A 53,969-nucleotide genomic window follows, 5' to 3' on the forward strand; every position below is an offset into this window, starting at 1 on the left:
TCGGACGACCCCTATGAGCAGGCGGTCGCAGTCGTGCTGCGCGACAAGAAGGCCTCGACCTCCTACATCCAGCGCCGCCTCCAGATCGGCTACAACCGCGCCGCCTCGATCATGGAGCGCATGGAGAACGAGGGCATCGTCGGCCCCGCAAACCACGCCGGAAAACGCGAAATCCTCGGGGAGGGCGCCCGGCCGCCGCGCGACGACGAGGATTGATCGGACAGCGCCGATCCGCGCTTACGAAGCTGTTTCGTAGCGATCGTGGTGACGCCACCAGGGACCGTCTGCCTCGTTGCGCCCCTTCGGGGCGCGATCGAGCCAGGCATACATAGCCCAGATGCCGTCCACGCCGCGCGCATAGGCGGAGTAGCTGTGGTAGATCGCGCCGTTCTCGCGGATGAAGGCGCTCATGCCGGGGCGCTCGCGGTGATAGGTCGGGACATCGGTGCCGGCCATCTCCGCGAAGCTGCGCTCAACCGGATTGCCGCCGGAGCGCCATTCGAATTTCGGCTTGTGCCGGAAGTTGTAGTCGATCCCCGTGGTGCGCTCCTGCTCCTCCGTGAAGGAGACGTTGAAGTCGAAATTGAAGCCGCTGTCGCTCGATGAGGCCCAGGGGAAGCTCCAGCCCATCCGTTCGCGAAAGGCGAGGAGTTTTGCGAGCGGCGCCCGCGATACCGCCCACAGCATCACGTCGTGGTTGGCCAGATGCGCGGTACTGCCGTTGAACCCGTCGGCGATGGCCGAGCAGGACGGGCAGCCCGCCTGATAGTCCGGGCCGAACATGAAATGATAGACGAGGAGCTGCGAGCGTCCTCGGAAGAGATCGGCGAGCGATGCCTCGCCCTCCTCGGTGTCGAAGCGGTAGTCGCGGTCGATCCTGACCCAGGGCAGTGCTTGCCGTTGCTGCGCCAGTGCGTCGCCCTGCCGCGTGTAGTGCTTCTCGGCTTCGAGCAGTTCGAGCCGGGCCGCCAGCCATTCCTCGCGCGTTCCGATACGATGTGTCGTCATCATGCTTCCCTTCTGTCGCCGGATGTCCTGCGCCGCTCGCCGCGGCGCGCCGATTGGTGCTACTGCGGAGAGAACGCGGGAAGGGAGTGACAAGTTTGGCGGGATTCCGATGGACTCGCTGATCACCGCCGCCGGCCGGGCACTCGCCTCGGGCGATCCATTGGGCGCCCTGAACCGCGTTGCCTTGCGCGACGATCCGCCCGCGCTGGCCCTACGTGGCATCGCCATGGCGCAGCTCGGCGATTTTCCGCGCGCCAAGCTCCTGTTGCGCCGGGCTACACGCGGCTTCGGGGCGCGCGAGGTCGTCGCGCGGGCTCGCTGTGTCGTCGCCGAGGCCGAGATCGCCCTGGCGTAGCGTGACCTGATCTGGCCGCCCCGCAGGCTCTCGGCGGCGGCGGCGGTGCTGGAGGCCCATGGCGACCGGATCAATGCCGCGCATGCCCGTTATCTCGACATCCGTCGCCTCGTGCTGATCGGCCGGCTCGACGCGGCCGAACAGGCGCTCGCTGCGATGGACCCCGTGCCGCTGCCTTCGCCGCTCCAGGCCGTGCATGGGCTCGCGACCGCAGGCATCGCCTTGCGCAGATTGCGTGCGGGCGCAGCCCGGGAAGCTCTGGATGACGCGCGCGAAGCGGCCGGCAGAGGCGGCATCCCGGCGCTGCTGGCCGAGGTGGAGGCAGCATCCGCGGCCCTTGAGGCACCGGCGGCGCGGCTGATCGCGAACGGCAAAGAGTGCAATCTCCGCCTTCGCGACGTCGAAGCTTTGCACTCCTCGCCCGCCCTGATCGTCGATGCTTGCCGCTTCGCCGTGCGCGACAGGCAGGTTTCGGTCTCCCTCGCGACCCGTCCGGTGCTCGTTGCTCTGGCGCGGGCTCTTGCCGAAGTGTGGCCCTCCGATGCGTCGCGCGAAGTGCTGATTGCGCGGGCGTTCGGGGCGAAATTCACCGATGAATCGCACCGCGCCCGCCTGCGTGTCGAGATCGGGCGTTTGCGAGCGGCGTTGCGGCCGGTTGCGAGGCTGGCTGCCACGCGCGGCGGTTTCGCGATGGCGCCGCGCCATGCACCCGAGTTGGTCGTGCTGGCACGCCCTGTCGAGGAGAAGCACGCGGCGGTGCTCGCCTTTCTCGCCGATGGCGAGAGCTGGTCTAGTTCGGCGCTCGCTCTGGCCCTCAGTGCCAGCCAGCGCAATGTCCAGCGCGCGCTCGAGGAACTGGCTTCGGCCGGCAAGGTGCAGTCTTACGGGCAGGCGCGCGCGCGGCGCTGGACGATGCCGGCCATCCCCGGTTTCGCGACGAGCTTGTTACTCACGGCGCCTTGGCGCGGTGGCTAGGGTCGCACCGTCGCCATCCCCACGGAGCAGAACCATGACGGTATCCAAGGCAGAGATCATCCGCGAATACGGCCCATTTCCGGGCGTCGACAAGATCCATGGCGTGAGCTTCGACGGCGAGCGGGTCTGGTTCGCCTCAGGCGACCGGTTGAACGCGCTCGATCCCGCGAGCGGGAAGGTGGAGCGCGCCCTCGACGTGTCCGCCCATGCGGGCACGGCCTTTGACGGCAGCCATCTGTTCCAGATCGCCGAGGACCGCATCCAGAAGATCGACCCTCGTACAGGCGCCGTGCTGTCGACGATTCCCGCGCCCGGCGGCGGCGGCGATTCCGGGCTGGCCTGGGCCGAGGGAGCGCTCTGGGTCGGCGCGTACCGGGATCGCAAGATCCACCAGATCGATCCGGAGACCGGCAAGACGCTGCGCACCATCGAGTCCAACCGCTTCGTCACCGGTGTCACCTGGGTCGACGGTGAGCTCTGGCACGGAACCTGGGAAGGCGAGGAAAGCGAGCTGCGCCGGGTCGATCCCGCCACGGGCAAGGTGCTGGACAGCCTCGCCATGCCGGCGGGCGAGGGCGTCTCGGGCATCGAGTCGAACGGCGACGACCTCTTCTTCTGCGGCAGCACCTCGAAGAGTACGGTCCGGGCCGTCCGCCGGCCGAAGCGGAACTGAGACCTCCTCAGCCGGGGGAGAGCCTGCGGCGGGCGATGGCGGCGTGATAGCGTGCGCCGTGGATCAGCCCGCGATCGTCGAAATCGTAGCGGGGATTGTGGAGCGGCGCAGAATCCTCGCCGTTCCCGACATAGGCGAAGCAGCCCGGCACATGGTCGAGGAAGCGGGCGAAGTCCTCCGACCCTGTCATCGGCTCGCGCGCGACTGAGACGTCGCCATCGTCGAACACCGTGCGCGCCGCGGCGAATGCCTCCTGCACCATCGTCTCGTCGTTCACCAGCGGCACGAATTCGCGGGTGTAATGCAGCTCGGCGCTGAGATTGTAGCTCTGCGCCGTGCCCTGAGCGATGATCCCCATCTGCCGCTCGATCTCGGCGCTGACCTCGGGGCGGAAGCTGCGGGCGTCGCCGAGGATGCGCGCGGTCCCGGGCAGGACGTTCCGGGTGCCGTCGGTCAGGAGTTCCGTCACCGAGACCACGGCGATGTCCGCCGGGCTCAGCCGCCGCGAGACGATGGTCTGCAGGTTGGTGACGAGCGCGCAGGCCGCGACCAGAACCTCGTTGCCGGAATGCGGCCTTGCGGCGTGCCCGCCCACGCCCTTCAGCACGATCTCGAAATTGTCCTCCGCCGACATGAACGACCCGGTGCGGGTCTGGAACTGTCCGACGGCGAGGCCGGGCATGTTGTGCAGGCCATGGACCTCGTCGAAGGGAAAGCGTTCCATCAGGCCGTCGGCGAGCATGGCGAGCGCGCCCTTGCCCCATTCTTCTGCGGGCTGGAACAGGAAGCGCACCGTGCCATCGAAGCCGCCCTCGGCCGCGAGCAGCTTGGCTGCGCCGAGCAGCATCGCCGTGTGCCCGTCATGGCCGCAGGCATGCATCACGCCGGGCGTCTGCGAGCGGTAGGGATGATCGCCCTGTTCGGCGATGCGCAGCGCGTCCATGTCGGCGCGCAACGCGATCGCGCGGTTTCCCGTGCCGCGCTTCAGCGTGCCGACGACGCCGGTGCCGCCCACGCCCTCGGCCACCTCGTCGAACCCGAATTCGCGCAGCTTCGCGGCGACGAAGGCGGCCGTCCCCGCCTCCTCGAAGCCGAATTCGGGATGGGCATGCAGATGCCGCCGCCATGACGTCATCTCGGCCTGAAGCGTCTCAAGATCGAGTTCGGGCATGGTCGCGGCCTCGCAGGTCAGTCGGTTCCATCGTTAGGGCAGGCGGCGCGAAAGAGGCGCTCCAATCCGCCTCGCGGGATGCAAGTTTCTTGCGCTGCCGTCAGCCCATTCCGGCGGCCTCGGTCAGCCAGCCGCGTACGGCTGCGACCGGCTCCGGATGCCGGGGCCGGCGCGGCGACAGGATGTAGAAGCCGGCCTCGATCGGCAGCTCGGCACCGAAGAGAGGGACGAGCCGCCCGCGCGCGATATCGTCGTCGACGAGGAAGCGGCTCGTCAGCGCCAGTCCCTGGCCGGCAATGGCGGCATCCAGCGCAAGCGCCGTCTGGTTGAAGCGGATGTTCTGGGCGGACTTCGGTGCGGCGGCGGGGAAAACGGCCCCCAGAAACGCCGGCCAGAAATCATGGCCATCATGCAGCAAGGGATAGCGCGCGAAGGTGCCGGGATCTGCCGGATCGCCGAGCTTTTCCAACAGGAGCGGGCTGCCGACGGCGATGATCCTCTGCTCATAGAGCAGTTCGGCGCTGAGCCCCGCTCCGAAGGGCGGCCGCCCGAGCCGGACGGCGAGGTCGACCGCATCGGTTCGGAAATCGGAGAGGCGGTCGGTGGCGACGATGCGCAGGTCGATGCCGGGATGGGCGTCGGTGAAATCCGGCAGGCGCGGGATGAGCCAACGCGAGGCGAAGCTCGGCGTCACGCTGATGGTCAGGTGCAGCGGCGCGGGCCGGAGTTCCTCGGTTGCGTCCGAAATCAGCTCGAAGGCCCGCCGCACGGAGGCGACGTAGCTTCGCCCGGCCTCAGTGGGCGCCAGCGTCCGCGGCAGCCGTTCGAAGAGCTTGAGGCCGAGCTCCGTTTCGAGCTGGCGGATCTGCTGGGCGACGGCGCCTTGCGTGACCCCGAGCTCCTCGGCAGCGAGGCGAAAATTGAGATGGCGCGAGGCGACCTCGAAGACGCGCAGGCCGTTGAGCGAGGGCAGGCGATGGATGCGGCCGGTCATGCGATAGTTTTTCTACAGGCCGATGCGAGTGAAACTGGTTCGTCAGGCACGGAGCGGAGTGGTAGGAAATTCGCCGGCTCGTGGAATGCGCTGCCCGATAGTGCTGCGCAGCGACAGTGGAGACAAGCATGGCGACAGAAAAAGTGGCTCTCGTCACCGCAGGCGGCAGCGGCATGGGCGCCGCCGCGGCGAAGCGCCTGGCGGCGGACGGCTTCCGGGTCGCCATCCTGTCTTCGTCCGGCAAGGGCGAAGCGCTGGCGCAGGAACTTGGAGGGATCGGCGTTACCGGCTCCAACCAGTCGAACGACGATCTGCGCCGCCTCGTCGATCTCGCGATGGAGCGCTGGGGCCGCATCGACGCACTCGTCAACAGTGCCGGCCATGGGCCGCGCGCTCCGATCCTCGAGATCACCGACGAGGACTGGCATCGCGGGCTCGACGTCTATCTGATGAACGTCATCCGCCCGGTGCGGTTGGTGGCGCCGATCATGCAGGCGCAGAAGGCTGGCGCGATCGTCAACATCTCGACGGCCTGGGCCTTCGAGCCGAGCGCGATGTTCCCGACCTCGGCCGTGTTCCGGGCCGGGCTGGCATCCTTCACCAAGATCTTCGTCGACACCTACGCGGCCGACAATGTCCGCATGAACAACGTTCTGCCGGGCTGGATCGACAGCCTGCCTGCGACGGAGGAGCGGCGCCAGAGCGTGCCGATGAAACGCTACGGGACGAGCGCCGAGATCGCCGGGGCCATCGCCTTCCTGGTCTCGCCGGATGCGGGCTACATCACCGGCCAGAACCTGCGCGTCGACGGCGGCATCACCCGGTCGATCTGAGACAGGGCGATTGCAAACCCGGCACCAGGGCTGCGCCGGCTAGCCTCCCTCGGCCGGCGCCGCCTCAGAGAATACCGCGCGGTCGCGCCCGCCGTTCTTCGCCCGGAACAGTGCGAGATCGGCCGCATTGACGAGGCCGCCAGGGCCGGTCTCGGCGCTCGGCCAGGCTGTCGCCACGCCGACGCTGATCGTCACGCGCCCGGAGCCATGGGGAATGTTCAGGTCGCGCACGCCCTGGACCATGGCCTCCGCCACATGGGCCGCGCCCTCGGGCGGCACATCGGTCAGGATCACGACGAATTCCTCGCCGCCGAACCGGGCGGCGAGGTCGGTCGAGCGGCACGCACCGTTCTGGATCACGCCGGCCACCTGCTTCAGCACGTCGTCGCCTGCGAGATGGCCATAGGCATCGTTGTAGCGCTTGAAATGATCGACATCGATCATCAGCACGGAGAGCGGGTTGCCGGTCCGCACGCCCCGTTTCCACTCGGCTGCGAGATACTCGTCGAAGTAGCGGCGGTTGCCGAGCCCGGTCAGCCCGTCGATCCGTGTCAGTCGCTCAAGCTCGAGATTGGCGCGCATGAGCTCGCGCTGGCTCTCGCGCAGCGCCCGGTATGCCTCGTCGCGCTGGAGGTGATCGATATAGGCCCGGGTGTGGTAACGGATGCGCGCGATCAGCTCGATCTTGTCCGGGAGCTTCACCAGATAGTCGTTGGCGCCGGCCTGGAAGGCCTCGCTTTTGATCGCCGGGTCTTCCTTGGTCGACAGCACGATGACCGGCACGCTGTGGAGCGCAGGGTGCTTGCGATAGCGCCGCACCAGATCGAGCCCATCCACACCGGGCATCACCAGATCCTGCAGGATAACGGTCGGTTTGACGCGCTGGGCTACTTCGATCGCGTCCAGCGGGTCCGTGCAATAGTGGAAGTCCACGTCGCCCTGATGCGTCAGCGCCCGCCGGACCGCCTCGCAGACCATGACCTGATCGTCCACGAGCAGCACCATCGCCAGATAATTGTCGACGGGGAGCTGGGCATCGGGGGAGGAGGTGGTGGGTTCGCCTGCCATGGTAAGCCTTCTAGAGCGCCGGCTGGCCGCAGACCTCGGCGAGGCGCGGCGCGATTGCGGTCAGGGGCAGAATTTCGGTGGCGGCGCCGATGGCCGCAGCTGCCTTGGGCATGCCGTAGACGGCGCTGGTCGCCTGATCCTGCGCGATTGTCAAATGGTGCTTGTCGCGCAGCAGCTTCAATCCACGGGCGCCATCCCGCCCCATGCCGGTGAGCAGCACGCCGACCGCGCTTCCGCGCCATTGTTGTGCGACACTCTCGAAGAAGGCATCGACCGAGGGGCGATAGGCGTAGTCGCGCGGTTCCGCCCGGTAGCCGAGCTCATCGGCCGAGGTGAAGACGAGATGGTCCGCGCTGGCGGCGATCAGCACGTTGCCCGGTACGGGGCGGTCTCCTTGCAGGGCAGCGCGCACCGTGATCCCGCTTTGCTGTTCGAGCCAGCTCGCGAAGCCCGGGACGAACTGCGCGTCGAGGTGCTGGACGAGAACGATCGCTGCCGAGAAGCCCTGCGGCAGCCCGGCGAGCAGGGTAGCGACGGCCGCGGGGCCCCCGGCGGAGGCTCCGATGGCGACGAGCTGCTGCGTCGAAGCGCTGCGCGGCGCCGGCGGGCGCGATTTGCGCAGCGTTCGCGGCAGGTCGCTGGCGAGGCGGCCGACCGCCGACATGCGCGCCAGCAGCGCGCCGCCTTGAGTCGAAGCGATGCCATTCGCGCCGATGACGGGGATGTCGACGGCGTCGAGCGCGCCATAGCCCATGGCCTCGTAGACGCCCGAGACATTGGCATCCACGCTGGCCGTGACGAGCAGGATCGGGCAGGGGGTCTCGGCCATGATTTGCCGGGTGGCCTCGACGCCGTCCATGACCGGCATGTTCAGGTCCATCAGGATGAGATCGGGAAGGTCGCGCCGGGCGGCCGCCACGGCTTCCGACCCGTCCATGGCGATCCAGGCGACCTTGTGCTCCGCGGTCGACGTCACGATCCGTCGCAGGACTTCGACGGCCATGGGCAGATCGTTGACCAGGCCGACTCTCATGGGAGGTCCTTCATGCAGGCGCTCATGGCTCGCCGATGAGATCTTCGACGGCGTGGAGCAAAGTCTCGTCGTGGAAGCTGCTCTTGGTCAAATAGTAATCGGCGCCAGCGTCGAGGCCTCGGCGCCGATCCTCCTCGCGGTCCTTGTAGGAAACGATCATCACCGGGATGTTCCGCAGGCCGTTGTCTTTCTTGAGCAGGGTCACGAGCTCGATTCCGTCCATGCGGGGCATATCGATATCGGTCACGACGAGGTCGAACGCGCCTGAACGGACGGCATTCCACCCATCCATCCCGTCGACTGCGACCTCGACCTCGAAGCCGCGATAGGCGAGCAGCTTCCGTTCCAGCTCGCGCACGGTGAGCGAATCGTCGACGACCAGGATGCGCTTGCGCTGCCTCTGCGCGGTGCGTTCCGCCCGGTGCTCCAGCGGCTTCAGGCGACCGCTCGAAACCAGCTTCTCCATCGAGCGGATCAGATCCTCGACATCGAGAATCAGCACGGGGGAACCGTCCTCCATGAGGGCGGCGGCGCTGACGTCCTTGACCTTGGCCAGCCGTGGATCGAGCGGACGCACCACGAGTTCGTGCTCGCCGAGGAAACGATCGACAACCATGGCATAGATGTCGTTGCCCTGGCCGACGACCACGGCCGCAAGTTCGGCCCCGGCCGAGCTGGGCTCGCCGTGACCGAGAACCTCATGCGCGGTGACGAGCCCGACCTGCCGGCCGTCGAATTGGAAATGCGGCCTGCCTTCGAGCGAGGCGATCCGTTCCAGCGGCAGTCGCAGCGCCTGCGTGATCGCGGCAAGGGGGAGGGCGTAGGGCTCCCCAGCGATCTCGACGAGCAAGGCCCGGATGACGGACAGCGTAAGCGGCAGCTGTAGCTGAAAGCGGGTGCCATGGCCGAGCCGCGAGGTGATCTCGACCTGTCCACGCGTCTGGCGCACCATTGCCTGGACTGCGTCGAGGCCAACGCCACGCCCGGAGATGTCGCTGATCGTCGGCTTCATCGAGAAGCCGGGCAGGAAGAGAAACTCCAGCAGCTCCGCCTCGCTGAGGTGGTGGACCGTCTCAGTCGTGCTGAAGCCACGTTCGAGCGTCGCTTGCCGTAAAGCGTCGAGATCGATGCCGCGGCCGTCATCCGAGACGATGATCTGCAGGAGGCCGGCATGATGCCGTGCTTCGAGGCGGATGACGCCTTCGGCCGGCTTGCCGGCTGCGCGCCGTTCCTCTGGCGTTTCGAGCCCGTGATCGACCGCGTTGCGCAAGAGATGGCCGAGCGGGGCGTCGAGCTGCTCCAGGATATCGCGATCGATGCTCGTCGTGCCGCCGACGATGTCGAGGCGAACCGTCTTGCCGAGCGCCCGCCCGATGTCCCGGACCGTGCGGGAGAAGTGCCGGACGCCGTCGTCGAAGGGCCGCATGCGGCTTGCCAGCGTCTCGTCGTAGAGCCGGCTGGCAAGATCGGTGGCCTGCCGGTCGACCACGTCGAACTCGTCGAGTCGCTCGCTCAGGATCGCCTGGCTTTCCTGCAGCCTGATCTGCACGGCCTCCAGCGCCTGCAGCGCGTGCGGATCGGTCGTCGCGGCCGGCAGCGCGGTCTGGAGGGCGTCGACGCTCCGGGCGAGCTCGGCCTGCGCTCGCCGCAGCCGTAATAGCCCGTCGTTGAAAGGTCGCAGGCGCCGGGATGCCATCAACGACTCGCCGGCGAGGCCGAGCAGGCGATTGAGGCTCTCCGCCGTGACCCGGACCATGCGGCCGCCCTGCCCGTCGTCGGACAGGGGGGGCGAGCCGGTCTCGGCAGACGTCGACAGCGTGCTGCTTTCGGTGAGCGGGGCGGTATTCTGTTCGGGCGCCGGTCCGGCGCTCTCGGGGCCATCCGGTACGCCGCCGGCGGAAGCCTGCTGTAGCGCCGCTATGAAGCTGCCGATCCGCCGCTCCGCCTCGGCTGCATCGGGGCCCTCGTCGGAGGACAGGGTTGCCAGAAGATCGATGCCCTTGAGCAGGGTATCTATGTGGCCGTGGTTAAGCCGCAGCTTTCCGTGCTGCGCTGCGACCAGGCACTCCTCCATCTCATGGGCGATCCGTACAGCTGGAGTCAGGTCGATGATCCGCGCTGCGCCCTTGAGGGAATGCGCGGCCCGCATGCAGGCTTCCAGATGCGTGGCCGCCACCGGATCGCGCTCCAGTGCCAGAAGCCCGGTCGTCAGCGCCTGAGACTGCGTGGAGAGTTCGGCGCGGAACAGCTCGAGCAGGGAGAACTCGCTGAAATCCTCGCCGCTCATGCGATGCTCCGGTCGATCAGCCCGGCCAGCCTTCCGTCGTGGAGACAGCCCACTGCCCGCCCATTCCAGGCGATGACGCCAGCGACGGCGCTCGCGGCGGCCTTGCCGATCGTGGCGGGGGCCATGCCAAGGTCATTCCGGTCGAAGCTGTAGAGCCCGTGGACCTCGTCGACTTCGAAGGCCGAGCGCCTGCCTTCGGCGCCGACCACCACGAGACGGCGGAAGGCCGTGATCCGCTCGCTTGTCCGGGGCACCGCGTCGGCATCGATCCCAAGCAGTTCGGACAGGGCGACGCAGACGAGCAACTCGCCACGGACGTTGACGATGCCGCGAACGGCGCTGCTGCGGCGGTGGGGCAGCGAATGGATTGCGCGCGGTTCGGCGATCTCCTGGCAGGCGGTGGCTGGCAGGGCGAGCCATTCCGCTCCGATCCTGAAGATCAGGACGGTCTCGAGCGCGTCCCGTTTCGCGCCGTCGCCCGCCGGCTGAGCGAAGAAGCGGGTCCATTCCTCGCGGTAGCCCTGCGGCACCGCCCGATCGAGCAGCTGGCGGGCGATCTGCGCATGGGTCGGGCAGTTGCGGCAATGCAGATGCGCCTCGAGCTCGGGGCAGGACTGGTCGCCCCGGACGCCGATCTTTCGCCAGCATTCGTTGATGCCGCTCGCGGGCTCCGGCGTGATCTCGACTGCGACGGACATCAGGTTCCGCTCCTCTTCGTCAGCCGATCGAGCCGGTTGGCGAGCGCCCTGGCGCCCGTCTCGTCACCGCGGCGTTGCAGCAGCAGCTTGAGATGCGCCAGCGCCTGGCGGTGGTCCGGCGCAAGATAGAGCGCCTTGCGGTAATTGCCCGCGGCGGCCTCCTCGGCGTTGTCGGCATCCTGGGCGAGGCCGAGCAGGTAGAAGACCTGCGCCGATGGGCCGAATGCGGCGATGTGGCGCTCCGCCGCGATACGCGCTTCGGCCAGGCGCCCGGCATTGGCGGCATTCTCGATGGCGGCAAGTCCCGTAGCCTCGCCATCGGGCGGCACGGCCGAGGCCTGCGATGCGGTCCGCAGCGGAGCCGTGAAGGGCCGATGTTTCTGTGGCGGGGCAGCGCCGGAGAGGATGGAAACCGGCGGCTTGTGGCGCGCCTGCGGTGCCGGCGCGGGGCGCGCCATGGTTTCGATGCTCGGCGGGGTAGGGGCCTTCGTAAAGGCGAATGCGCGCGGCAGGCGCGCGCCCGTGAAGCCGTACAGGGAGGGCAGGCCGGACTCTCCCGGTCCGACGAGCAGCAACCCCTCCGGGGCCAAGGCCTGACGCAGCACCGCAAGGGCGACGGCCTGCGTCTCGCGATCGAAATAGATCAGGAGATTGCGGCAGAAGATGATGTCGTACGCGTCGCGCCCGGGCGCATGCGCCGGATCGAGGACGTTGCCGAGCGAAAACCGGACCTGCCGCCGCACGAGCTCATGCGGCCGAAATTCGCCGTCGAGCGCCTCGAAGTAAAGTGCCCGGAACGCGAGGTCGCTGCCCCGGAAGGAGTTGCGCCCATAAACGGCCCGCTCGGCCAGCAGGAGGTTGCGGCTGCTGACGTCGATGGCGTCGATCGCGAAATCCTTCGGCTCGAATCCGGCATCGAACAGCGCCATCGCCATGGAATAGGGCTCTTCGCCCGTCGAGCAGGGCAGGCTCAGCAGCCGGATCGGGCGCTCCGCGCGCCGCAACTCGCGTGCCTTGCGCGCCATCGCGGCGAAGGCCTCGCGATCGCGAAAGAACCAGGTCTCCGGCACGACGACGCAGTCGACCAGTTCCTGGCGCTCGCTCTCGTTCTCGGCGAAGTATCGCCGATAGGCCTCGAGGTCAGGCTGCCCGCAAGCCGTCATGCGCCGCGTCAGGGCGTGACGGATGACGGAGGGGCCGACTGTCTCGATGCTCAGCCCGATCATCTCCCGAAGGATACGCTCGAAGTCGCCGGTGGCCGCGCCCTTCTCCATCACGGCTCTGCCGTCATCTGCCGGAACAGGATGTCGCGGATCTCCGGTGGCAGCAGCGCTTCCGCCCTGATCCACTGAATGAGGCCCTCCTCGTCGGCCGCGACCGGTCCGAGATAGGCCGGCGTCCCGGCCTCGACGCCGGAGGCGGTGAAATCGGCGGGATCGCGCGCGACGGTCTCGATGGCCCGCTCGGCGATCAGCCCGAGGAGCCTGGGATCTCCCTGTTCCGTCGGATAGTGCAGCAGGATGATCCGGGTGCTCAGCACCGGCGCGGCCGGGCGGCCGAGCGCGAGCAGGGAGAGGTCGATCAGCGGCACGGGCGTGCCGCGATAGCTGATCGCGCCGGCGACACCGGCTGGAGCGGCCGGTAGCTGCTTCACGGACAGCAGCGGCAGCACGGTCTCGACCTGCGCGGTGTCGAGCACGTAGCGATCCGCCCCGAGCTGGAACATCAGGAACAGCATCTGTCGCTCCCGTTCGGGCCTCCGTCAGGCCCGGAGCTTGAAGCGCGAGATGCTGCTGCGCAGCCCGCTCGACACCTGGTTCAGCTCGTCGATCGCCAGGGTGGATTGCTGCAGGGATTCGACGGTCTGTTGCGCGGCTTCGCTGAGCTGCGCCAGCGCCTCGCTGATCTGGCCAGCGCCGGTCGCCTGCGCCTGCATGCCGTCGTTCGCGACCTCGAAGCGCGGCACCAACCCCTGCACCTGCTCGATGATCTCCGACAGTTGCCCGCCGACCTGCTGGACATCCTGCATGCCGCGCCGGACCTCCTCGGAGAACTTGTCCATGCCCATCACACCGGCGGCGACGGCCGACTGGATGTCCTTGACGATCTGCTCGATGTCGTAGGTCGAGACGGCAGTCTGGTCGGCGAGGCGGCGAATCTCGGTCGCCACGACGGCGAAGCCGCGCCCGTATTGCCCCGCCTTCTCCGCCTCGATCGCGGCGTTCAGCGACAGCAGGTTGGTCTGGTCGGCGACCTTGGTGATGGTGGTGACGACCTGATTGATGTTGCCGGCCTTCTCGCTGAGGATCGCGAGCTTGGCGTTGATCGCGCCGGCCGCCTCCATCACCTGATGCATCGTGGCCTCCATCCGCGCGAGGCCCGCCTGGCCGCCGCCGGCGAGCGTCGCGGTCTGCTCGGCCACGGCGGAGACCTCGTCCATCGTCCGCACGAGCTCGTTCGAGGTCGCGGAAATCTCCTTGGACGTCGCGCCGATCTCCGTCGTGGTCGCGGCGATCTCGCTCGCCGTTGCCTGTTGCTCCTTCGATGTCGCGGCGACTTCCGTGATCGAGGTGTTGACCTGGATGCTCGACTTCTGGATCTGCCCGATCAGCCCGGCCAGGTCGTCGGCCATGGCGTTGACGCCATCCGCCAGCGTGCTGAATTCGTCGCGCCGCGCGAGGGCGAGCCTCTCGCTGAAATCGCCGCGCCGCATCACCTCGACAATGCCCAGCAGCTTGCCGAGCGGCACGGTGATCGCCCGGAACAGCAGATAGCCGCAGAGGATCGCGAGGCCGAGCGCGACGACGAAAGCGATGATCAGCCCGAACTCGGCGGCGCGGACGATGCGGACGATGTTGCGGGTCGAGTCGTCGGCCTCGGTCTTGTTGAACTCCATCATGGTCCGGAGGGCGCTGCCGAGCCGGGTCGCGAGCGGTTCGATCTGGTCCTTCACGATGGCGCTCTGATCGATCGCCTGCCCATTGGTGGCCGCGAGCTTCGAGGACGCGAGCATCGCGTCCTCGATCGGGACATATTGCTCGAACAGCCGCTGCGCCTCGGCGTAGTTCTTGCGATCCTCCTCGGAGTCGATGGTGGGTTGATACGCCTTCAGCAGGGAGCGCATCGTCTCCCTGCTCGCGAGGATGGCATCGCTTGCGCGGGTCCTTTCCGCCGCCGTGTCCGAAAGCTGGAATTCGCGGATGAGGCCGCGGGCTCCGGTCCAGGCCGTGGTCAGCTGCGCGCTGTAGTAGAGGCCGGGCACCGTATTGGTTTCGACGGTCAGCGCCTCGCGCTCGGTCTGCAGGAACCAGACATAGCAGAGCGCCGCGATGGCAGACATCACTGCCATCACGGCGGCGAAGCTGAGCAGGATACGGCGGCGTATCGTCAGGCTCTTCATGGTTCAATCTCTCATCGACGCGCAGTGGGCCCCGATCGCGGTCGAGCAGACGCGCGGACGGAACGCCCCGAATCATCGTTAGCGTGGAGTTATTTCCCGACTGTTGAAGAGCACCGCTACGATTCGAAGAACCGCCCTGGCGCCGATCCGGCCGTTACTGCCGGCGTTCCCGCAGGAAATCGGCTGCCTGGTAGCGCCAATAGGTCAGCTGGACCGCGGCGGTGCCGAACGGCCCGCCGTTCCAGGCGAGGCCGAATGGGGCAAACAGCTTGAACCGATCGCTCGCGCCTCGGATCGCCTCCGCGATGACGGCGCCGCCAACCGCCGTCGTGTTCATGCCGTGGCCGCCGAAGGCGGTGCAGTACCAGACACCCGGGCGATACTGACCGATCTGCGGCATCAGATGACGCGCATAGGACATCAGGCCCGACCAGGCGAGCTCGACCTTGAGTTCCGAGAGCTGCGGATAGGTTGTGACCATCTCGCGGCGCAGGAGCGCGGCGACATCGCGCGGCTCGGTCGTGCGCGTCGTGATGCGGCCGCCCCAGAGGATGCGGGAGCCGCCTTCGACCAATCGGTAGTAATCACCGGCGCGCCGGTCGTCGCCAACGCCTGCGCTGGTCCGGATGGCCTCGCGGATCAACTCCGGCGCCGTCTCGGTCAGCAGCACATAGGTCGCGATCGGCAGAAAGGCGCGCTTCAACGGCGCGAACAGGCCGCCGGTATAGCCGCCCGTGGTGAACAGCAGTTGCTCTGCCTCGATTGTGGCCTGCGCCGTGCGCAGATGCTTCACCGGTCCCTCCAGCTCGCAGGAGAGGACCGGCGAGCCTTCATGGATCACGCCGCCGCTCCGCACGAGCTCGCGAGCAAGGCCGTGCGCATAGTTCAGCGGATGGAAGTGGAAGGCGTCGTCGTCTGCCAGCGCGGCGTGGTATTTCGGCGAGCGCAGCAGCCCGCGCGTTTCCTCCCGCCCGAGATAGCGCAGTTTGCGCCCGAAGCGCTTTTCCTGCGCGTCCCGCTCCTGTTGCAGCGCCGCGCCGCCATCATGGCGCACGACCCGCATGATGCCGGGCGAGGGCGCGGCGTCGGCGATGCCGAGGCTTTCGATATTGCGCCGGACGATGCCGACGCCTTCGAGGGTCAGGCGATAGAGTTCTTCGGCCTGCTGACGCCCTGCCTGGCGCTCGATGGCCGAGAGCGAGGTCGCATAGCCAGCGCTGACGAAGCCGCCATTGCGCCCCGAGGCGCCCCAGGCGACACGCTGCGCTTCCAGCAGCACGACCGACCGTCCGGCGCGGGCCAGTTCGAGCGCGGCGGTGAGCCCTGCCAGCCCGCCGCCGACGATGCAGATCTCCGCTTTGATCTGCCCCTCGGCAGGCGGGTAGCCGTCGGCCGAAGCGAGTGTGCGGCGGTAGTAGGTATCGATATAGGTCGGGGACATCGGGGCTCGCGGCAGGCGGAAGACGATTTCGGTGGAGCGCTGTCGCGCGACCCGCTAACACCTTTCGGCACAACGGATCCGCGCTTCAAGCCGCGATGGCCTATTCCGCCGCTTCGGCGGCCGATCCGCCCGGCGGATCATAGGCCTGGATCGGCGGCAGATTGCCGTCGAAGCGCTCGACCTGCACCGTCGTCAACTGCCCGGTGCAGCCCTGCGCCAGCGCCGAGGTGCCGATATCGCGGGTCAGGACGTTCGGATTGCCGTGGACGCAGAGCGGCTTGTCCTCGGTCGGGTCGGCCGGATCGTACCAGGCGCCGGTCGGCAGCTGGACGACGCCCTTGCGAATGCCGTCGGTGAGGATGACGCCGGCAAGGCAGGCGCCGCGCTCATTCGAGATGCGGATGATGTCGCCATCGACGATGCCGCGTGTGGCAGCATCTTCCGGATGCATGCGCGCGACCTCGCGGCCGCGAAGCTTGCCCTCGCCGCTATGACCGCCGAAATCGAATTGGCTGTGTAGCCGGGTCCGCGGCTGGTTGGCGACGAGGACGTAAGGGGCAGCCGCATCGGGGATGTTCGTCGCGCCGAGCCAGGCCGGGTGCCCGAGGCAGTCCGTTTCGCCGAAGCTTGCAATGGTCTCGGAGAAGACCTCCAGCTTGCCGCTTGGGGTCCGCAGTGGCGAGCCCGCCGGATCCTGCCTGAAGGCGCGCAGATTGCCGCCATCGTCGGGTTGCTGCGGCAGCTCATAGCCTTCGCTCGCCCAGAACTCGGCGAAGCTCGGCGCCGGCAGTCCCTTCTCCGCGAGGCCAATGCGCGTGGGCTCGTAGAGATGCTCCAGCCATTGCCGCACGCTGCGGCCTTCGGTGAAGGCCTCGGCCGTGCCCAACCGCTCGGCCAGTCCGGCGAAGATGGCGTAGTCGTCGCGCGCCTCGCCATAGGGCGCGACGACCGGATGCATCGGCACCAGCAGCGGGTCGTTGGAATTGCCGCCGATATCCTCGCGCTCGAGCGTCATCGTGCAGGGCAACACGATGTCGGCATGGCGCGCCGTCGCCGTCCAGGCGAGTTCGTGGACGACGAGAGTATCGAGCCGGGCGAAGGCCTGCCGCAACCGGTTCAGGTCCTGATGATGATGGAACGGATTGCCTCCGGCCCAGTAGACCAGCTTGATCTCGGGGTAGGTCCGGGTTTGGCCGTTATAGCGATAGGTCGAGCCCGGATTGAGCAGCATGTCGGAAATGCGCGCGACCGGGATGAAATCGCTGACCGGGTTCTTCCCTTGCGAGAATGTCGGCATCGGCACGGCATTGTAGCGCCGCCCGTAATAGGCGATGGCGCCGAGCCCATAGCCATAGCCGCCGCCGGGGAGGCCGATCTGCCCGAGCGCCGCCGCGAGCACCATGCCCATCCAGACCGGCTGCTCGCCATGTGTCGCGCGCTGCAGGGCATGGGCCACGACGATCAGCGCGCGCTTGCCGTGCAGGCGCTTGGCCAGCGCCACGATCTCCTCGGCCGGCATGCCGGTGATGGGAGCGGCCCAGGCCGCATCCTTGGGCTGACCGTCGCTCTCGCCGGTGAGATAGCGCTCGAAGACCGGCCATCCGGCCGTGTAGCGCTCCAGGAAGGCGCGGTCGTGCAGTCCGTTGACGACGAGCGCGTGGACGAGCGCCAGCATCAGCGCGGTGTCACTGCCGGGGATGTTCGCAACCCACTCGGCGCCGGCCTCCGTCGGCAGGTCGCCGCGCAGCGGGCTGACCAGCACGAATTCGCAGCCGCGTTCCTGGGCGCGCTCCATCGCGCCGCGCTCGACATGGCGGCTGATGCTGCCGCCGGCCACCATGCTGTTCTTGAGCGCCATGCCGCCGAAGGCGAGCACGATCTCGCTGTGCTCGGCGATCTGCTCCCAGGAGACGTTACGTTTCACCAGATCCTCGTAGTCGCCGATGATGTGCGGCACGAGGACGGAGGAAGCGCCCGAAGAGTAGCTGTTGACCGACTTCACATAGCCGCCGGTCGAGGTGTTGAGGAAGCGGTGGATCTGGCTCTGGGCATGATGAAAGCGCCCCGCGCTCGCCCAGCCATAGGAGCCGCCGAAGATCGCGCCGGGGCCGTGGTCGTCCCGCACGCGGCGCAGTTCCCCCGCGAGTTTGTCGAGCACCGCCGACCAGGACATCGGCACGTACTCGTCACGCCCGCGGCGGTCGTCGGGACCCGGCCCATTCTCCAGCCAGCCGCGTCGCACCATCGGCCGGGCGATGCGGGCGCGGTGGCGCAGCGCCCCCGGAAAGTTCTGGATGATGTCGTTCGGGTCGGGGTCGCCCGGATGCGGCCGAACCTCGAGCTGTCCGTCCTTCATCCGCGCCGAAAACACGCCCCAATGCGAGGTATGCGGACGAAAGGCTTCGTTGTCGGTCAAAGCCTCGGGTGCCTGGCCGGCGGGGCTGGTCATCGCCGCGATCCTCGGATTGTTAGCTGGGAACGACGATCCGTCTTCGGTCGTGCCAGAACGGAGCGCAAGAAAAATCCGCCATCGAGCGATGCGCTGGGAGCAGACCCCTTCTGCTGGTCTTCATGAGCCCGGAGCGGCAGAGTGGCGGCGCATCATCTGAAAGGCGTCGGGACAATGGAGAATTCCTCGGGCGACGTGGTCGTCATCGAAAGACACGGCACCGTGCTGACGGTGACGATGAACCGGCCGAAGGTGCTGAATGTGCTCGACGAGACGCTGGCGGATGCGCTGATCGCGGCATTTGAGCCGGTCGCCGCGGATTCGGACATCCGAGCGGTGGTTCTCGCCGGCGCCGGCCGCTCCTTCATGGCGGGCGGGGATCTCTCCCGCTTCCATGCCGATCTTGCTGGGGCGCCTGCAACCGCGGGCCTGCTCATCGATCGCTTTCATGCCCTGATGCGTCTGATCAAAGCCCTGCCGCAGCCCGTTGTCGCCGCAGTGCAGGGGCCTGTCGCTGGCGGCGGCGTCGGTCTCGCGCTCGCTTGCGACATGGTCGTCGCGGCTCAGGGCGCGAGCTTTCTGTCGGCCTACACCAAACTGGGAACCAACCCGGATGGCGGCACGACATGGTCGCTCGCGCGGCTGCTCGGCCCGCGCCGCGCGCTCGAATTCGTGCTGTTCAACGAGCCGATCGATGCCGACACCGCGTTGCGCCTCGGCCTCGTCAACCGGGTGGTGCCGGATGGCGAGCTGGCGGGCGCGGCGCAGGCGCTGGCCGGGCGCCTGAGCCAGTGCAGCGTCGGCGCCAACAGGGCGAGCAAGGCCCTCATTCAGGCCGCGATGGAAGGCTCCTTCGACGCGCAGCTCGATCTGGAGAAGCGGGCCTTCATGGCCAATGCGGCTACGGCTGATTTCAGGGAAGGGATTCAGGCCTTCTTCGACAAGCGTCCGCCACGGTTCTGACGGGGCGCATCCGGGGCCCACAAGCGCGCCTCCAGCCGATCCAGTCCTCGTAGCAGCCGGGTGGCGTCCGGGCCGAGCGCCGCCAGGATCTCTTGTTCGAAGGCGAGTGCGCGCGGCACGATCTCGCCATAGGCGCGCAGCCCCGCCGCCGTCAGCATCAGGCTCTCCTCGCGTCGGTCGGCCTCGTTTTCGCGGCGGGAGAGCCAGCGGCGCTCCTCGAGCGCGCGCACTGCCCGGCTGACCTTGGTCTTGTGCATGGCGGAATGGGCGCCGACGGCCTTCGCGGTCACCGCGCCGAACTGGCCGAGCGTGGCCAGGACGCGCCATTCCGGCACCGTCAGATCGTGATGCGGCCCATAGACAGCGCGGAATTTCAGCGAGAGCGCGCTGCTGAGCCGGTTGAAGCGATAGGGCAGGAAGCGTTCAAGCGCGAGCGTCGTCATGCCTTGTTGGTTACAAAATCAACCGTTACGAAAGCAACTTATTTGACGCGCGGGTACCGGCGAACACACCGGCCCTTGTCCCTGCCGCGCCGCGAGCCACCATCGGGAGGTCGCACCATGAACGTTCAGGATCCCGCTCGGCCGCCCGCAGGCGTGCGCAAGGTCGAGAGCGCCATCCGGGCGGGCTACATGTCCGGCTTCGGCAACGGCTTCGAGACCGAGGCGCTGCCGGGCGCACTGCCGCTCGGCCGCAACTCGCCCCAGCGCTGCGCCTATGGCCTTTATGCAGAGCAGCTCTCGGGCTCGCCCTTCACTGCGCCGCGCACCACCAATGAGCGCTCCTGGCTCTACCGCATCCGGCCGACGGTGGCGCATTGGAACCAGTTCCGAAAGGCCGATATCGGGCTGTGGCGCACCGCGCCGGCCCGCGAGGTCGATCTGCCGCTCGCCCCGCTGCGCTGGAGCCCGCTGCCGATACCGTCGCAGCCGCTATCCTTCATCGAGGGCATGCACAGCATGACCACGGCCGGCGATGCCGGCAGCCAGGGCGGCATGGGGGCGCATGTCTATCTGGTCACGCGGTCGATGGTGGATGAGTATTTCTACAATGCCGATGGCGAGATGCTGTTCGTGCCGCAGCAGGGGAGTTTAAGACTCTGGACCGAATTCGGCATCATCGACATCGAGCCGGGCGAGATCGCGGTGATCCCGCGTGGCGTGAAGATCCGCGTCGAGCTGCCCGGCGAGCCGGCACGCGGCTACATTTGCGAGAACTATGGCGGCGCCTTCTCCTTGCCGGAGAGGGGACCGATCGGCGCCAACTGCCTCGCCAACCCCCGCGACTTCCTGACGCCGGTCGCCGCCTATGAGGATCGCGACGCGCTTTCCAAGATGTTCGTGAAGTGGGGCGGCAATCTCTGGGTTGCCGACATCGACCATTCACCGCTCGACGTCGTCGCCTGGCACGGCAACTACGCGCCCTACAAATACGACCTGCGCAAATATTCTCCGGTCGGGCCGGTGCTCTATGACCATGCCGACCCGTCGATCTTCACGGTGCTGACCTCGCCCTCCGAGACGCCCGGCACCGCCAATATCGACTTCGTCATCTTCTCCGACCGGTGGCTGGTGGCGGAAAATACCTTCCGCCCGCCCTGGTACCACATGAACGTGATGAGCGAGTTCATGGGGCTGGTCTATGGAGTCTACGACGCCAAGACCGGCGGCGGCTTCATGCCCGGCGGCGTCTCGCTGCACAATATGATGCTGCCGCACGGCCCGGATGTGGACGCCTTCGAGCGGGCGAGCAATGTCGAATTGAAGCCGCACAAGCTGGAGGGAACGCTCGCCTTCATGTTCGAGACGCGGTTTCCGCAGCAGGTCACCGCCTTCGCCGCTGGTTCCAATGCCTTTCAGAAGGACTATGGAGGGTACGGACACAAGCTTGCGAAGCACTTCGATCCGGACCGGCCATAGCGGGCTGGCGCGTGGCGCGCGCCGGCATGCCGGGCAGATCTCATCGCGCGACCGCCTTCACCGCAGCCTCGGTCTGCGGCAGCGCCGCCAGCTCCGCCAACGTCACCGGCTTGACCGGCGGGCGCAGGCGGTAATAGCCGACCTCGGCCGGCGTTGTTCCGCGCGTCCGGGCGATCAGCTCGACGACCGTGGGCCCGCAGAGCCGGCCCTGACACGGCCCCATGCCGCAGCGCAGGAACGCCTTCATCTGATTGGGGCCGGTGACGCCGAGGCGCGCCGCCGCATCGCGCACCTGTCCTGCGGTGACCTCTTCGCAGCGGCAGATGATGGTCTCGTCCTGCGGCGGCGCCAGAAACTGCGGTGCCGGCTTGTAGAGCAGGTCAAGGAAACGGCGGCCATGCAGCAGGCGCGCGAGTGCGGTGCGGATCGGCGTCGCCTGCCGGTCGCGCTCGGCCTCGCTCAGCTTGCCCAGCCGCGACGCTGCGCCCAAGGCCGCGATCTCGCCGCGCAGGGCCGCGCTCTCCGCCCCGCCGATGCCGGCTCCGTCGCCCGCGATGGCGATGCCCGGTACGCTGGAGGCGAACCAGGCATCGACGCGAGGCACCCAGGCATGCTGCTCTTCGTCGAAGTCATGGGCGCAGCCGGCCGCGTTGGAGAGGTTGACGCTTGGGATCACGCCCTGATGCAGCAGCAGCGTGTCACAGGCGATCGCGCCCTGTCGTCCGCCTTGCTCGAACTCGACTTGCCGTAGCTTGCCTTCGCCTTTCGCCGAAAGGCCGGTCACATCGCGCACGAATCGCAGCTTCCGCCGCGTCGCAGCCATCAGCTTGAGCCCCTTGGCCAGATAGGGCGAGCGCAGGAAGTCCGGCAGCGCGGCGAGCGCCTTCGGCCAGTTGGTGCGCGAGGTCGTGTCGAGCACGGCGACGATCTCGCAGCCGGCCGCCGAAAGCTGGCTCGCCAGCAGATAGAGCAGGGGGCCGCAGCCGGCGATGACGGTGCGTCCTGCCGGCACGATGCCGGCGCCCTTCAGGGCGATCTGCGCGGCGCCGGCGGTCATCACGCCGGGCAGCGTCCACCCCGGAATCGGGAAGGGGCGTTCCAGCGCGCCGGTGGCGAGGATGACCTGCCGGGCGCCGATCATGCGGGCCTTGCCGTCGAGCGAGAGGCCGAGCTCGAACGAGTCGGGTGCCGTTTCGTCCGGGCCGAGCGACCAGACGGTGCAGCGTGCCGCATAGGTGGCCTGCGAGCGCTCACAACCCTCGATGATCTCGGCGCCGCGCCAATAGTCCGCGCCGAGGACCGTGCGGTCCTTGACCGGCGTCGTGGTGACGGCGCGGTAGATCTGGCCGCCGGGCGCCGGATTTTCGTCGGCGAGCAGGACGGTGAGGCCGAGCCCCGCGGCGCGCGCCGCGGCGGAGAGGCCGGCCGGGCCGGCGCCGACCACCACGACATCATAGCTCTCGGCGAGTCGTTCGATGGTTTCGGCCGGAGTCATTGGCCGACCTCCGCGAGATGGCGGCGGCCATGCTGGGTCTCGATCCGCATGCCCTCAGTCAGCGTTACCAGGCAGCCCTGCCGGTTGCCGATGCCGTCGATGACGACGAGGCAGTCGAAGCACACGCCCATCAGGCAATAGGGCGCGCGCGGCGTGTCGGAGACCGGGGTCTCGCGGCATGCGACGATGCCGTTGGCGAGCAGAGCGGCGGCGACGGTGTCGCCGGAGCGGCCGGTAAGCGGCGTGCCGTCGAAGGTGAAGCTGAGTCTCGCGGCGCCGATCGCCCCCTCTCTCGCCTCAGCTATGGGCCGGAACATGGAACCTCCGCGCGGTAAAGGACGCCACCGCCTCCGGCAGCGCGCCGGAGAGGATCGCGGGGGCGAGGGTCGAGACGTGATTGGCGGCCAGCGTCACGCCGGAATGGCAGGTGACGACGAAGGCGCCGGGGCACGTTTCGGACTGGTCGTAGATCGGGAAGCCGTCGGGGCTCATCACCCGCAGGGCCGACCATGTCCGCACGACGTTGAGGCCGGCGAGTCGCGGAAACATCCTGACCGCGCGCTCGGCCATCGCCGACAGGACCGGCTGGCCGACCACAGTGTCGAAGCCGCGATCCTCGTGGCTGTCGCCGATCATGACGCCGCCCTCGTCGGTCTGGCGCACCGTGACCATGGGGTTGCTCAGGAAGGGCTCGGTCTTCTCGGTGACGATGATCTGGCCCTTGCTCGGCTTCACCGGCGCGTCGAGCCCGACCATCGGGGCGAGCCGCGCATTGCCGAGCCCGGCGCAGAGGACGATCCTGCCGGCGCGCATCTCTCCCCACGGCCCCGAAATCGCGAAGCCGCCTTCCTTCGGCAGGATACGCTCGACCGGGCTGTTAGGGCGATAGTCGACGCCGCACCGGACCGTCGCCTCGCGCAACGCCCGGAACAGCTTCAGCGAATTCACATGGCCGTCGAGCGGGGAGTAGATCGAGCCGACGACACCCTTGCCGATGGCGGGCAGGCGTCGCCTCGTTTCGGCATGGTCGAGCACCTCATAGGGGAAATCGGTCAGCGGCCGGCTGTTGTGGAGACGCCGCATCGCGTCGATGCGCTTGTCGAGTTCGGCCTCGGAGAGGCAGAGCATGAAGCCGCCGGGCTGGCTGTGCGCGACATCGATACCGGCCTCCTGGCGCAGGATGCCGGCAAGCTCGTGCCAGCTATCGGCCGAGCGGCGCGACCAGAGCGCATAGTCCGGCATGCCGAAGCCTTTGGACTGTACCCAGACCAGCGCGAAATTACCGCGCGAGGCCCGGAAGGCCGTATCGCCCTCGTCGAGGATGGCGACACGGGCGCCGCGGCGGGCGAGCCCGAGCGCGATGGCGCCGCCGACCACCCCGCCGCCGATCACGGCAACATCGGGTTCTGTGGATTTGCTGGGCACGGGATCAGCCTCTTCCGGTTCCGACGAACAGCTGGTCGAGGCCGAACAGCCTGTCCAGCGCGATCAGAGGAGCCGCGGTCAGGGCGATCAGGCAGGCGCAGACGGCTGCGATGAGCGGGTCGATATTGTCCTGGATATAGAGGAGCATCCGAACGGGCAGGATCACGATGACATGGCTCAGCACAAGCCCGAGGAATGTTCCGGAGAGGCCAATCTGCGTGAAGAAGTGCAGGAAGGCGATGCCGAGCACGACATGCAGCACCATCGATGGAGACATGAACAGCACCGTCATGGCGTCGCGGCCGGGGGAAGCGGTAGCGCGCGATGTCTGGGTCACCTCGGTGCGGCAAGCCAAGCCGACCTTGCTCATGAAGGGAGCATGCGCAGCTTGCGTTCCACCGCCCCGGTCATCCGGTCTGACGGGATGGGCTGGGCGACGTAGGCGATGGAAAAGGAATTCTGCCTAATGGGGACGCCGAAGCGCAACGAAATCAACGCTCGCCATTGTTCACGACAACGGCGAGGCATAGCCCCATAATGTCAGCTAAGGCGCTGACAAACCACCACTCTGGTAGATGAGTGGTGCCCAGGAGAGGACTCGAACCTCCACGCCCTTGCAGGCGCCAGCACCTGAAGCTGGTGCGTCTACCAATTCCGCCACCTGGGCAACGGCGGTTCGTTTACGGGGGGCGAGTCGTCCTGTCAACGGGCCCGCATCAACGAAATGCATTCGGCCGTCCGCAGCCTGTGGAAAGAGTTCCGGCCCGGAATATCGGAGTGGACGGAAAGCCGCGCGGAAAGGGGAAGGAATGCCCGAATAGCCGAGCCGTCCTCGGGCGAAAGGCCGCATGCTCAGGCCAGGTGCGCATTCGGCGCAAAAGAGATTTCCACTTTCGCGGAACATGATCTAGGAGGGCAGAAGCATTCTAAACGGAGCTCCCGCGATGGCCCTTCAAGCCCCGGCTCAGCAACTCGTCACGGTTTTCGGTGGTTCCGGATTCGTCGGCCGCCATGTCGTGCGGGCGCTCGTCAAGCGCGGCTATCGGGTGCGCGTCGCGGTGCGCCGCCCGGATCTCGCAGGCTTCCTGCAGCCGATCGGCACTGTCGGCCAGATCCATGCCGTGCAGGCCAATCTGCGTTATCCCGCCTCGGTCGCCGCCGCCGTGAAGGGGGCCGACGCCGTCATCAATCTCGTCGGCATCATGCAGGAGCAGGGGCGCCAGAGCTTTTCTGCCGTGCAGGCGAATGGCGCGCGCGCCATAGCCCAGGCCTGCGCCGCCGCCGGCATCACCCGGCTCGTCCATGTCTCGGCGCTCGGTGCCACCGCCGAATCGGCATCGGCCTATGCCCGCACCAAGGCCGAGGGCGAGGCCGCAGTGTTCGCCTCCGTACCGGGCGCGGTCGTGCTGCGGCCTTCGGTGATGTTCGGGCCGGAGGACACCTTCTTCAACCGCTTCGCCTCGATGGCGCGGATGCTGCCGGTGCTGCCGTTGGTCGGCGGCGGGAAGACGAAGTTTCAGCCTGCCTTCGTCGGCGATGTCGCCGTGGTGGCCGCGCGTGCGGTCGACGGCACGGTGCAGGGCGGGCGCGTCTACGAGCTCGGCGGCCCGGAGGTCATGAGCCTGCGCCAGATCCTCGAAGAGGTCTGCCGCGTGACCGGCCGCAAGCGCCTGCTGGCGCCGCTGCCTTTCCCGCTGGCGCGGATCATGGGCAGCGTGCTGCAGGTAGTGGACACGCTGACGCTCGGGCTGATTCCCGACGAACTGGTCCTGACCCGCGATCAGGTGACGCTGCTCCAAAGCGACAATGTCGTTTCCGCGGCTGCGGCCAAGGAAGGTCGGGACTTCGCCGGGATCGGCGTTGCGCCGACCTCCGTCGAGGCGATCATCTCCTCCTATCTCTGGCGCTTCCGCAAAACCGGCCAATTCGATACCGCCCGGGCGAACTGAGCGCCAACGCCGGGAGGCGAGGATGCCGTTCGAACTCGTCATCTACGATTGCGACGGCACGCTGATCGACAGCGAGACGCTCTACAGCGAGGTCAGCCTCGTGCTTTGCCACGAGATCGGCCTGACGCAGTGGACGATCGAGGATTACAACGCGCATCTCGTCGGGATTCCGCTTGCCGACGGCTTCAAGGTGATCGAAGCGGCGCTCGGCCGCCGGCTGCCACCTGATTTCGAGCGCAGAATCGAGGACGGCGTGGCTGCCCGGCTCGAATGCGAGCTGCGGGCGCTGCCGGGAGTACGGGAGGCGTTGCCGTTGCTCGCCGGACGCCGCTGCGTCGCATCCTCGACGAGCCTCGAGCCGCTCAGGCGCAATCTCGGCCTGGCCGGCCTCCTCGACCTGTTCGATCCGCATGTCTTCTCGGCCTCGCAGGTCGCGCGTGGCAAGCCGGCGCCCGACGTCTTCCTCTTCGCCGCCGGGCAGATGGTTGTTGAGCCGGCAAATTGCCTTGTCCTGGAGGATTCCGTGCCGGGCGTGCAGGCCGCCCGGGCGGCGGGCATGCCGGTGGTGGGCTTCACCGGAACGGCCCATGACAAGCCGCGCATGCGCGAACGCCTGCTGGCGGCAGGGGCCGCCGGCGTGATCGACACCTATCGGGACTGGCCGGGCGAGGCGGCGCGGGTCGCGGAACTCCACGCCGCCTGAGGACTTGCCTCGCAGGCTACCGGACGTCTGAGCCCTCATCGCAAGGAGGCCCGCAGGGCCGTCTCGCAGGATGTTCCAGATATCTCGGAACCTCCCGGAGCATCGCGGACGAGGGCTCGGGGAGGAACTGAGTGTGCCTCAGAGCATGCTGGGCAGCACGCGATCCGGCGGCTTGTGCCCGTCCATGAAGGTCTTGATGTTGACGATGACCTTCTCGCCCATGTCGGCGCGGCCCTCATGGGTGGCGGAGCCCATATGCGGCAGCACGACGACCTTGTGCTGGCGGGCGAGCTTGAGCAGGCGCGGATTGACTGCTGGCTCGCTCTCGAACACGTCGAGCCCGGCGCCGGCGAGTTCTCCGGCTTCCAGCATGCGCGCGAGGGCGGTTTCGTCGACGACCTCGCCGCGGGCGGTGTTCACCAGAATGGCGTCCGGCTTCATCAGCTTGAGGCGCCGCGCCGAGAGCAGGTGATAGGTCGCCGGCGTATGCGGGCAGTTGACCGAGACGATGTCCATCCGCGCCAGCATCTGGTCGAGTGAATCCCAGTAGGTCGCATCGAGCTTCTCCTCAATGCGCGGGTCGACCCGGCGGCGGTTGTGATAGTGGATCGACAGGCCGAAGGCGGCGGCGCGCTTCGCCAGCGCCTGGCCGATGCGCCCCATGCCGACGATGCCGAGGCGCTTGCCGGTGATGCGCCGGCCAAGCATCCATGTGGGGGACCAGCCGGCCCAGTCGTCGTCTGGGATGACGCGGGCACCCTCGGCGATCCGACGGGCGACGGCGAGGATCAGAGCGATCGTCATGTCGGCGGTGTCGTCGGTCAGCACGCCCGGCGTGTTGGTGACGGTGATGCCGCGCTGCACGGCGCTGGCGACGTCGATGTTGTCGACGCCGTTGCCGAAATTGGCGATGAGCCGGAGCTGGTCCCCGGCCTGCGCGATGATGGCGGCGTCGATCTTGTCGGTTACCGTCGGGACCAGGACGTCGGCGGTCTTCACGGCTTCGACGAGGGCGGCCTGCGACATCGGCTTGTCGTCGATATTGAGCCTGGCGTCGAACAGCTCGCGCATTCGGGTTTCCACCACCGCGGGCAGCTTGCGCGTCACCACGACCAGGGGTTTCTTCTTCGACATGGCGGTCACCCTTCCGTCATCCGTATTCGCCTCGGCCTTCAACCAGCCATTAACCCTGCTGGCCCAGGAATGGAGCGGTTGCGCGACCCCGTATGAGTTGTCTATGCGGCGGCGCAGCGGAACACAACTTGACCCTTCGCCGGGGGCAAGGTGCCGAGTAGAGAGAACGGCGGATGAAGGTTACGACGATGCGCCAAATCGCCCTGATCGGCGCTCTCTTCATCGGCTCGTCGCTCACCGCCGCCGCGCAGGACATGCAGGCGGGCTCCGTCACCGGGCTGCCGGTGCCGCGCTATGTCAGTCTGAAGACGGATCGGGTGAATCTGCGCGAGGGGCCGTCGAAGGAGCATCGGACACGCTGGGTCTATCAGCGCGCCGGTCTGCCGGTCGAGGTGACGGCGGAGTTCGAGACCTGGCGCCGTGTGCGCGATGCGGATGGCACGGAGGGGTGGGTGCTGCACAGCCTGTTGTCCGGGCGCCGCACAGCCCTTGTGGCGCCATGGTCTCGCAACAAGGACGAGGTGTTCCCGATGCGCGCCAGCGCTTCGGAAGATGCGAATGTCGTTGCCCGGTTGCAGGCGGGGGTCGTCACGAATGTCGCGTCCTGCGCCAACGCCTGGTGCCGCGTCAGCGTCGGCAACATCATCGGCTTTATCCGGCAGGACCGGCTCTGGGGTGTCTATCCGAACGAAAAGGTCGACTGACGCTGTTGGCTGCCGGGACTACTGCCGGGTCAGCGTCATCAACGACCGGCCGCCCCGGTCGAGCAAAGCGAGCCGCCCCGTGCGACGCTCGATGCTCCAGCGGTGAACCCGCTCCAACGTCTTCAGGAAGCGCTGCTCCTGATCCATCACATCGGGTGCGCAGGCCATCATCGTCGAGACCATGCGGGAGAACCGGATTATCCGGCCCTTGACCGTCGCGTTTCCGCCGAAGCCGTTGCAGCCGCCGCGGCCCGACACCCTGCCATCGTCAGCGATGGTGATGACGGTGGTGATCGATCCCGGTGTCTCGGTGCCACCGAGACTGGCGAGGCGCCAGCTCCCGATGGGGGATGAGGCCGGCGCGGCGGGCTGATCCTGCGTCGCCGCGCGCTGGACCCAGATTGCGGTGTCGTCCTGGCCGCCCGTGAAGACGCTGTGCCGTTCGGTCGTGATGAACAGCAGCTGTCCGCGATCGAGGATGCGCGCCTGTAGCGCGTAGCTGTGCCGCGGCTCGATCTGCCGCGAATCGAAATGCAGGGTCCACGGCGCCGGGATGCGCCGCCCGGAGACGCGGGTTTCGGCGATGGTGCGCGCCGGTGCGTCGGCCAGGGAGACGTCGAGAAGCTTGACCTCGATGATCGCACCCGGCGGCAGCAGCATGCGCTCGCGATAGGATACGGTTCCGCTCAGCGTCCGCGGCGCGGCGGCTGCGGGAAGGGCGGGAAGAGCCGCGGCGAAAGCCAGCCCCGCGAAAATCCGCCGCGAGATCAGGGGGCGGGGAGGGCGCATTTTGCTCGCCCGCTCAGCCGTCGATCTTGCGGAGCCGGACCACGACGTCGACGCGGGCGATCTCATAGCCCGCGGGCGGTGTCGGCAGGCTGGCGACGTCGATCTCCTGGGCAGGGATGTCGATCACCCGGTTCTCGCCTTCCACGACGAAATGGTGATGCTCGTGATCGGCGGTGTCGAAATAGGCCTTGGCGCCGTCGAGCGTCAGCTCGCGCAGCAGGCCCGCCTCGGTGAACTGGCGCAGTGTGTTGTAGATCGTCGCCAGCGAGACCGGGATCCGCTCCTTCATCGCCTCTTCATAGAGCATCTCGGCGCTGACATGGCGCTGACCCTTGGCGAAGAGCACCCAGCCGAGCGAAACGCGCTGACGCGTTGGCCGCAGGCCGACGCGTCTCAACTTCTGCCGGACGTCGTGGAAGGGGCAACCTTGCCGCACAACCGACCCGTCGCCCTGGTTTTGCGAAGTCAGATCGCTCATGCTAATTCTCGTTCTCATGTCTTCGTTCGCAACGGGCGCCCGCAGCTCCGCCGATTGATTGCAATCATTCCAAGGAAATGTAGGGCCTCGGCTCCACCCCCGCAAGCATGACGCAGGCTTCCTAGCAGATGATGGGCGTGCCGGCTTTGATCTGGCGCATGTCGAACGCTGTTTTTGACGTTGGCGTGTGGGTCGACGCGCCTGTGCCCTTTCGTTTCCGCTTCCCGCCGTGTTAGGCACGGCGCAGAATACGCCTTGCCGAATCCGGCCGGCGCAAAGGAGCGGAACGGGAATGCAGCGTCAGTCGTCTTTCAGCTACGAGGAGATCCTCGCCTGTGGTCGCGGGGAGCTGTTCGGGCCGGGCAACGCGCAGCTGCCGCTGCCGCCGATGCTGATGTTCGACCGCATCACCGAGATCGCCGAGGAGGGCGGTGAGCACGGCAAGGGCCTCGTCCGCGCCGAATTCGACATCAAGCCCGACCTCTGGTTCTTCGACTGCCATTTCAAGGGCGATCCGGTGATGCCGGGCTGCCTCGGGCTCGATGCGCTCTGGCAGCTCACCGGCTTCTTCCTCGGCTGGCTCGGCCTGCAGGGCCGCGGCCGTGCGCTCGGCGTCGGCGAGGTCAAGTTCGCCGACCAGGTGCTGCCTTCGGTCAAGAAGGTCGTCTACGGCGTCGACTTCAAGCGTGTCTTCAAGTCGAAGCTCGTGCTCGGCATTGCCGATGGCTGGCTAGAGGCGGACGGCAAGCGCATCTACACGGTCAGCGACATGCGCGTCGGCCTGTTCAAGCCGGAAGCGGCCTGAGGAAAAACGCGCCGCGACCTTGCGCGCAGCTGCTGCTCGGTCCATTTGCGCGGTATGAATCCAGAGCGGCGGGCCAGCCCGCCGTGCGCTGACAGCTGGAGTGAAGCGAGCATGAGACGCGTCGTCGTCACCGGGATGGGCATCGTCTCGTCCATCGGCAACAACACGCAGGAGGTCCTGGCCTCGCTGCACGAAGCGAAATCGGGCATCTCCCATGTCGCGGAATTCGCCGCGCACGGCTTCCGCAGCCAGGTTGCCGGCGTTCCCACGCTGGATCCCGCGAGCGTGCTCGACCGGCGTGCCATGCGCTTTCACGGTGGCGGTTCCGCCTGGAATCAGGTCGCGATGGAACAGGCGATCGTGGATGCGGGCTTGGAGCCGGCCGAGGTCAGCAACGAACGCGCCGGAATCATCATGGGTTCGGGCGGACCCTCGACCCGCGCGCTGATCGACGCCTACGACAAGGCCCGTGAGAGCGGTTCGTCCAAGAAGGTCGGCCCCTTCGCCGTGCCGAAAGGCATGTCCTCGACCGCCTCGGCGACGCTCGCCACCTGGTTCAAGATCAAGGGCGTCAACTATTCGATTTCCTCGGCCTGCGCGACCTCGAACCACTGCATCGGGAATGCCTACGAGCTGATCCAGTGGGGCAAGCAGGACATGATCTTCGCCGGCGGCTGCGAGGAGCTCGACTGGACGCTCTCCGTTCTCTTCGACGCCATGGGCGCGATGTCCTCCGACTTCAACGACCGCCCCGCCGTCGCTTCGCGCGCTTATGACGTGGCCCGCGACGGCTTCGTCATCGCCGGCGGCGCCGGCGTCGTCGTGCTTGAGGAACTGGAGCACGCCAAGGCGCGCGGCGCCAAGATCTATGGCGAGATCGTCGGCTATGGCGCGACTTCGGACGGCTACGACATGGTCGCTCCCTCGGGCGAGGGTGCGGAGCGCTGCATGCGCATGGCGCTGCAGGGCGTGAAGGCCAAGGTCGACTACATCAACCCGCACGGCACCTCGACCCCGGTCGGCGACGGCAAGGAGATCGAGGCGATCCGCGCCGTGTTCGGCGCCGGCGACAAGGCGCCGCCGATTTCGGCGACCAAGTCGCTCACCGGCCATTCGCTCGGCGCGACCGGCGTGCAGGAGGCGATCTACTCGCTGCTGATGCTGAACAACGATTTCATTTGCGAAAGCGCCCATATCGAGGAACTCGACCCGGCCTTCGCCGACATGCCGATCGTGCGCAAGCGCATCGACAACGCCGGCCTCGGCTGCGTGCTCTCGAACTCCTTCGGTTTCGGCGGCACCAACGCCACCATCGTGATGAAGCGCCTGGAGGCCTGAGGCCGCCATGCTCTTCATGGTGATCGAGCATTTCGATCAGGCCCGAGTGAAGGATGTCTATGCCCGCTTCCAGGAGCGCGGGCGTATGGCGCCGGAGGGTTTGCGCTACGTTGAAAGCTGGGTTGCCGCCGATCTAGGCCGCTGCTTCCAGATCATGGAATGCGACGATGTCGCTCTGTTGCAGGAGTGGGTCCTGCAGTGGGGCGACCTTGCCCGCTTCGAGATCGTGCCCGTCGCGACGTCGAAGGCGGCGGCGGGCGCGGTGCTGAAATCCTAGTTGCGCGGCGTCGCGGTTGCCGCCCGTGCAACGGGCGTGCAATCACCAGCTGCCGTTCAGGCTTGATGAGCCAGAGTTGCCGAGCGTTTTCCACTTCTCCCGCCATCCGACCAGTTCCTGAAGATCCCTTCCAGAGTGTGCCATGCTCCCGCTGATGCATAACAAGCGCGGCCTCATCATGGGCGTCGCCAACCAGAACTCGATTGCCTGGGGCATTGCCCGCACCCTTCACGCGCATGGTGCCGAGGTCGCTTTCACCTATCAGGGCGATGCGCTCGGCAAGCGCGTCCGGCCGCTGGCGGAGAGCCTCGGTTCCAACCTCGTCATCCCCTGCGATGTCGAGGACATTGCCTCTGTCGATGCGACCTTTGCCGCTCTCGACGAGGCCTGGGGCGGTGATCCCGAGCGCAACACGCTCGACTTCGTCGTCCACGCCATCGGCTTCTCCGACAAGAACGAGCTCAAGGGTCTCTATGCCGACACCTCGCGCGAGAACTTCTCGCGCACCATGGTGATCTCCTGCTTCTCCTTCACCGAGATCGCCAGACGGGCCGCAGATCGCATGCCGAAGGGCGGCAGCATGATCACGCTGACCTATGGCGGCTCGACCCGGATCATGCCGAACTACAACGTCATGGGCGTGGCCAAGGCGGCGCTCGAGGCGAGCGTGCGCTATCTCGCCGGCGACTACGGCCCGCGCGGCATCCGCGTGAACGCTCTCTCGCCCGGCCCGGTGCGGACGCTGGCCGGTGCCGGCATCTCTGATGCGCGCGCCATGCTGTCCTGGCAGCGGGCCAACTCGCCGCTGCGCAAATCGGTCTCGCTCGATGAGATCGGCGGCTCGGCGCTATACTATCTTTCTGACCTGTCGGGTGGTGTCACAGGCGACATCCACCACATCGACGCCGGCTATCACATCACTTCGATGCCGACGCTCGAAAGCCTGCGTGCCGCCGACAGCGGCAACGGGGAGTAGACGGAACCCTGCGACGGGACCATCGTTCTTTCCGGATCGGTAGGAGGACATGCGATGGCCCTGGTCAGGTACCAGATCGTCGAGCACGATGGCGGGTGGGCCTATAAGGTCGGCGACGTGTTGTCGGAAACATTCCGTTCGCATGAGGCGGCGCTGAAGGCCGCCACGCGAGCAGCGGCACGCCAGACGGTCGCTGGCCACACGGATGGCATCGTCTATCAGGACAAGGATGGCCAGTGGCGTCAGGAGTTGGCTGACGGCCATGATCGCCCTGCGACCGAAGTCATCGACGAGCCCTAGGGGCGGCGCGCTTTGCCTCCGATCCAAGCCGATCGATCGAACCGCGACGCGATCGGATGCGGCTTCAGCGCGCGGTGAAGAAGGTCAGCAGCACCTTGCTGTTCTCGCCTAGAAGGCAGAGGAAGCGGCGGGGTTTGTCGGTGCGGTCGGTCCGGAGATAGGCCTCGCCCATCACGATACGCGTAACCGGAATGGTCTCGATCTTCGATTCCGATACCGCGACCGTGGTGCCGTCCTCATCGATATAGATGTCCTTGATCGCCGGTTCCCTGGCATGCAGCGTCTGGAGCGCCGCTGCCTTGCAGGTCGCGATTTCCGGCGTCGCCGGCTTCTCGCTCTTCGGAGGGACTTCTTGTGCGAAGGCGGAAGCCGATAGTGCGGTGGAGATCAGAACGGCGGCGAGGCAGCGGAGCATGCAGGAGCACTCACATCGACAATGGAGAGTGCTGAACGCTTCAGGAGGCCGCCGGTTCAAAAGAAGAAGCCCGCCGTTGGGCGGGCTTCCGTGGGCAGGGCTCAGAGACCGAGCTTCTTCTTGCGTTGGCCCAGCGTGCGCAGGCGCAGCGCGTTGAGCTTGATGAAGCCCGCAGCGTCGCGGTGGTCATAGGCCACGGCGCCTTCCTCGAAGGTGACGAGGTCCTGATCGTAGAGCGAGTAGTCGCTGGAGCGGCCGATGACGTGGACGCCGCCCTTGTAGAGCTTGAGGCGCACGTCGCCGGTGACGAATTCCTGGCTCTTGTCGATCAGCGCCTGCAGCATCTCGCGCTCCGGCGAGAACCAGAAGCCGTTATAGATCAGCTCGGCATATTGCGGCATGATCTGGTCCTTGAGATGCGCCGCGCCGCGGTCGAGCGTGATCGACTCGATCGCGCGATGCGCCGCGTGCAGGATCGTGCCGCCGGGCGTCTCGTACATGCCGCGGCTCTTCATGCCGACGAAGCGGTTCTCGACGAGGTCCAGCCGGCCGATGCCGTTGTCGCGGCCGAGATCGTTGAGCTTGGCGAGCAGCGTCGCGGGCGAGAGCTTCTCGCCGTCGATCGCGACCGCGTCGCCCTTCTCGAACGAGACGGTGACGATCGTCGGGGTGTCCGGCGCGTCTTCCGGCGAGATCGTGCGCGAATAGACATAATCGGGAACCTCGACCGCCGGATCTTCCAGCACGCGGCCTTCCGAGGAGGCGTGCAGCAGGTTGGCGTCGACCGAGAAGGGCGCTTCGCCGCGCTTGTTCTTGGCGATCGGGATCTGGTGCTGCTCGGCGAAGGCGATCAACTGCTCGCGCGAGCGCAGGTCCCATTCGCGCCAGGGCGCGATCACCACGACGTCGGGCTTGAGCGCATAGGCGGTGAGCTCGAAGCGGACCTGGTCGTTGCCCTTGCCGGTGGCGCCGTGGGAGACGGCGTCGGCGCCGGTCTTCTCGGCGATCTCGATCAGCTTCTTGGCGATCAGCGGCCGCGCGATCGAGGTGCCCAGGAGATAGACGCCCTCATAGGCGGCGTTGGCGCGGAACATCGGGAAGACGTAGTCGCGCACGAATTCCTCGCGCAGGTCTTCGATGTAGATGTTCTCGGGCTTGATGCCGAGCAGCAGCGCCTTGTCGCGCGCCGGCCCGAGCTCCTCGCCCTGGCCGAGATCGGCGGTGAAGGTCACGACCTCGCATCGATAGGTGGTCTGCAGCCATTTGAGGATGATCGAGGTGTCGAGACCGCCGGAATAGGCGAGGACGACCTTTTTCACGCTGCTGTCAGCCATCTGTTCAATTTCCTTCTGGCAGCCCCATGGGCCGCGTTTCGGACGCAATGGCGCACTATCGCAGGGTTCGGGGCGAAGCAATCGGAACCTTCTGATCGATCCCGCGTCGTCCGGTGATGGATCGACGTGGGCGAGCGCGTCGTCCCTCCATTCCACAGGCGCCCATTCGCGGCGCTTGCGGTCGTGCTTCGGAGGGCGCAGGCTCGCCGGTGCGCGACACGAGATGACGACTTGTTCGGAGGCTGAATGCCGAATCGTCCCGTTCTGGACTTCTGGTATGAGTTCGCGTCGCCCTATTCCTGCCTGAGCGCCCTCAGAATCGAAAAGCTGGCCGAGCAGGCCGGCGTGATGTTGCGCTGGCGGCCTTTCCTGTTGGGGCCGATCTTTGCTGCGCAAGGCTTGAACACCTCACCCTTCGCTCTTTATCCCAGCAAGGGCCGCTATATGTGGCGCGACACGGCTCGGCGCGCTCGGCGGCAGGGGCTCGGCTTCGTCAAGCCCGACAATTTTCCCCAGAATTCGCTGGCCGCGACGCGGTTGGCTCTGGCTGGCCGCGATGCGGGGTGGACGCCGGCCTTCTCCAAGGCGCTGTTCCGGGCCCAGTTTTGCGAAGGAAAGAACATCTCCGAGGAGGGGGTGCTTGCGGCGGCATTGAAGGAAGCGGGCAGCGAGCCCGGCGTCGCCATGCCGCTTTCCCGCAGTGAGGAGACCAAGGGGCGCCTGCGGGCCGAGATCGAATATGCCAAGTCGATCGGCATCTTCGGCGCGCCCTTCTTCGTCGCTGGCGATGGCGAGCTGTTCTGGGGCGACGATCGGCTGGAGGAAGCGCTCGAATGGGCGCAGGACGGGCGCTGAAACCGTGATCGTCGATCGCCGCCGTCTCTTGGCGGCGGGGGCAGGTCTATGCCTGGCTCCCGCTGCGCTGGCGCGTCCGTCTTTGCCGGGCGATGCGCCGGGTTACGACACGCGCGAACTCAGCGCCGTGCCCAACGAGCCTGCCATCGGTCGCCGTTATTGGTCTCCGGGGCTGAACGAAGGCTACATTCCCCAGGGGCTGACGGTTTATCGGGACGAGATCCTGATCGCCGCCTATCGCAGCAGCGAGCGTGATCAGGAGAATGGTCCGTCCCGGCTCTTTCGCCTGTCGCGTACCGATGGGCGCTTGCTCGGTAGCTTCGCCTTGCCGGCGACTTATGGCCATCCGGGCGGCCTCGCCATGGTCAAGGACACGCTGTTCGTTGCCAATTCGGGGCGCCTGCTCGCACTCGATTTCAGGGAATCCTGTCGCACCGGGGAATGCGTTCCGCTGAAGGAGGCGCGCGTCGACAAGGCGATGGGCCCTTCGTTCCTTGCCGCATCCGGCGACAGGCTCTGGTTCGGCCCCTTCCGCCGGGAGGGCACGCCCAGCCTCCATGCCGTGCCGGTCGCGCGGGTGTTGTCCGGGAGCGAGGCGGCGATCGGCCTGGCGGATGCGGATGCGACCGTCCCGCTGCCGCTCTTCGCGCAGGGCGCAACTTTCGACGATGACGGGAGCATCTGGATAGCGCAGAGCGCCGGCAATCGACCCGCATTCCTCTCGAGGCTCGACAGCCGCACCGGCGCGGTTCTGGCGCGTTACGCGGCCCCTGGCGGCATCGAAGACCTCGGCCGCGCGCCGGATGGCAAGCTCTGTGCGGTCAGCGAGGCCGGGACGCAGCGCTGGAACCGCTGGAGCACCTTCTTCCCCGTCGTTTTCGAAGTCGACCCCGCGAAGCTGGTCGTCGCCTGATCAGCCTTGGCCGGGCGCTTGCGGCGGGCGGGACCAGGGGCCGCGTGCCACCGTCTCCTCGACCATGGTCGGCAGGTCCTGACGCTCGGCGAGCTTGGGCGGGTGCGGCGGCATCTCCGGCATGCGCCCGCCCGCTGTCTCGATCAACGCCTGCACGCGCTTGGTGACGGAAGGGTGGGTCGAGAACAGGTCGGCGAAATCGTCCGGATCGTTCTCGAAGCACATGTCCATCACGCCGGAGGGAACGCCCTCGATATCGGCCCGGCCGGAGATCTTGAGCAGGGCGGAGATCATCGCATCCGGATTCTTGGTCAGCTCGACCGCTCCGGCATCGGCCAGATATTCGCGCGAGCGCGACAGAGACAGCCGGATCAGAATGGCCAGGAACCAGGAGATCGCGATCACCGCGACACCGACGACGATCGCCAACCCGTTGCCCTTCTTGGAATCGTCCGACGAAACCCTGATCCTGCTGCGGCCGAAACCGCGGAAAACGATCTCGCCGATGAAGGAGACGACGCCGGCGATCACCACGGCGACCACCATCAACCGGACATCGCCGTTGCGGATATGGGTCAGCTCATGGGCGAGAACCGCCTCGACCTCGGCGTCGTTGAGCTGGGCGAGGAGCCCGCTGGTGACGCTGACCGTGAATTGCTTGTCGTTGACGCCGCTGGCGAAGGCGTTGAGCGCGTCGCTCTCGACGATCGCGAGCTTCGGCATCGGCAGGCCACGCGAGATGCAGAGATTCTCCAGCATCCGGTAGAGCTTGGGGTTGTCCTCGCGCCCGATGCCCCTGGCGCCGGTCACCGCGCCGATCAGCGCGACGTTGATGCGGAAGCCGACGAAGATCCAGAGGATCGTCGTCAGCGTGACGAAGGGAAACCAGGAGCGGAAGATGCGGTTCGCCTCGCCGAAGACGGTTTGTCCGCGCGGCACGCCGCCATAGCCATAGGCGATCAGCAACAGCCCCCAGGCGGTGAGATAGACGAGCAGGAAAAGCCCGGCGATCAGGAGGTTGGACCTGATCCGGTTGTTGCGCTGGTGGGTATAGAGCCCGAAGGCCTGGGCCATCGCAGCCGCTCCCCCTGCCGCCGGCAGTCTTGCGCTAGAACTTCACGCTCGGCGCGACCTCGATCTGGGCGCGTGCGGTCTCGCCGACATCGAAGAATTCGCGTTGCGTGAAGCCCATCTGCGGCGCAAAGAGCATGGCCGGGAAGGCCTGGATCGCCGCGTTGAACTCGCCCACCGCATTGTTGAAGAATCGCCGCGCCGCGGCCAGCTTGTCCTCGACATTGCCGAGATCGACCTGGAGTTGCTGGAAGTTCGCGCTGGCCTTGAGGTCGGGATAGGCCTCTCCCAGCGCCAGCAGCCGCCCGACGGCGCCGGAAAGCTGCTGCTCGGCGGCAGCCTTGTCGTGCACGCCGCTTGCGCCCTGTGCCGCGTTGCGCGCGGCGATCACCGCGTCGAGTGTCGACTTCTCGTGCGTTGCGTAGCCCTTCACCGTCTCGACGAGGTTGGGGATCAGGTCGTGGCGCTGCTTGAGCTGGACGTCGATGTCGGCGAAGGCCTGGTTGACGCGCTGCCGCATCGTGACGAGCCCGTTATAGGTCATGATCGCATAGGCGACGACGGCCACGATCAGCCCCAGAATGACCCAGCCCATGCAAAGCTCCCCTTGTGCCGGCCCCGGAGCATGCACACTGGCACGGCCGGGGACCTCGGAAAAGCGGCAGAAAGCTTGCTCTGACGGCTGGAGTGGATTACATCGCCCTTGTCCGAAGGGCCGTGATCGATCATGCGCCGGGGGCGGTCTTCGAGACCTGCTCCCGTTTCGTGCTGGAAGCGGGCTCTTTGGATACGGATCGAACCGGCGGCACGGCGCCTCCGGCCCCGATATGTCGGGGCGGGATTCCTCCGAAAGGAGAAGCTGACGGTCGCGGTCCGGAACGCAACACTAGCCCAGGCGCCCAAGCCGGACATCCGCGGGATACGCGGCCGGCTCCCAGGAGATTACATGTCTGCAGTTGAGAGCTACAGCGCGGGTCGCGAGGATTTCGCCGCCCTTCTCGAAGAGTCCTTCGCCCGCAACGAGGCGATGGAAGGTACCGTCATCAAGGGCAAGGTTGTTGCCATTGAGAAGGACATGGCGATCATCGACGTCGGTCTGAAGACCGAAGGTCGCGTCGCGCTCAAGGAATTCACCGGCCCCGGCCGTGAGCAGGAGATCGGCGTCGGCGACGAGGTCGAGGTTTATCTCGACCGGATCGAGAACGCGCTCGGCGAAGCCGTCATCTCGCGCGACAAGGCTCGCCGCGAAGAGAGCTGGGTCAAGCTCGAGAAGGCCTTCGAGGCCCGCGAGAAGGTCACCGGCATGATCTTCAACACCGTCAAGGGCGGTTACACCGTCGATCTCGACGGCGCCGTGGCCTTCCTGCCGCGCAGCCAAGTCGACATCCGTCCGATCCGCGACGTCGGCCCGCTGATGGGCCAGCCGCAGCCCTTCGAGATCCTCAAGATGGATCGCCGCCGCGGCAACATCGTCGTGTCGCGCCGCACCGTCCTCGAAGAGACCCGCGCCGAGGCTCGTTCCGAGCTCGTCGCCTCGCTCGAAGAGGGCCAGGTCATCGACGGCGTCGTCAAGAACATCACCGAATACGGTGCGTTCGTTGACCTCGGCGGCATTGACGGCCTGCTGCACGTCACCGACATGGCGTGGCGCCGCGTGAACCACCCGTCCGAGGTCGTGACCATCGGCCAGACGGTCAAGGTCAAGATCATCAAGATCAACCAGGACACGCACCGCATCTCGCTCGGCATCAAGCAGCTGCTGGCCGATCCGTGGGATGGCATCGCCGAGCGTTACCCGGTCGGCACCCGCCTCAAGGGCCGCGTGACCAACATCACGGACTACGGCGCGTTCGTCGAAGTGGAGCCGGGCATCGAAGGCCTGATCCACGTCTCCGAGATGTCCTGGACCAAGAAGAACGTCCACCCCGGCAAGATCGTCTCGACCTCGCAGGAAGTCGACGTTGCGATCCTCGAGGTCGATCCCGTCAAGCGCCGCATCTCGCTCGGCCTCAAGCAGACCCTGCGCAATCCGTGGGAGCTCTTCGCGGAGCAGCACCCGGCCGGTTCGACGGTCGAGGGCGAGGTCAAGAACAAGACCGAGTTCGGTCTGTTCCTGGGCCTGGAAGGCGACATCGACGGCATGATCCACCTCTCGGATCTCGACTGGAACCGTCCGGGCGAGCAGGTCATCGAGGAATACAAGAAGGGCGACGTCCTGCAGGCCGTCGTTCTCGATGTGGACGTCGAGAAGGAGCGTATCTCGCTCGGCCTGAAGCAGCTTGGCGGCGATCCCTTCGTGGATGCCGGCGAGTTCAAGAAGGGCCAGATCGTCACCTGTGAGGTGGTCGAGGTGAAGGAGTCGGGTCTCGACGTCAAGATCGCCGACACCGACATGATGACCTTCATCAAGCGTGCCGAGCTGGCGCGTGATCGCTCCGAGCAGCGCCCCGAGCGCTTCGCGGCCGGCGAGCGCATCGACGCCCGCGTCGTGCTCTTCGACAAGAAGGCCCGCAAGATCCAGGTCTCGATCAAGGCCCTGGAGATGGCCGAGGAGAAGGAGGCGATGGCCCAGTACGGCTCCGCCGATTCCGGCGCCTCGCTCGGCGACATCCTCGGCGCGGCCCTCAAGAAGGCCACCGACAAGAAGTGAGGTTTCGGCTGCGCAAGCGGCCGGACATTCAAGACAGCCCGCGCGGAGCGATCCGCGCGGGCTTTTGTTTCGGTCCTGCCCGTCATTCTCGGGCGGAGCGAAGCGCAGACCCGAGAATCTCGTGACCAGAGTCCGCTGGTTTCCGAGATGGTCGGGTCAAGCCCGACCATGACGCAACACGAGGAACTCGCCATGCCCCCCGCCGCCATCGGCATCGACTTCGGCACCACCAACAGCGTCGTCGCGCTGGCGGGAGCGGACGGCTCGGTCATGACGCGCTCCTTCGCCACCAAGCAGGGCGCGGTCGACGCTTACCGCTCGGCGCTGATGTTCTGGCGCGAGGGCCGTCCCCCTGAGACCCGCATCACCCATGTCAGCGGCCCCGATGCGCTCGACATGGCCCTGGGCATGACGACCGAGCATCGCTTCCTGCAGTCGCTCAAGACCCATCTTTCGAGCCGCGCCTTTCAGGAGACGCGGCTGTTCGGCAAGCTCTTCCGGCTGGAGGATCTGATCGGCGTCTTCCTGTCCGACCTGACGACGGACCTGCCCGGCCATGACGAATTGCCGCTGGTTTCCGGCCGCCCGGTCGTCTTCGCCGGCGAGCGCCCCGACGAGGAACTGGCGGTCGGCCGCCTGAAGGCCTCCTACGGCAAGGCCGGCATGGAGCAGGTCGATTTCGCCTATGAGCCGCTCGGCGCCGCCTATTGGTACGCCCGTGACCTCAAGACGCCGCAGACCATGCTGGTCGCGGATTTCGGCGGCGGCACCAGCGACTTCTCGGTGATGCGCTTCGAGCCCGGCCGCAATGGCGGTCTGGAGGCGATCCCGCTCTCCCACGCCGGCGTCGGCGTCGCCGGCGATACCTTCGACTACCGCATCGTCGAGCATGCGGTCTCGCCGGCGCTGGGCAAGGGCACGGAGTACCGCTCCTTCGACAAGCTCCTGCCGGTGCCCGCGCATTACCACGCCGCCTTCGCGCAATGGCACAAGCTCTCGCTGATGAAGAGCCGCGAGACCATGGCCGAGCTCAACGCCCTGATCCGCGAGGCGGTCGAGCCGGCCAAGCTCGAGGACCTGCTGACGGTGATCGAATACGATCTCGGCTACGAGCTCTACCGCGCTGTCTCCGCAACCAAGGTCGCGCTTTCCGACAACGAGATGACGACGCTGAGCTTCAGCCAGATGGGCGTCGTCATCGAGAAGGCGATCCGCCGGACCGATTTCGAGCGCTGGATCGCCGAGGATGTCGGTGCGATCGAAGCTGCGCTTGACCGCGCGCTGGCCGAGGCAGGGCTTGGCGGAGATCGGATCGAGGCGGTCTTCATGACCGGCGGCACCTCCTATGTCCCGGCGGTGCGCCGCCTGTTCGATCGCCGCTTCGGCGCCGGGAAAGTCCATATCGGCGATGCCTTCCGCTCGGTCGCGAGCGGCCTCGCATTGCTGGCGCTCGACCGGGCGCGCGCCTCGGTCGCGGCCTAAAGGCCAAGCTCGCGCCTTGCCCGCCCGGCATGGCGGGTCTACATCACGGACCCACAGCCGCCAGGAGTGCCCGATGTCGTCCGACGCAGATCTGCTCGCAGATCGCCGCAGCCTGCGGCGCAAGCTGACGCTTTGGCGCGTGCTCGCCGTGCTCGGCGTGATCGTCGCCGCGGTGGTCGGCGGCCTCGCCTGGAGGGGCGATAGCCCTGCGAGTCTGTCGAGCGCGCATATCGCGCGCATCACCGTCTCCGGCTTCATCTCCGGCGATCGCCGCACGCTCGATCTGATCAAGTCTGTCGAGGACAGCAGCGCCGTCTCCGCCGTCGTGCTCAGGGTCGACAGCCCCGGCGGCACCACCTCCGGCTCGGAGGCATTACATACGGCGCTGCGCCAGCTTGCGGCCAAGAAGCCGATGATCGCCGTGGTCGATGGCGTCGCTGCGTCGGGTGGCTATATCGCCGCCATGGGTGCCGACCGCATCGTCGCACGCCAGACCTCGCTCGTCGGCTCGATCGGCGTCCTCTTCCAGTTCCCCAATGTCTCGCATCTGCTGGACACGGTCGGCGTCAAGGTCGAGTCGATCAAATCGAGCCCGCTCAAGGCGGCGCCGAGCGGCTTCGAGCCGACCTCTCCGGAGGCGCGCGAGGCGCTCCAGCGCGTCGTCGACGACAATTACGCCTGGTTCAAGCAGATGGTCCGCGACCGCCGCCACCTCGCCGATGCCGAATTGGCGACCGTCTCGGATGGACGGGTCCATTCTGGCCGTCAGGCGCTGGGGCTGAAGCTGGTCGACCAGATCGGCGGTGAGGCCGAAGCGATCACATGGCTCGAGCGCGAAAAGGGCGTCGCCAAGGATCTCAAGGTGCGGGACTGGCGTCGCCGCAGCGAATCCTCGTCCTTTGGGCTCTGGAGCCTGGCCGAGGCGATGGCACGTGGTGCGGGGCTGGAGGCTCTGGCGGCGACGATTGCACGGGCAGCCGACCAGCCGGTCGGCTTGCGGCTTGACGCGCCCTTGGCGCTCTGGCAGCCTGCCGCTGAAAAGTGATGTTGATACAAATGGTTATACTCCGGCGATGATTAAGTCTGAACTCGTTCAGCGGATTGCTGATCAGAACACCCACCTTTATCAGCGCGACATCGAGAACATCGTCTCGGCCATCCTGGACGAGGTTGTGAAGGCTCTCGCACGTGGCGACAGGGTGGAGTTGCGTGGCTTCGGCGCTTTTTCGCGCAAGGCGCGCTCCGCCCGCGTCGGCCGCAACCCCCGCACGGGCGATGCGGTGGAGGTCGAGGAGAAGTTCGTCCCCGTCTTCAAGACGGGCAAGGAGCTGCGGCTGCGCCTCAACGGCAAAGATTGAGCCTTAGGCCGGCCGTTCCTGTCGCACGGAGATCGCGATGAAAGCCTTCCTCAAGGCATTGGTGCTCGTTCCGGTCGCGCTGCTGATCGTGCTGTTTTCGGTGGCGAACCGTGCCCCGGTGCGGGTTTCGCTCGACCCCTTCAGCCGTGACCTGCCGGCGCTTTCCTATGAGCTGCCGCTCTTTGCCGTGGTGCTGGCGGCGATCGCCGTCGGCGTCCTCGTCGGCGGACTGGCGTCCTGGATTGCCCAGCGCAAGCACCGCAAGGCCGCGCGCCGCAACCGGCGCGAGGTCGAGGCCCTGCGCTCCGAGACGCAGGCCCTGCGCTCCGCCGTTCCCGATTCTGCCCTGCCGGCCCTGACCAGCGGACGTAATTGATGCGCCTTTTCGATGCGGCCGAGATCGACGCGGCCCTGAGCTATCCCGCACTGATCGACATTCTCGACGATGCCTTCCGCAGCGAGGTCATTGCGCCCAAGCGTGGCCAGTACGCGATCGAGCGGCCGGAAGAAGAGAATGCCATCCTGCTGACCATGCCGGCCTGGAGCGGGCCGGAGGTCGACAAGCCCTATATCGGCACGAAGATCGTCTCGGTCTTCTTCGGCAACGGCCGCCGCAACCTGCCGGGCGTGATGGGCGCCTATCTGCTGATGAACGGCGAAACCGGCGCGCCGCTTGCGGTGATGGACGGCAACCGCCTGACGACCTGGCGTACCGCCGCGGCCTCGGCCCTGGCTTCGCGCTATATGTCCAATCCGGAAGCCAGCCGCATGCTGATGGTCGGCGCCGGCGCGCTTTCGCCCTTCATCGTCAAGGCGCATCGCGCGGTCCGGCCCCTTACGGAGATCGCGATCTGGGCGCGCCGCCCTGAAGCCGCCGAGGCTGTCGTCGCCGAGCTGGCGAAGGACGGCATCGAGGCCCGCGCCACCGCCGACCTTGAAGGCGAGGCCCGCATGGCGGACATTATCTCCTGCGCCACCAACGCGACCGAACCGCTGATCCATGGCCATTGGCTGAAGCGCGAGGCGCATCTCGACCTCATCGGCGGCTTCACCATGCAGATGCGCGAGGCCGATGCGGACGCGCTGCATCGCGCGCGCGTCATCGTCGATTCCAGCAAGGCGATCGACGAGGGCGGTGATGTCGCCGTGGCGATTGCCGAGGGCAGCTACAGCGCCGACAAAGTCGCCGGCACCCTCGCCGATCTCTGCCATGGGCGGATCGCCGGCCAGATCGAGGGTGGCGGCATCACGTTGTTCAAATCGGTCGGCGTCGCGCTGGAGGATCTGGCCGCTGCCGTCGCCGTCTGGGACAACCGCGCCTGACGCCTGGGTCGTCGCGTTCCCTGCCGAACACAGGCGTACCTACGCTATCGGCGCACCGCCAATGGCTCCGAGCAGCCACAGGATCAGCACGATGACGAGCACGAGGCCGAGCACGCCGCCGAGGCCGGCGGTGCCGTAGCTGCGGTGGCCATAATACCCGCCGCCGCCGAGCAGCAGGATGACGAGCAGGACGATCAGAAGGGTGGACATGGCAATCTCCCGTAAATCGGCGCCCCTGCGGGGCGCGGTCTAGCGGGAAACGCTGTCCGGAAACCGCCGGTTCCGAAGAGATGCCCCAGGGATTATTCGGCCTTGATGCCGGCATCCCGGATCAGGCCGCCCCATTTTCTTCATTTCGGATTGCGGGGAGCTGGCCGTTTCCGCCTGGCTCCGGTCGGCGCGTTCGGGGAGCAGATCCATCTTCGACCTGGCGGCGGGGTCGGCGATCGCAGATTGGTGTCAGCCTGGATCGTCGCAATGATCGACGGCGGCGTCTTCGCTGGGCGAACAGCGCGAGCCAGGAGAATGCGTCGAAGCCCGGCACCGTCTCCGCGTCGGGCGTAAATTCCGGCGCGGTCGGCGCGCGCCTGAGAGCGTGCTCTGCGCCGCGTTGCCCCAAGGCTGCAATCCGTCGCGCCGCTTGTCCAGCTATCGTGCTTGACCGCCGTCGAAGGTCGCGGCGATTCTGCAGCCATGCACAACACCTCCCGAATCGCTGCCCTGCTTGCGTCGTTGGTTCTCCTGCCGGCCGCCAGCCTTGCACAGTCGACCGCCGATCAGGAGGCGAAGACGCGGGCCGCCAACATCGCCGCCTATCCTGACGCTGCTCGCGCGCTCTTCGGCCAGAAGACCACGCCGGCCAGCATGCAGGCGCGCGCCATTGGCTCCTATGCCCGCGGCTGCCTCGCGGGCGCCGAATCTTTGCCGGTCGATGGGCCGAGCTGGCAGGTGATGCGGCTCAACCGCAACCGCAACTGGGGCCATCCGGTCCTGATCGATTATCTCGAAAAGCTCGCCCGCGACGTGCCTCGCATCGCCGGCTGGCCGGGCCTTCTCGTCGGCGATATGTCACAGCCGCGCGGTGGTCCGATGCTCACCGGCCATGCCTCGCACCAGATCGGGCTCGATGCCGATGTCTGGCTGACGCCGATGCCGAAGGGCCGGCTCGATCGGGAGGAGCGCGAGAACATGCCGGCGGTCAACATGGCCCGTTCCGACTGGCGCGACGTCGATCCGCGCAACTGGACCCCGGCGCATACCCGCCTGATCAAAGCCGTTGCGGCCGAGCCCCGGGTCGAGCGCATCTTCGTCAATCCGGCGCTCAAGGTCGCGCTTTGCCGCGAGGCTGGAGCCGACAAAACATGGCTCGAGAAGGTCCGGCCGATCTGGGGCCACAACTATCACTTCCACATCCGCATGGCCTGCCCGGCCGGCATGGCGAGTTGCCAGGGGCAGGAGCCGCCGAATTTCGGCGATGGCTGCGGGGCGGAGCTGAGCGGCTGGGTCGAGCGCCAGCGCCAGGCGATCTTCAACCCGCCCAAGCCCAAGCCGGGTCCGAAACCCAAACCCAAGCCGCCCATGTCGCTCGATGCCCTGCCGCCGGAGTGCCGGCAGGTGCTCGTCTCGCCCTAGGTCTGGCCTCAGCGCCTCGCCGTGGTGCGCCCGGAGCTGTAGGCGAAGGGGTCGCGCTCGGGGCTGATCGGCAGAGCCTCCTCGGAGCCCTGCTGGTCGACGACGCCCCCGCCGCCGCCATCGCCGAGAACGGCCTCCTCCTCCGAGGGCTCGACCGCACCGGGCAGCGTGAGCGGCCCGCGCGCCTCGCTCGGTAAGGGCTGGGGCTGAAAGCGCCCTTGCCGCTGCCGCGCGTCGTATTGGTCCAGGAAGCGCTGCTGTGCGTCGAGGCTGTGGTCCTGGCCCCGCCCGTTGTTCGCGACCGGGTAGCCACCCTGCACGGCTCCGGGCGGCCGCAGGCCGTCGCTCGGCTGGCGCAGCAGAGGCCCGGCGGCATAGGCAGTGGCGGCCGGTGCGTTGCCGCGCTGAGACGCCGGAGCGTTCTGCGCCGAGGAGTAGGGCCTGGCCGGGTCCGGCGGCGGCAGGTTGTAGTTCGGGGTGTACTTGATGATCGGCTTGCAGATGTGCCGGCCCTTGGCGTGGCGGGCGAGGTCGATGTGGAGGTGGTCATAGTGCATCGGATCGGCGCCAGGGCCGAGTACCGTGCCGAAATAGGTGCAGGCGCCGACGAAGATCTCGCGCAGGAAGTTCTGTTCCTCGGGCGAGCCGCGCCAGCCATCCTTGACGGTGACGACGCGGCTGTCGTTCAGCCGGAAGGAGAAGACGTCGACGGCATTGCCATAGGCGTGCTCCGACGTGCGCGTCGTATAGGTTCCGTTGTTCATCGCGCGACAGGAATAGGAGCCGGCGCGGATCTCGATGACCTGCGCGCCGAGGATGTTCATGGCGGCGGGCTGCACGATCTCGGCGAACCATTGGTCGGTGGTCGCCACGACAGGGCAGGCGAGCAGGGCAGGGCTCGTCAGGCTGACGCTGCCGCTCTGCAGGGCCGTCACCTTCAGCGGCTGTTGCATGCCGCAGATTCCGGGGCCGTCGATCGCCTTGCCACGCAGGCTGACATAGCTCGAAATCTGCACCTGGCCGGCGGCCATGCAGGTTGCTTCCGCCTGGTCGCGCCAGGGAGCGCGCTGCGGCTTCTGGAATTTGCCGCAGCCGGCCAGGCCGGCTGCGGCGGCCAGTCCCAGTGCGATGAGGGCGAGTTTTGCGCGTCGCATGACCTATCAAATGCGAAGCGTTTGGTGAACGGTTTCTCAACCGGCTGCGCCCCGGCCGCCACAGCCCGATTAACTTTGGCGGGGTGGTGAATCGGTCCTTAATTCGGGCTGCGCGCGCGTTAACTATGGGCTCCCTGTGCCGCCCGGCCGAGGTTCTCAGTTGCGGTGAAGATCAGCCGGCTAGGCCCGGTGGACAAACGTGGCGCCGGCAAGGCGAGGGGCATGGCAAGACGTTTCCGTGACGTTTTGTCTTGCGAAATATCCCCAAATCTAATCAACGCTTTAAGTAAGTTTTAAGGGTGATCTAGCCTCCGCCGTCGCGCGGCCACGGTCTCGCCCCCTTGCGGCCCCCGTCAGTTCTGCTAGCTTCCGCGACAGGTCAATGACAGGAGGAGGGTGTGATGAGTATCACGCTACGTCTCGACCGATGGATCATGGGTGCGGCCTTCGTGTTCATGATGGCGATCGTTCTGGGAGCGTTCTGACGAGGTCAGTCTCGAAGTCGCTAGGACCACAAGAGCCATGAGAAGCGACGCCGCCGGGAAATCCCGGCGGCGTTTTTGTTTCGATGCCGCTGTCCCGCCCGCGCGTCAGCTTTCGGGGCAGGGGGTCTCGGTGATCTGCCAGGACATCATGTTGACCACCCTTCCGCAGGTCGCCAGCCGGCTGCCCTGGGTCGTCCGAATGCAGGAGTTCGATCCTTCCGCGATCTTGCGGCCGTTGTTCCAGCAGAAGCAGAGCGGTTCCGGCGCCTGCGCGAGGCGTGGCGGATCGAGCGCTATGGCCGGCTCGGCGGCGGCGGCCGCCTCGCTGATCAGAAGCAGCACAGCGAGGGCGAGCAGCCAGCTCAACGCCCTGTGTCGGTGAGGCCTCGGTCCGGATCCGGTCATGGCACTCTCCCTGCGTGGCGGGATGGCGCTGGAGTTTACCACGCAGGCCCGATCACGACGAATAATTATGCACTGATTTGAAAGAGTAAGAGATTTCAGTCTGTTAGCCGGGCGAGGGCTTGCGTGGATCGCGATCGCTCTCCATATTCGGAGCCGGTGGGCCCATGGAGGGCTCCGGGAGGAACAATGTCTCTGATTTCGCTCGCCCGTCGTGGACGTGCCGTCGCCCTGGTAGTCGGGGCCCTGATGCTCGTGCCGCTCGTTGCCGAAGCCCGTCCGGGCGGCGGCCGCAGTTCGGGCGGCCGGGGGTCGTTCACCAACAGCGCGCCGCCTGCGACGAATACGACGCCGGGTGGCGCCCAGCCGTTCCAGCGTACCGCTCCTCCGTCCTCGCCGGCGTCGCCCTCTATGGCTGGCCCCTCTGCCGGTGCGGCTGCGGCGCAGGCCGCCCGTCCGTCCTTCGCCCGCAACATGATGATGGGCATCGGCGCCGGCCTGCTCGGCGCCGGCCTGTTCGGCCTGCTCTCCGGCTCCGGCTTCTTCGGCGGTCTGGCCTCGCTGGCCGGCATGCTCGGCTTCCTGCTGCAGATCGCGCTGGTCGCCGGCATCATCATGCTCGCCATCCGCTTCTTCCGTCGCCGCTCCGAGCCGCAGCTCGCCGGCGCGGGCGCGCCCTATGCCCGTCAGGGCTATGATGCGCCCCAGCCTGCCGCGGCCCGCATGGGCGGCTTCGGCGGAGGCGCTGCCGCGGCGCAGCCCCAGCCGATCGAACTTACCGGCGAGGACTTCAACAGCTTCGAGCGTCTGCTCGGGGAGATCAACACCGCCTATTCGAACGAAGATGAGGCTGGCCTGCGCCAGCGCACCACGCCGGAAATGTTCGGCTATTTCGACGAAGACCTGACGGCGAATGCCCGCCGCGGCGTCGCCGACCGCGTCTCCGACGTCAAGCTGCTGCAGGGCGACCTGTCGCAGGCCTGGCACGAGGGCGATGCCGACTATGCCACCGTCGCGATGCGCTTCAGCCTGGTCAACGCGCTCTACGATCGCAAGAGCGGCCAGGTCGTCGAGGGCAACCCGGCGCAGACCCAGGAGGTCAAGGAATACTGGACCTTCCTGCGCGAGCGTGGCGGCGCGTGGAAGCTCTCGGGCATCCAGCAGGCGGCCTGATCCGCTATCGCGCGAGAAACCAGAGCGGCCGGGGCAACCCGGCCGTTTTGCTTTGCGCGGCTTTCGGGTGTTGCGCTGGCGGAGGTCGGCTTATTGCGATACTGGCCAAGTCATGGCGTCTTTGCCGTCGAAGGAGCCCGGAGCCTGCCTGCCATGAGTGACATGCGTCTCGTTGTCGTCGGAGCCGCCGGGCGCATGGGGCGGATGTTGATCCGTACCATCGCGCAGGCCGAAGGCTGCCGGCTGGTGGCGGCCATCGAGCGGCCGGGCTCCGCTGCCCTTGGAACGGATGCGGGCGTGCTCGCCGGTCTGCCTCCGCTCGGCATTGCCGTGACGAGCGATGCCGCCGCCGCCTTCGCCGCTGCGGATGGCGTGCTCGATTTCACAGCGCCGGAAGCGACAATGGCCTTCGCCGATCTCGCTGCCGAGGCCGGCATCCTGCATGTCGTCGGCACGACCGGGCTGGAGCCTGCGCATCTTGCCCGGCTGGCCGATGTCGCGCGCCGCACCCCGATCATCCGCTCCGGCAATATGAGCCTCGGCGTCAACCTGCTGGCGGCGCTGGTGCGCAAGGTCGCGGCGACCCTGGGCACGGACTGGGACATCGAGATCCTCGAGATGCATCACCGCATGAAGGTCGATGCGCCCTCAGGTACGGCGGTGCTCCTTGGCGAGGCGGCCGCGGAAGGCCGCGCCGTCGATCTGGCGCAGCATCGCGTCGCCGTGCGCGACGGCATCACCGGCGCACGCGAGCCCGGCACGATCGGCTTTGCCGCCCTGCGCGGCGGCACGGTGGTCGGCGATCACAAGGTGATCTTCGCCGGCGCGGGCGAGCGGCTCGAACTTGCCCATGTCGCCGAGGATCGCAGCCTGTTCGCACAGGGGGCGGTCAAGGCCGCGCTCTGGGGGCGAGGGAGGGCGCCCGGTCTCTACTCCATGGCCGACGTGCTCGGCCTCGATACGCTCTGACCATGACCCGCCTCGTCGTAGCGCCGGGCGTCGTCCATTGGCCGGACAAGCTCGCGCCGGTGGAGCAGGCGGCGCTGCTGGCGGAGCTGCGCGCGGTAGCCCGCAAGGCACCGTTCTTCCAGCCGCGCATGCCGAAGACGGGCAAACCCTTCTCGGTGCGGATGACCAATTGCGGCCCGCTCGGCTGGGTTTCCGACAGCAGCGGCTATCGCTATCAGCCGGAACACCCGGAGACCGGTGAGCCCTGGCCGATCATGCCGGCGCCTTTGCTGGATCTGTGGAGCGAACTCTCCGGCTATCCTCATCCGCCGGAGGCCTGTCTCGTCAATTTCTATGCGAGCAACGCGAAGATGGGGCTGCATCAGGATCGCGACGAGCAGGAGTTCGATGCCCCGGTCCTCTCGGTCTCGCTCGGCGACGCCGCGATCTTTCGCATCGGCGGCACGGAGCGCGGCGGCAAGACCACCTCGCTCAAGCTGTCCTCCGGGGATGTGCTGCTCTTCGGCGGCGAGGCGCGGCTCGCCTATCACGGCATCGACCGCATCCTCTCCGGCTCCTCGACGCTTCTGCCGGAAGGCGGGCGGATCAATCTGACGCTCAGGCGCGTGACGAAGCCCTGACCCGGAGCGTTTCGCGTGAGGCGGATGCCGGGACGTGCGAAGAAAACACGATAAAACAAAGGCCTAGAGTTTTCCGGGCAGGCCCGGGAATGCCCAGCCCCACAGCAGCGAACCGGCCCTGAGCCCGAATCCGGCTGTCAGGCCGCCCAGCATGACGACCGCGGTCGGAACGCCGAGCCCCACCAGCAGGGCAGTGACGGCCGCTCCGGCTGTCGCCGCGGTGACATAGAAATCGCGGCTCCAGAGCACCATCGGCCTGTCGCCGGCCAGAATGTCGCGCAGGATGCCGCCGAAACTGGCGGTCATGGCCCCGAGCGCCACGGCTGACAGGACCGGCGCGCCGGCCGAAAGTCCCTTGAAGGTGCCGATGACGGCGAAAAGGGAAAGCCCGGCCGCGTCGGCCCAGATCAGCACCTTGCGGCCGGCCCAGCCCTCGAGGAGCCCGGGCCGGAAATAGGCCGTCGTCCAGGCGCTGAGCGCCACCACGACGCAGACCGCGACATCGGACGGGTCGTTCACCCAGAACGCGCTGTTCCCGAGCAGGACGTCCCGCAACGTGCCGCCGCCGGCGCCGGTCACGGTCGCCAGCAGGATGAAGCCGAAGGGGTCCATCCCCTTGCGGGCCGCGACGATCGCGCCGGTCAGCGCGAAGATGGCGACGCCGGCAGCCTCGAACACGGCGTCAGTGCTTGGGTGCGTCGCCGGCCGGCGGTTCCGCAGCCTTCGGCGCGCCGGCCGAGACGCCGACCAGCGCCGGGCGCAGGACGCGCTCGCCGATCTTGTAGCCGACCTGCACCACCTTCGAGACGAGGCCCTTGGCGATCGCGGCGTCGGGCGCCTCGAACATAGCCTGGTGCAGGTGCGGGTCGAACTTCTCGCCCTGCGGGTCGATACGGCGCACGCCGTGACGTTCCAGCGTTTTCAGCAACTCGCGCTCGGTCAGCTCGACGCCTTCATGCAGTGCCTTGGTGGCGGCGTCGGCCGTCGTCAGGGCTCCCTCCGGCATGCTTTCCAGGGCGCGCCGCAGATTGTCCGAGGAGCCGAGCATGTCGCGCGCGAAGCTCGTCACCGCATAGGCCTTCGCATCGGCGATCTCGCGCTCGGTGCGGCGGCGCAGATTCTCCATCTCGGCCAGGGTGCGCAGCAGCTTGTCCTTGAGGTCGTCGCGCTCGGCCTGGAGCTTCGCGACCAGGGCTTCGGTGCCCTCGGTGGCCGCGGCCTGCTCGGGGGCATCGGCCGCGGCTTCGAGATTGGGGTCTTGCGTCGCAGGGTTCTGCGTCATTGTGTCTTCAGGTCCCTTTGTCTGGCTGGCTGCGCCGCTCCTTGCCGAGCCGGGGCCGGTCACGTCGGGGCGCTGCCGCGTTCGTGCCGGATATCGGCCTTATAGCCCGTTAAATCAAGCGCGAGCTGGCATTTTGACCTTGGTGGGTGCCGGCTTCTCGGCCTCGAGCGTGAAGACGTCGAGCAGCGCCTTGCGGATCGAGAGCTGCCGTCCTGTCGAGACGATCTTTGCATGGGTCAGGTCGGTGACGTAGAACACGTCGACCGCCTTCTCGCCGAAGGTCGCGATATGGGCCGAGGCGATATTAAGGTTGAGCTTTCCGATTGCGGTGGTGAGATCGTAGAGCAGCCCCGGTCGGTCGAGGCCGGAGACCTCCAGCACGGTGTGGCGCGTCGAGAGCACGTTGTCGATGATGACCTCGGGCTGCACCTGGAAGGTCTGGCCGCGGGGCGGCGGCGCCCGGCGCTGGGCCACCAGATCGGCGATCTTGATCTCGCCCTTCAGCGCCCGCTCGATCGCAGCCGCGATCCGCTCGGCGCGGCGCAGTTCGTCGTCATCGCGATCGAAGGCGCGCGAAACCGAGATGGTATCGAGCACGAGCCCGTCGCTGGTGGTGAAGATCTGGGCGTCGACGATGTTGCCGCCGGCCGCCGCGCAAGCCCCGGTGACGATGGCGAGCAGCCGCGGATGGTCGGGCGCGAGAACGGTAAGCTCGGTGACGCCGCGGAACTGGTCGGTCTCGACGATGGTCGCGGTGGTCCGCCCTGCCTGCTCGGCCTCGCGCAGGAAGCGGGCGTGCTTCTCCTGGCGGTCGGGATCGACCTTGATCCAGTAGGCCGGGTAATGGCGCGCAATATAGGCGTCGCGCTCCTCGCTGCTCCAATCCGCCAGGCGCTGGCGCAGCGCGTCCTGCTTCACGGTGACCCGTGCCTTGCGCTCGACGGCCGAATGGCCGCCGGCCAGCACGAGCTCGGTCTCGTAATAGAGCGTGCGCAGCAACTGGCCCTTCCAGCCGTTCCAGACGCCGGGGCCGACTGCCTTGATGTCCGCCACGGTGAGAACGAGCAACAGCTTCAGCCGCTCCAGGGTCTGCACCGTCGCCGCGAAGCTCTCGATCGTCTTGGGGTCGCCGAGGTCGCGGCTCTGCGCCACGGTCGACATGTCGAGATGGTGCTCGACGAGCCACGCCACCGTCTCGGTCTGGGCGCTGG

At 67.3% G+C, this 53,969-nt stretch carries 54 protein-coding genes, 1 tRNA gene and 2 pseudogenes (1 of these 57 running past the window's edge); 26 read left to right on the forward strand and 31 right to left on the reverse strand.

Annotation, left to right across the window (positions count from 1 at the left end):
- Positions 1 to 216 (forward strand): DNA translocase FtsK (locus AC1DE3_RS22460; RefSeq protein ID WP_476852794.1); only part of this gene is annotated, 216 nt, incomplete at its 5' end.
- 21 nt (positions 217 to 237) lie between these two features.
- Here AC1DE3_RS22460 and AC1DE3_RS22465 read toward each other — a convergent pair.
- Positions 238 to 1,008 carry a DUF899 domain-containing protein gene (locus tag AC1DE3_RS22465; RefSeq protein WP_476780915.1) on the reverse strand — a complete coding sequence of 257 codons (771 nt, stop codon included), beginning with the start codon at positions 1,006 to 1,008 and terminating at the stop codon, positions 238 to 240.
- Positions 1,009 to 1,117: 109 nt separating this feature from the next.
- On the opposite strand from AC1DE3_RS22465, the pseudogene AC1DE3_RS22470 reads away from it, so the two are divergent.
- A pseudogene (locus AC1DE3_RS22470) lies at positions 1,118 to 2,338 on the forward strand (helix-turn-helix domain-containing protein).
- A 34-nt stretch (positions 2,339 to 2,372) separates the two neighbouring features.
- Entirely contained in the window at positions 2,373 to 3,011 is a 639-nt protein-coding gene (locus tag AC1DE3_RS22475) for a Vgb family protein (protein WP_476780880.1), read from the forward strand.
- Between the two features lie 7 nt (positions 3,012 to 3,018).
- Here the strand turns inward: AC1DE3_RS22475 and AC1DE3_RS22480 are convergent, their stop codons facing one another.
- Both AC1DE3_RS22480 and AC1DE3_RS22485 read right to left on the reverse strand, forming a co-directional pair.
- Complete coding sequence (locus AC1DE3_RS22480) at positions 3,019 to 4,182, reverse strand: amidohydrolase (protein WP_476780881.1); 1,164 nt, start codon at positions 4,180 to 4,182, stop codon at positions 3,019 to 3,021.
- A 100-nt stretch (positions 4,183 to 4,282) separates the two neighbouring features.
- Positions 4,283 to 5,176, reverse strand: a complete 894-nt coding sequence (locus tag AC1DE3_RS22485; RefSeq protein WP_476780882.1) for a LysR substrate-binding domain-containing protein — start codon at positions 5,174 to 5,176, stop codon at positions 4,283 to 4,285.
- Positions 5,177 to 5,304: 128 nt separating this feature from the next.
- Between AC1DE3_RS22485 and AC1DE3_RS22490 the strand changes: the two genes are divergently transcribed.
- Positions 5,305 to 6,009, forward strand: coding sequence for an SDR family oxidoreductase (locus AC1DE3_RS22490; RefSeq protein ID WP_476780883.1), 705 nt, complete (start codon positions 5,305 to 5,307; stop codon positions 6,007 to 6,009).
- Between the two features lie 39 nt (positions 6,010 to 6,048).
- Here the strand turns inward: AC1DE3_RS22490 and AC1DE3_RS22495 are convergent, their stop codons facing one another.
- The 9 genes from AC1DE3_RS22495 to AC1DE3_RS22535 form a co-directional block, all read right to left on the reverse strand.
- Complete coding sequence (locus tag AC1DE3_RS22495) at positions 6,049 to 7,077, reverse strand: GGDEF domain-containing response regulator (protein ID WP_476852795.1); 1,029 nt, start codon at positions 7,075 to 7,077, stop codon at positions 6,049 to 6,051.
- A gap of 10 nt (positions 7,078 to 7,087) precedes the next feature.
- Positions 7,088 to 8,110, reverse strand: a complete 1,023-nt coding sequence (cheB, locus tag AC1DE3_RS22500) for a chemotaxis-specific protein-glutamate methyltransferase CheB (protein WP_476780885.1) — start codon at positions 8,108 to 8,110, stop codon at positions 7,088 to 7,090.
- A gap of 22 nt (positions 8,111 to 8,132) precedes the next feature.
- Positions 8,133 to 10,397 carry a hybrid sensor histidine kinase/response regulator gene (locus tag AC1DE3_RS22505; RefSeq protein ID WP_476780886.1) on the reverse strand — a complete coding sequence of 755 codons (2,265 nt, stop codon included), beginning with the start codon at positions 10,395 to 10,397 and terminating at the stop codon, positions 8,133 to 8,135.
- Positions 10,394 to 11,095: a chemotaxis protein CheW gene (locus AC1DE3_RS22510; RefSeq protein WP_441513572.1), complete on the reverse strand. Its 702-nt coding sequence runs from the start codon at positions 11,093 to 11,095 to the stop codon at positions 10,394 to 10,396. Before AC1DE3_RS22510 ends, AC1DE3_RS22505 begins: the two co-directional genes overlap by 4 nt.
- A complete protein-coding gene (locus tag AC1DE3_RS22515) occupies positions 11,095 to 12,369 on the reverse strand; it encodes a CheR family methyltransferase (protein WP_441513573.1) in 1,275 nt (424 codons plus the stop codon). Before AC1DE3_RS22515 ends, AC1DE3_RS22510 begins: the two co-directional genes overlap by 1 nt.
- A complete protein-coding gene (locus tag AC1DE3_RS22520) occupies positions 12,369 to 12,833 on the reverse strand; it encodes a chemotaxis protein CheW (protein WP_441513574.1) in 465 nt (154 codons plus the stop codon). Before AC1DE3_RS22520 ends, AC1DE3_RS22515 begins: the two co-directional genes overlap by 1 nt.
- Positions 12,834 to 12,857: 24 nt before the next feature.
- The gene (locus AC1DE3_RS22525) at positions 12,858 to 14,495 is read right to left on the reverse strand and encodes a methyl-accepting chemotaxis protein (protein ID WP_441513575.1); all 1,638 of its coding nucleotides are present in this window, start codon (positions 14,493 to 14,495) and stop codon (positions 12,858 to 12,860) included.
- 154 nt (positions 14,496 to 14,649) lie between these two features.
- Positions 14,650 to 15,936 carry an NAD(P)/FAD-dependent oxidoreductase gene (locus tag AC1DE3_RS22530; RefSeq protein WP_441513576.1) on the reverse strand — a complete coding sequence of 429 codons (1,287 nt, stop codon included), beginning with the start codon at positions 15,934 to 15,936 and terminating at the stop codon, positions 14,650 to 14,652.
- Positions 15,937 to 16,036: 100 nt separating this feature from the next.
- On the reverse strand, positions 16,037 to 18,385 hold the full coding sequence (locus AC1DE3_RS22535) for a molybdopterin guanine dinucleotide-containing S/N-oxide reductase (protein WP_441513577.1): 2,349 nt from the start codon (positions 18,383 to 18,385) through the stop codon (positions 16,037 to 16,039).
- A 141-nt stretch (positions 18,386 to 18,526) separates the two neighbouring features.
- On the opposite strand from AC1DE3_RS22535, the gene AC1DE3_RS22540 reads away from it, so the two are divergent.
- Positions 18,527 to 19,348 carry an enoyl-CoA hydratase/isomerase family protein gene (locus AC1DE3_RS22540; protein WP_441513578.1) on the forward strand — a complete coding sequence of 274 codons (822 nt, stop codon included), beginning with the start codon at positions 18,527 to 18,529 and terminating at the stop codon, positions 19,346 to 19,348.
- Here the strand turns inward: AC1DE3_RS22540 and AC1DE3_RS22545 are convergent.
- On the reverse strand, positions 19,312 to 19,791 hold the full coding sequence (locus AC1DE3_RS22545) for a MarR family winged helix-turn-helix transcriptional regulator (protein WP_441513579.1): 480 nt from the start codon (positions 19,789 to 19,791) through the stop codon (positions 19,312 to 19,314). The genes AC1DE3_RS22540 and AC1DE3_RS22545 overlap by 37 nt on opposite strands.
- Before the next feature lie 117 nt (positions 19,792 to 19,908).
- Between AC1DE3_RS22545 and hmgA the strand changes: the two genes are divergently transcribed.
- Positions 19,909 to 21,267 carry a homogentisate 1,2-dioxygenase gene (gene hmgA, locus AC1DE3_RS22550; RefSeq protein WP_441513580.1) on the forward strand — a complete coding sequence of 453 codons (1,359 nt, stop codon included), beginning with the start codon at positions 19,909 to 19,911 and terminating at the stop codon, positions 21,265 to 21,267.
- 40 nt (positions 21,268 to 21,307) lie between these two features.
- On the opposite strand, the gene AC1DE3_RS22555 is transcribed toward hmgA, so the two are convergent.
- The 5 genes and pseudogenes from AC1DE3_RS22555 to AC1DE3_RS22575 form a co-directional block, all read right to left on the reverse strand.
- Positions 21,308 to 22,762: an FAD/NAD(P)-dependent oxidoreductase gene (locus AC1DE3_RS22555; RefSeq protein ID WP_476852796.1), complete on the reverse strand. Its 1,455-nt coding sequence runs from the start codon at positions 22,760 to 22,762 to the stop codon at positions 21,308 to 21,310.
- Entirely contained in the window at positions 22,759 to 23,079 is a 321-nt protein-coding gene (locus AC1DE3_RS22560; RefSeq protein WP_441513582.1) for a (2Fe-2S)-binding protein, read from the reverse strand. Before AC1DE3_RS22560 ends, AC1DE3_RS22555 begins: the two co-directional genes overlap by 4 nt.
- The gene (locus AC1DE3_RS22565) at positions 23,060 to 24,187 is read right to left on the reverse strand and encodes an NAD(P)/FAD-dependent oxidoreductase (protein WP_441513583.1); all 1,128 of its coding nucleotides are present in this window, start codon (positions 24,185 to 24,187) and stop codon (positions 23,060 to 23,062) included. The genes AC1DE3_RS22560 and AC1DE3_RS22565 overlap by 20 nt, the downstream gene beginning before the upstream one ends.
- A gap of 4 nt (positions 24,188 to 24,191) precedes the next feature.
- Positions 24,192 to 24,513: pseudogene (locus tag AC1DE3_RS22570) on the reverse strand (hypothetical protein); the annotation flags it as partial.
- 254 nt (positions 24,514 to 24,767) lie between these two features.
- Positions 24,768 to 24,854: transfer RNA gene (locus AC1DE3_RS22575), tRNA-Leu, on the reverse strand.
- A gap of 277 nt (positions 24,855 to 25,131) precedes the next feature.
- Here AC1DE3_RS22575 and AC1DE3_RS22580 point away from each other — a divergent pair.
- Together AC1DE3_RS22580 and AC1DE3_RS22585 are read left to right on the forward strand one after the other, a co-directional pair.
- Positions 25,132 to 26,136 (forward strand): complex I NDUFA9 subunit family protein, encoded by a 1,005-nt coding sequence (locus tag AC1DE3_RS22580; protein WP_441513584.1) that lies wholly within the window; start codon positions 25,132 to 25,134, stop codon positions 26,134 to 26,136.
- 22 nt (positions 26,137 to 26,158) lie between these two features.
- Positions 26,159 to 26,839, forward strand: a complete 681-nt coding sequence (locus AC1DE3_RS22585) for an HAD family hydrolase (RefSeq protein ID WP_441513585.1) — start codon at positions 26,159 to 26,161, stop codon at positions 26,837 to 26,839.
- A gap of 138 nt (positions 26,840 to 26,977) precedes the next feature.
- On the opposite strand, the gene AC1DE3_RS22590 is transcribed toward AC1DE3_RS22585, so the two are convergent.
- Positions 26,978 to 27,973, reverse strand: coding sequence for a 2-hydroxyacid dehydrogenase (locus AC1DE3_RS22590; protein ID WP_265058007.1), 996 nt, complete (start codon positions 27,971 to 27,973; stop codon positions 26,978 to 26,980).
- Between the two features lie 173 nt (positions 27,974 to 28,146).
- Between AC1DE3_RS22590 and AC1DE3_RS22595 the strand changes: the two genes are divergently transcribed.
- The gene (locus tag AC1DE3_RS22595; RefSeq protein WP_441513586.1) at positions 28,147 to 28,677 is read left to right on the forward strand and encodes an SH3 domain-containing protein; all 531 of its coding nucleotides are present in this window, start codon (positions 28,147 to 28,149) and stop codon (positions 28,675 to 28,677) included.
- A gap of 18 nt (positions 28,678 to 28,695) precedes the next feature.
- Here the strand turns inward: AC1DE3_RS22595 and AC1DE3_RS22600 are convergent, their stop codons facing one another.
- Together AC1DE3_RS22600 and irr are read right to left on the reverse strand one after the other, a co-directional pair.
- Positions 28,696 to 29,466, reverse strand: a complete 771-nt coding sequence (locus AC1DE3_RS22600; protein WP_441513587.1) for a YbaY family lipoprotein — start codon at positions 29,464 to 29,466, stop codon at positions 28,696 to 28,698.
- Between the two features lie 13 nt (positions 29,467 to 29,479).
- Complete coding sequence (gene irr / locus AC1DE3_RS22605; protein WP_441513588.1) at positions 29,480 to 29,944, reverse strand: Fur family transcriptional regulator Irr; 465 nt, start codon at positions 29,942 to 29,944, stop codon at positions 29,480 to 29,482.
- 292 nt (positions 29,945 to 30,236) lie between these two features.
- Between irr and fabA the strand changes: the two genes are divergently transcribed.
- From fabA to AC1DE3_RS22630, 5 genes are all read left to right on the forward strand, one after another.
- Positions 30,237 to 30,749 (forward strand): 3-hydroxyacyl-[acyl-carrier-protein] dehydratase FabA, encoded by a 513-nt coding sequence (gene fabA, locus AC1DE3_RS22610; protein WP_441513589.1) that lies wholly within the window; start codon positions 30,237 to 30,239, stop codon positions 30,747 to 30,749.
- 111 nt (positions 30,750 to 30,860) lie between these two features.
- On the forward strand, positions 30,861 to 32,087 hold the full coding sequence (gene fabB / locus AC1DE3_RS22615; protein ID WP_441513590.1) for a beta-ketoacyl-ACP synthase I: 1,227 nt from the start codon (positions 30,861 to 30,863) through the stop codon (positions 32,085 to 32,087).
- 7 nt (positions 32,088 to 32,094) lie between these two features.
- Positions 32,095 to 32,364: a DUF3303 domain-containing protein gene (locus AC1DE3_RS22620; protein ID WP_441513591.1), complete on the forward strand. Its 270-nt coding sequence runs from the start codon at positions 32,095 to 32,097 to the stop codon at positions 32,362 to 32,364.
- 142 nt (positions 32,365 to 32,506) lie between these two features.
- Entirely contained in the window at positions 32,507 to 33,340 is an 834-nt protein-coding gene (gene fabI / locus AC1DE3_RS22625) for an enoyl-ACP reductase FabI (RefSeq protein WP_441513592.1), read from the forward strand.
- Positions 33,341 to 33,394: 54 nt separating this feature from the next.
- Positions 33,395 to 33,640, forward strand: a complete 246-nt coding sequence (locus AC1DE3_RS22630; protein ID WP_441513593.1) for a DUF2188 domain-containing protein — start codon at positions 33,395 to 33,397, stop codon at positions 33,638 to 33,640.
- A 64-nt stretch (positions 33,641 to 33,704) separates the two neighbouring features.
- Here AC1DE3_RS22630 and AC1DE3_RS22635 read toward each other — a convergent pair whose 3' ends face one another.
- Together AC1DE3_RS22635 and AC1DE3_RS22640 are read right to left on the reverse strand one after the other, a co-directional pair.
- Positions 33,705 to 34,055, reverse strand: a complete 351-nt coding sequence (locus tag AC1DE3_RS22635; RefSeq protein ID WP_441513594.1) for a hypothetical protein — start codon at positions 34,053 to 34,055, stop codon at positions 33,705 to 33,707.
- 101 nt (positions 34,056 to 34,156) lie between these two features.
- Complete coding sequence (locus AC1DE3_RS22640) at positions 34,157 to 35,389, reverse strand: argininosuccinate synthase (protein ID WP_441471549.1); 1,233 nt, start codon at positions 35,387 to 35,389, stop codon at positions 34,157 to 34,159.
- A 246-nt stretch (positions 35,390 to 35,635) separates the two neighbouring features.
- Here AC1DE3_RS22640 and AC1DE3_RS22645 point away from each other — a divergent pair, with 246 nt between their 5' ends.
- Together AC1DE3_RS22645 and AC1DE3_RS22650 are read left to right on the forward strand one after the other, a co-directional pair.
- Positions 35,636 to 36,244 (forward strand): 2-hydroxychromene-2-carboxylate isomerase, encoded by a 609-nt coding sequence (locus AC1DE3_RS22645; RefSeq protein WP_441513595.1) that lies wholly within the window; start codon positions 35,636 to 35,638, stop codon positions 36,242 to 36,244.
- A gap of 4 nt (positions 36,245 to 36,248) precedes the next feature.
- Entirely contained in the window at positions 36,249 to 37,157 is a 909-nt protein-coding gene (locus tag AC1DE3_RS22650; protein ID WP_441513596.1) for an NHL repeat-containing protein, read from the forward strand.
- Here the strand turns inward: AC1DE3_RS22650 and AC1DE3_RS22655 are convergent, their stop codons facing one another.
- Together AC1DE3_RS22655 and AC1DE3_RS22660 are read right to left on the reverse strand one after the other, a co-directional pair.
- A complete protein-coding gene (locus AC1DE3_RS22655; protein ID WP_441513597.1) occupies positions 37,158 to 38,231 on the reverse strand; it encodes a M48 family metallopeptidase in 1,074 nt (357 codons plus the stop codon).
- A 34-nt stretch (positions 38,232 to 38,265) separates the two neighbouring features.
- The gene (locus AC1DE3_RS22660; protein WP_441513598.1) at positions 38,266 to 38,823 is read right to left on the reverse strand and encodes a LemA family protein; all 558 of its coding nucleotides are present in this window, start codon (positions 38,821 to 38,823) and stop codon (positions 38,266 to 38,268) included.
- Positions 38,824 to 39,174: 351 nt separating this feature from the next.
- Between AC1DE3_RS22660 and rpsA the strand changes: the two genes are divergently transcribed.
- The 6 genes from rpsA (at position 39,175) to lhpI (ending at position 45,041) form a co-directional block, all read left to right on the forward strand.
- Positions 39,175 to 40,878, forward strand: a complete 1,704-nt coding sequence (gene rpsA, locus AC1DE3_RS22665) for a 30S ribosomal protein S1 (RefSeq protein ID WP_441513599.1) — start codon at positions 39,175 to 39,177, stop codon at positions 40,876 to 40,878.
- A gap of 192 nt (positions 40,879 to 41,070) precedes the next feature.
- Positions 41,071 to 42,360 carry an Hsp70 family protein gene (locus AC1DE3_RS22670; protein WP_476852797.1) on the forward strand — a complete coding sequence of 430 codons (1,290 nt, stop codon included), beginning with the start codon at positions 41,071 to 41,073 and terminating at the stop codon, positions 42,358 to 42,360.
- Positions 42,361 to 42,433: 73 nt separating this feature from the next.
- The gene (gene sppA, locus AC1DE3_RS22675; protein WP_441513601.1) at positions 42,434 to 43,405 is read left to right on the forward strand and encodes a signal peptide peptidase SppA; all 972 of its coding nucleotides are present in this window, start codon (positions 42,434 to 42,436) and stop codon (positions 43,403 to 43,405) included.
- A gap of 28 nt (positions 43,406 to 43,433) precedes the next feature.
- Positions 43,434 to 43,718 (forward strand): integration host factor subunit beta, encoded by a 285-nt coding sequence (gene ihfB, locus AC1DE3_RS22680; protein ID WP_441513707.1) that lies wholly within the window; start codon positions 43,434 to 43,436, stop codon positions 43,716 to 43,718.
- Between the two features lie 37 nt (positions 43,719 to 43,755).
- Complete coding sequence (locus tag AC1DE3_RS22685; protein WP_441513602.1) at positions 43,756 to 44,094, forward strand: LapA family protein; 339 nt, start codon at positions 43,756 to 43,758, stop codon at positions 44,092 to 44,094.
- Positions 44,094 to 45,041, forward strand: coding sequence for a bifunctional Delta(1)-pyrroline-2-carboxylate/Delta(1)-piperideine-2-carboxylate reductase (lhpI, locus tag AC1DE3_RS22690; RefSeq protein WP_441513603.1), 948 nt, complete (start codon positions 44,094 to 44,096; stop codon positions 45,039 to 45,041). Before AC1DE3_RS22685 ends, lhpI begins: the two co-directional genes overlap by 1 nt.
- Before the next feature lie 39 nt (positions 45,042 to 45,080).
- On the opposite strand, the gene AC1DE3_RS22695 is transcribed toward lhpI, so the two are convergent.
- A complete protein-coding gene (locus AC1DE3_RS22695; RefSeq protein WP_441513604.1) occupies positions 45,081 to 45,251 on the reverse strand; it encodes a DUF3309 family protein in 171 nt (56 codons plus the stop codon).
- Positions 45,252 to 45,734: 483 nt separating this feature from the next.
- Between AC1DE3_RS22695 and mepA the strand changes: the two genes are divergently transcribed.
- The gene (gene mepA / locus AC1DE3_RS22700) at positions 45,735 to 46,673 is read left to right on the forward strand and encodes a penicillin-insensitive murein endopeptidase (RefSeq protein ID WP_441513605.1); all 939 of its coding nucleotides are present in this window, start codon (positions 45,735 to 45,737) and stop codon (positions 46,671 to 46,673) included.
- Positions 46,674 to 46,681: 8 nt separating this feature from the next.
- Here the strand turns inward: mepA and AC1DE3_RS22705 are convergent, their stop codons facing one another.
- Positions 46,682 to 47,827 (reverse strand): extensin-like domain-containing protein, encoded by a 1,146-nt coding sequence (locus tag AC1DE3_RS22705; RefSeq protein ID WP_441513606.1) that lies wholly within the window; start codon positions 47,825 to 47,827, stop codon positions 46,682 to 46,684.
- 590 nt (positions 47,828 to 48,417) lie between these two features.
- Positions 48,418 to 48,717, reverse strand: coding sequence for a hypothetical protein (locus tag AC1DE3_RS22710; RefSeq protein ID WP_441513607.1), 300 nt, complete (start codon positions 48,715 to 48,717; stop codon positions 48,418 to 48,420).
- A 186-nt stretch (positions 48,718 to 48,903) separates the two neighbouring features.
- Between AC1DE3_RS22710 and AC1DE3_RS22715 the strand changes: the two genes are divergently transcribed.
- From AC1DE3_RS22715 to AC1DE3_RS22725, 3 genes are all read left to right on the forward strand, one after another.
- Entirely contained in the window at positions 48,904 to 49,887 is a 984-nt protein-coding gene (locus AC1DE3_RS22715) for a Tim44 domain-containing protein (RefSeq protein ID WP_441513608.1), read from the forward strand.
- Between the two features lie 162 nt (positions 49,888 to 50,049).
- Positions 50,050 to 50,856: a 4-hydroxy-tetrahydrodipicolinate reductase gene (dapB, locus tag AC1DE3_RS22720; RefSeq protein WP_441513708.1), complete on the forward strand. Its 807-nt coding sequence runs from the start codon at positions 50,050 to 50,052 to the stop codon at positions 50,854 to 50,856.
- Between the two features lie 2 nt (positions 50,857 to 50,858).
- Positions 50,859 to 51,476 (forward strand): alpha-ketoglutarate-dependent dioxygenase AlkB family protein, encoded by a 618-nt coding sequence (locus AC1DE3_RS22725; protein WP_441513609.1) that lies wholly within the window; start codon positions 50,859 to 50,861, stop codon positions 51,474 to 51,476.
- A 63-nt stretch (positions 51,477 to 51,539) separates the two neighbouring features.
- Here the strand turns inward: AC1DE3_RS22725 and AC1DE3_RS22730 are convergent, their stop codons facing one another.
- From AC1DE3_RS22730 to AC1DE3_RS22740, 3 genes are all read right to left on the reverse strand, one after another.
- On the reverse strand, positions 51,540 to 52,154 hold the full coding sequence (locus AC1DE3_RS22730) for a trimeric intracellular cation channel family protein (protein ID WP_441513610.1): 615 nt from the start codon (positions 52,152 to 52,154) through the stop codon (positions 51,540 to 51,542).
- A 4-nt stretch (positions 52,155 to 52,158) separates the two neighbouring features.
- Complete coding sequence (gene grpE, locus AC1DE3_RS22735; RefSeq protein ID WP_441513611.1) at positions 52,159 to 52,758, reverse strand: nucleotide exchange factor GrpE; 600 nt, start codon at positions 52,756 to 52,758, stop codon at positions 52,159 to 52,161.
- A gap of 114 nt (positions 52,759 to 52,872) precedes the next feature.
- Positions 52,873 to 53,969, reverse strand: the 3' portion of a protein-coding gene (locus AC1DE3_RS22740) for a [protein-PII] uridylyltransferase (RefSeq protein ID WP_441513709.1). It continues 1,672 nt past the right edge of the window; 1,097 of the gene's 2,769 nt are visible here — the last part of the coding sequence; its start codon lies off the right edge, out of view; the stop codon is at positions 52,873 to 52,875.

It is taken from the genome of Allobosea sp. 10L417 (assembly GCF_056395485.1).

What these genes read in the sequence shown, in the direction of transcription:
- AC1DE3_RS22685 (WP_441513602.1), top strand. Translation starts at nt 43,756, where the DNA reads ATGAAAGCCTTCCTCAAGGCATTGGTGCTCGTTCCGGTCGCGCTGCTG.
- AC1DE3_RS22585 (WP_441513585.1), top strand. Translation starts at nt 26,159, where the DNA reads ATGCCGTTCGAACTCGTCATCTACGATTGCGACGGCACGCTGATCGAC.
- AC1DE3_RS22595 (WP_441513586.1), top strand. Translation starts at nt 28,147, where the DNA reads ATGAAGGTTACGACGATGCGCCAAATCGCCCTGATCGGCGCTCTCTTC.
- AC1DE3_RS22660 (WP_441513598.1), bottom strand. Translation starts at nt 38,823, where the DNA reads ATGGGCTGGGTCATTCTGGGGCTGATCGTGGCCGTCGTCGCCTATGCG.
- AC1DE3_RS22520 (WP_441513574.1), bottom strand. Translation starts at nt 12,833, where the DNA reads ATGCTGTTCCTGATGTTCCAGCTCGGGGCGGATCGCTACGTGCTCGAC.
- AC1DE3_RS22635 (WP_441513594.1), bottom strand. Translation starts at nt 34,055, where the DNA reads ATGCTCCGCTGCCTCGCCGCCGTTCTGATCTCCACCGCACTATCGGCT.
- AC1DE3_RS22485 (WP_476780882.1), bottom strand. Translation starts at nt 5,176, where the DNA reads ATGACCGGCCGCATCCATCGCCTGCCCTCGCTCAACGGCCTGCGCGTC.
- AC1DE3_RS22545 (WP_441513579.1), bottom strand. Translation starts at nt 19,791, where the DNA reads ATGACGACGCTCGCGCTTGAACGCTTCCTGCCCTATCGCTTCAACCGG.
- AC1DE3_RS22480 (WP_476780881.1), bottom strand. Translation starts at nt 4,182, where the DNA reads ATGCCCGAACTCGATCTTGAGACGCTTCAGGCCGAGATGACGTCATGG.
- AC1DE3_RS22630 (WP_441513593.1), top strand. Translation starts at nt 33,395, where the DNA reads ATGGCCCTGGTCAGGTACCAGATCGTCGAGCACGATGGCGGGTGGGCC.
- rpsA (WP_441513599.1), top strand. Translation starts at nt 39,175, where the DNA reads ATGTCTGCAGTTGAGAGCTACAGCGCGGGTCGCGAGGATTTCGCCGCC.
- lhpI (WP_441513603.1), top strand. Translation starts at nt 44,094, where the DNA reads ATGCGCCTTTTCGATGCGGCCGAGATCGACGCGGCCCTGAGCTATCCC.
- AC1DE3_RS22705 (WP_441513606.1), bottom strand. Translation starts at nt 47,827, where the DNA reads ATGCGACGCGCAAAACTCGCCCTCATCGCACTGGGACTGGCCGCCGCA.
- AC1DE3_RS22715 (WP_441513608.1), top strand. Translation starts at nt 48,904, where the DNA reads ATGTCTCTGATTTCGCTCGCCCGTCGTGGACGTGCCGTCGCCCTGGTA.
- AC1DE3_RS22590 (WP_265058007.1), bottom strand. Translation starts at nt 27,973, where the DNA reads ATGTCGAAGAAGAAACCCCTGGTCGTGGTGACGCGCAAGCTGCCCGCG.
- AC1DE3_RS22530 (WP_441513576.1), bottom strand. Translation starts at nt 15,936, where the DNA reads ATGTCCCCGACCTATATCGATACCTACTACCGCCGCACACTCGCTTCG.
- fabI (WP_441513592.1), top strand. Translation starts at nt 32,507, where the DNA reads ATGCTCCCGCTGATGCATAACAAGCGCGGCCTCATCATGGGCGTCGCC.
- fabA (WP_441513589.1), top strand. Translation starts at nt 30,237, where the DNA reads ATGCAGCGTCAGTCGTCTTTCAGCTACGAGGAGATCCTCGCCTGTGGT.
- AC1DE3_RS22515 (WP_441513573.1), bottom strand. Translation starts at nt 12,369, where the DNA reads ATGGAGAAGGGCGCGGCCACCGGCGACTTCGAGCGTATCCTTCGGGAG.
- AC1DE3_RS22505 (WP_476780886.1), bottom strand. Translation starts at nt 10,397, where the DNA reads ATGAGCGGCGAGGATTTCAGCGAGTTCTCCCTGCTCGAGCTGTTCCGC.
- AC1DE3_RS22535 (WP_441513577.1), bottom strand. Translation starts at nt 18,385, where the DNA reads ATGACCAGCCCCGCCGGCCAGGCACCCGAGGCTTTGACCGACAACGAA.
- mepA (WP_441513605.1), top strand. Translation starts at nt 45,735, where the DNA reads ATGCACAACACCTCCCGAATCGCTGCCCTGCTTGCGTCGTTGGTTCTC.
- sppA (WP_441513601.1), top strand. Translation starts at nt 42,434, where the DNA reads ATGTCGTCCGACGCAGATCTGCTCGCAGATCGCCGCAGCCTGCGGCGC.
- AC1DE3_RS22655 (WP_441513597.1), bottom strand. Translation starts at nt 38,231, where the DNA reads ATGGCCCAGGCCTTCGGGCTCTATACCCACCAGCGCAACAACCGGATC.
- AC1DE3_RS22525 (WP_441513575.1), bottom strand. Translation starts at nt 14,495, where the DNA reads ATGAAGAGCCTGACGATACGCCGCCGTATCCTGCTCAGCTTCGCCGCC.
- AC1DE3_RS22640 (WP_441471549.1), bottom strand. Translation starts at nt 35,389, where the DNA reads ATGGCTGACAGCAGCGTGAAAAAGGTCGTCCTCGCCTATTCCGGCGGT.
- AC1DE3_RS22600 (WP_441513587.1), bottom strand. Translation starts at nt 29,466, where the DNA reads ATGCGCCCTCCCCGCCCCCTGATCTCGCGGCGGATTTTCGCGGGGCTG.
- AC1DE3_RS22560 (WP_441513582.1), bottom strand. Translation starts at nt 23,079, where the DNA reads ATGTTCCGGCCCATAGCTGAGGCGAGAGAGGGGGCGATCGGCGCCGCG.
- AC1DE3_RS22620 (WP_441513591.1), top strand. Translation starts at nt 32,095, where the DNA reads ATGCTCTTCATGGTGATCGAGCATTTCGATCAGGCCCGAGTGAAGGAT.
- AC1DE3_RS22475 (WP_476780880.1), top strand. Translation starts at nt 2,373, where the DNA reads ATGACGGTATCCAAGGCAGAGATCATCCGCGAATACGGCCCATTTCCG.
- AC1DE3_RS22580 (WP_441513584.1), top strand. Translation starts at nt 25,132, where the DNA reads ATGGCCCTTCAAGCCCCGGCTCAGCAACTCGTCACGGTTTTCGGTGGT.
- AC1DE3_RS22695 (WP_441513604.1), bottom strand. Translation starts at nt 45,251, where the DNA reads ATGTCCACCCTTCTGATCGTCCTGCTCGTCATCCTGCTGCTCGGCGGC.
- AC1DE3_RS22555 (WP_476852796.1), bottom strand. Translation starts at nt 22,762, where the DNA reads ATGACTCCGGCCGAAACCATCGAACGACTCGCCGAGAGCTATGATGTC.
- dapB (WP_441513708.1), top strand. Translation starts at nt 50,050, where the DNA reads ATGCGTCTCGTTGTCGTCGGAGCCGCCGGGCGCATGGGGCGGATGTTG.
- ihfB (WP_441513707.1), top strand. Translation starts at nt 43,434, where the DNA reads ATGATTAAGTCTGAACTCGTTCAGCGGATTGCTGATCAGAACACCCAC.
- AC1DE3_RS22710 (WP_441513607.1), bottom strand. Translation starts at nt 48,717, where the DNA reads ATGACCGGATCCGGACCGAGGCCTCACCGACACAGGGCGTTGAGCTGG.
- AC1DE3_RS22510 (WP_441513572.1), bottom strand. Translation starts at nt 11,095, where the DNA reads ATGTCCGTCGCAGTCGAGATCACGCCGGAGCCCGCGAGCGGCATCAAC.
- AC1DE3_RS22670 (WP_476852797.1), top strand. Translation starts at nt 41,071, where the DNA reads ATGCCCCCCGCCGCCATCGGCATCGACTTCGGCACCACCAACAGCGTC.
- AC1DE3_RS22490 (WP_476780883.1), top strand. Translation starts at nt 5,305, where the DNA reads ATGGCGACAGAAAAAGTGGCTCTCGTCACCGCAGGCGGCAGCGGCATG.
- AC1DE3_RS22465 (WP_476780915.1), bottom strand. Translation starts at nt 1,008, where the DNA reads ATGACGACACATCGTATCGGAACGCGCGAGGAATGGCTGGCGGCCCGG.
- cheB (WP_476780885.1), bottom strand. Translation starts at nt 8,110, where the DNA reads ATGAGAGTCGGCCTGGTCAACGATCTGCCCATGGCCGTCGAAGTCCTG.
- AC1DE3_RS22495 (WP_476852795.1), bottom strand. Translation starts at nt 7,077, where the DNA reads ATGGCAGGCGAACCCACCACCTCCTCCCCCGATGCCCAGCTCCCCGTC.
- AC1DE3_RS22725 (WP_441513609.1), top strand. Translation starts at nt 50,859, where the DNA reads ATGACCCGCCTCGTCGTAGCGCCGGGCGTCGTCCATTGGCCGGACAAG.
- hmgA (WP_441513580.1), top strand. Translation starts at nt 19,909, where the DNA reads ATGAACGTTCAGGATCCCGCTCGGCCGCCCGCAGGCGTGCGCAAGGTC.
- fabB (WP_441513590.1), top strand. Translation starts at nt 30,861, where the DNA reads ATGAGACGCGTCGTCGTCACCGGGATGGGCATCGTCTCGTCCATCGGC.
- grpE (WP_441513611.1), bottom strand. Translation starts at nt 52,758, where the DNA reads ATGACGCAGAACCCTGCGACGCAAGACCCCAATCTCGAAGCCGCGGCC.
- irr (WP_441513588.1), bottom strand. Translation starts at nt 29,944, where the DNA reads ATGAGCGATCTGACTTCGCAAAACCAGGGCGACGGGTCGGTTGTGCGG.
- AC1DE3_RS22645 (WP_441513595.1), top strand. Translation starts at nt 35,636, where the DNA reads ATGCCGAATCGTCCCGTTCTGGACTTCTGGTATGAGTTCGCGTCGCCC.